The 57,671-nt window shown below is 60.9% G+C and carries 44 protein-coding genes and 1 pseudogene (1 of these 45 running past the window's edge); 16 read left to right on the top strand and 29 right to left on the bottom strand.

Features of this window, described 5'->3' with window-relative positions; translation table 11 throughout:
* The 10 genes from ACP7BS_RS27750 to ACP7BS_RS27705 all read right to left on the bottom strand — a co-directional run.
* Positions 1-824, bottom strand: the 5' end (the start) of a protein-coding gene (locus tag ACP7BS_RS27750; RefSeq protein ID WP_426240678.1) for a sensor histidine kinase. 1,180 nt of this gene lie to the left of the window's left edge; the window shows 824 of its 2,004 coding nt (coding positions 1-824); it begins with the start codon at positions 822-824; its stop codon lies beyond the left edge, outside the window.
* On the bottom strand, positions 817-2,208 hold the full coding sequence (locus ACP7BS_RS27745; RefSeq protein ID WP_426240677.1) for a sigma-54-dependent transcriptional regulator: 1,392 nt from the start codon (positions 2,206-2,208) through the stop codon (positions 817-819). Before ACP7BS_RS27745 ends, ACP7BS_RS27750 begins: the two co-directional genes overlap by 8 nt.
* Positions 2,209-2,343: 135 nt before the next feature.
* Entirely contained in the window at positions 2,344-3,057 is a 714-nt protein-coding gene (locus ACP7BS_RS27740; protein ID WP_426233696.1) for a pentapeptide repeat-containing protein, read from the bottom strand.
* A gap of 229 nt (positions 3,058-3,286) precedes the next feature.
* The gene (locus ACP7BS_RS27735) at positions 3,287-3,625 is read right to left on the bottom strand and encodes a formate dehydrogenase subunit delta (RefSeq protein WP_426240676.1); all 339 of its coding nucleotides are present in this window, start codon (positions 3,623-3,625) and stop codon (positions 3,287-3,289) included.
* Complete coding sequence (gene fdhD, locus ACP7BS_RS27730; protein ID WP_426240675.1) at positions 3,615-4,442, bottom strand: formate dehydrogenase accessory sulfurtransferase FdhD; 828 nt, start codon at positions 4,440-4,442, stop codon at positions 3,615-3,617. The genes ACP7BS_RS27735 and fdhD overlap by 11 nt, the downstream gene beginning before the upstream one ends.
* A gap of 276 nt (positions 4,443-4,718) precedes the next feature.
* Complete coding sequence (gene fdhF / locus ACP7BS_RS27725) at positions 4,719-7,598, bottom strand: formate dehydrogenase subunit alpha (protein WP_426240674.1); 2,880 nt, start codon at positions 7,596-7,598, stop codon at positions 4,719-4,721.
* Between the two features lie 216 nt (positions 7,599-7,814).
* Positions 7,815-9,386 carry a formate dehydrogenase beta subunit gene (locus ACP7BS_RS27720; protein WP_426240673.1) on the bottom strand — a complete coding sequence of 524 codons (1,572 nt, stop codon included), beginning with the start codon at positions 9,384-9,386 and terminating at the stop codon, positions 7,815-7,817.
* Positions 9,383-9,862 (bottom strand): formate dehydrogenase subunit gamma, encoded by a 480-nt coding sequence (locus ACP7BS_RS27715; RefSeq protein ID WP_426240672.1) that lies wholly within the window; start codon positions 9,860-9,862, stop codon positions 9,383-9,385. Before ACP7BS_RS27715 ends, ACP7BS_RS27720 begins: the two co-directional genes overlap by 4 nt.
* A 227-nt stretch (positions 9,863-10,089) precedes the next feature.
* On the bottom strand, positions 10,090-10,983 hold the full coding sequence (locus ACP7BS_RS27710; RefSeq protein ID WP_426240671.1) for a LysR family transcriptional regulator: 894 nt from the start codon (positions 10,981-10,983) through the stop codon (positions 10,090-10,092).
* Positions 10,984-11,008: 25 nt separating this feature from the next.
* The gene (locus ACP7BS_RS27705) at positions 11,009-11,779 is read right to left on the bottom strand and encodes an SDR family NAD(P)-dependent oxidoreductase (RefSeq protein ID WP_426240670.1); all 771 of its coding nucleotides are present in this window, start codon (positions 11,777-11,779) and stop codon (positions 11,009-11,011) included.
* A 190-nt stretch (positions 11,780-11,969) separates the two neighbouring features.
* On the opposite strand from ACP7BS_RS27705, the gene ACP7BS_RS27700 reads away from it, so the two are divergent.
* The 8 genes from ACP7BS_RS27700 to ACP7BS_RS27665 all read left to right on the top strand — a co-directional run bounded on the left by ACP7BS_RS27700 (position 11,970) and on the right by ACP7BS_RS27665 (position 20,540).
* Positions 11,970-12,734: a DeoR/GlpR family DNA-binding transcription regulator gene (locus tag ACP7BS_RS27700; protein ID WP_426232954.1), complete on the top strand. Its 765-nt coding sequence runs from the start codon at positions 11,970-11,972 to the stop codon at positions 12,732-12,734.
* Positions 12,735-12,863: 129 nt separating this feature from the next.
* On the top strand, positions 12,864-14,381 hold the full coding sequence (gene glpD / locus ACP7BS_RS27695) for a glycerol-3-phosphate dehydrogenase (RefSeq protein ID WP_426240669.1): 1,518 nt from the start codon (positions 12,864-12,866) through the stop codon (positions 14,379-14,381).
* Between the two features lie 47 nt (positions 14,382-14,428).
* Positions 14,429-15,511 (top strand): ABC transporter ATP-binding protein, encoded by a 1,083-nt coding sequence (locus tag ACP7BS_RS27690; RefSeq protein WP_426240668.1) that lies wholly within the window; start codon positions 14,429-14,431, stop codon positions 15,509-15,511.
* 10 nt (positions 15,512-15,521) lie between these two features.
* Positions 15,522-16,592, top strand: a complete 1,071-nt coding sequence (locus ACP7BS_RS27685; protein ID WP_426240667.1) for an ABC transporter ATP-binding protein — start codon at positions 15,522-15,524, stop codon at positions 16,590-16,592.
* A gap of 2 nt (positions 16,593-16,594) precedes the next feature.
* Positions 16,595-17,461, top strand: coding sequence for a carbohydrate ABC transporter permease (locus ACP7BS_RS27680; protein ID WP_426240666.1), 867 nt, complete (start codon positions 16,595-16,597; stop codon positions 17,459-17,461).
* 21 nt (positions 17,462-17,482) lie between these two features.
* Positions 17,483-18,319 (top strand): carbohydrate ABC transporter permease, encoded by an 837-nt coding sequence (locus ACP7BS_RS27675; RefSeq protein ID WP_426240665.1) that lies wholly within the window; start codon positions 17,483-17,485, stop codon positions 18,317-18,319.
* On the top strand, positions 18,319-18,738 hold the full coding sequence (locus ACP7BS_RS27670) for a DUF2160 domain-containing protein (RefSeq protein ID WP_426240664.1): 420 nt from the start codon (positions 18,319-18,321) through the stop codon (positions 18,736-18,738). The genes ACP7BS_RS27675 and ACP7BS_RS27670 overlap by 1 nt, the downstream gene beginning before the upstream one ends.
* Before the next feature lie 83 nt (positions 18,739-18,821).
* A complete protein-coding gene (locus tag ACP7BS_RS27665; protein ID WP_426240663.1) occupies positions 18,822-20,540 on the top strand; it encodes a carbohydrate ABC transporter substrate-binding protein in 1,719 nt (572 codons plus the stop codon).
* A gap of 125 nt (positions 20,541-20,665) precedes the next feature.
* Here ACP7BS_RS27665 and ACP7BS_RS27660 read toward each other — a convergent pair whose 3' ends face one another.
* The 3 genes from ACP7BS_RS27660 to ACP7BS_RS27650 all read right to left on the bottom strand — a co-directional run bounded on the left by ACP7BS_RS27660 (position 20,666) and on the right by ACP7BS_RS27650 (position 23,925).
* Positions 20,666-21,412, bottom strand: a complete 747-nt coding sequence (locus tag ACP7BS_RS27660; RefSeq protein ID WP_426240662.1) for a sugar transferase — start codon at positions 21,410-21,412, stop codon at positions 20,666-20,668.
* 334 nt (positions 21,413-21,746) lie between these two features.
* Positions 21,747-22,619, bottom strand: a complete 873-nt coding sequence (locus ACP7BS_RS27655; RefSeq protein ID WP_426240661.1) for a DUF6030 family protein — start codon at positions 22,617-22,619, stop codon at positions 21,747-21,749.
* A gap of 499 nt (positions 22,620-23,118) precedes the next feature.
* Positions 23,119-23,925 carry a potassium channel family protein gene (locus ACP7BS_RS27650; protein ID WP_426240660.1) on the bottom strand — a complete coding sequence of 269 codons (807 nt, stop codon included), beginning with the start codon at positions 23,923-23,925 and terminating at the stop codon, positions 23,119-23,121.
* 224 nt (positions 23,926-24,149) lie between these two features.
* Between ACP7BS_RS27650 and mprF the strand changes: the two genes are divergently transcribed.
* Together mprF and ACP7BS_RS27640 are read left to right on the top strand one after the other, a co-directional pair.
* On the top strand, positions 24,150-26,750 hold the full coding sequence (gene mprF, locus ACP7BS_RS27645; protein WP_426240659.1) for a bifunctional lysylphosphatidylglycerol flippase/synthetase MprF: 2,601 nt from the start codon (positions 24,150-24,152) through the stop codon (positions 26,748-26,750).
* Positions 26,747-28,126 carry a virulence factor family protein gene (locus tag ACP7BS_RS27640; RefSeq protein ID WP_426240658.1) on the top strand — a complete coding sequence of 460 codons (1,380 nt, stop codon included), beginning with the start codon at positions 26,747-26,749 and terminating at the stop codon, positions 28,124-28,126. Before mprF ends, ACP7BS_RS27640 begins: the two co-directional genes overlap by 4 nt.
* Before the next feature lie 64 nt (positions 28,127-28,190).
* On the opposite strand, the gene ACP7BS_RS27635 is transcribed toward ACP7BS_RS27640, so the two are convergent.
* The 5 genes from ACP7BS_RS27635 to rocF all read right to left on the bottom strand — a co-directional run bounded on the left by ACP7BS_RS27635 (position 28,191) and on the right by rocF (position 33,563).
* A complete protein-coding gene (locus ACP7BS_RS27635; protein ID WP_426240657.1) occupies positions 28,191-28,607 on the bottom strand; it encodes a hypothetical protein in 417 nt (138 codons plus the stop codon).
* A gap of 154 nt (positions 28,608-28,761) precedes the next feature.
* Entirely contained in the window at positions 28,762-29,241 is a 480-nt protein-coding gene (locus ACP7BS_RS27630; protein ID WP_037097448.1) for a chemotaxis protein CheW, read from the bottom strand.
* Positions 29,241-31,031 (bottom strand): methyl-accepting chemotaxis protein, encoded by a 1,791-nt coding sequence (locus ACP7BS_RS27625; RefSeq protein WP_426240656.1) that lies wholly within the window; start codon positions 31,029-31,031, stop codon positions 29,241-29,243. Before ACP7BS_RS27625 ends, ACP7BS_RS27630 begins: the two co-directional genes overlap by 1 nt.
* 363 nt (positions 31,032-31,394) lie before the next feature.
* Positions 31,395-32,600, bottom strand: coding sequence for an ornithine--oxo-acid transaminase (rocD, locus tag ACP7BS_RS27620; RefSeq protein WP_426128189.1), 1,206 nt, complete (start codon positions 32,598-32,600; stop codon positions 31,395-31,397).
* A 27-nt stretch (positions 32,601-32,627) separates the two neighbouring features.
* Positions 32,628-33,563 (bottom strand): arginase, encoded by a 936-nt coding sequence (gene rocF / locus ACP7BS_RS27615; protein ID WP_426240655.1) that lies wholly within the window; start codon positions 33,561-33,563, stop codon positions 32,628-32,630.
* Between the two features lie 138 nt (positions 33,564-33,701).
* Here rocF and ACP7BS_RS27610 point away from each other — a divergent pair, with 138 nt between their 5' ends.
* Positions 33,702-34,145: an Lrp/AsnC family transcriptional regulator gene (locus ACP7BS_RS27610; protein WP_426232957.1), complete on the top strand. Its 444-nt coding sequence runs from the start codon at positions 33,702-33,704 to the stop codon at positions 34,143-34,145.
* Positions 34,146-34,173: 28 nt separating this feature from the next.
* On the opposite strand, the gene ACP7BS_RS27605 is transcribed toward ACP7BS_RS27610, so the two are convergent.
* From ACP7BS_RS27605 to ACP7BS_RS27595, 3 genes are all read right to left on the bottom strand, one after another.
* Positions 34,174-39,885 carry a translocation/assembly module TamB domain-containing protein gene (locus ACP7BS_RS27605; RefSeq protein WP_426240654.1) on the bottom strand — a complete coding sequence of 1,904 codons (5,712 nt, stop codon included), beginning with the start codon at positions 39,883-39,885 and terminating at the stop codon, positions 34,174-34,176.
* Positions 39,886-39,979: 94 nt separating this feature from the next.
* Positions 39,980-41,890, bottom strand: a complete 1,911-nt coding sequence (locus tag ACP7BS_RS27600) for an autotransporter assembly complex protein TamA (protein WP_426240652.1) — start codon at positions 41,888-41,890, stop codon at positions 39,980-39,982.
* A 256-nt stretch (positions 41,891-42,146) separates the two neighbouring features.
* The gene (locus ACP7BS_RS27595; protein WP_113313822.1) at positions 42,147-42,404 is read right to left on the bottom strand and encodes a YMGG-like glycine zipper-containing protein; all 258 of its coding nucleotides are present in this window, start codon (positions 42,402-42,404) and stop codon (positions 42,147-42,149) included.
* 439 nt (positions 42,405-42,843) lie between these two features.
* Between ACP7BS_RS27595 and hemA the strand changes: the two genes are divergently transcribed.
* Both hemA and ACP7BS_RS27585 read left to right on the top strand, forming a co-directional pair.
* The gene (gene hemA / locus ACP7BS_RS27590) at positions 42,844-44,061 is read left to right on the top strand and encodes a 5-aminolevulinate synthase (protein WP_426240651.1); all 1,218 of its coding nucleotides are present in this window, start codon (positions 42,844-42,846) and stop codon (positions 44,059-44,061) included.
* Positions 44,062-44,158: 97 nt separating this feature from the next.
* Complete coding sequence (locus ACP7BS_RS27585; protein WP_426240650.1) at positions 44,159-45,277, top strand: serine hydrolase domain-containing protein; 1,119 nt, start codon at positions 44,159-44,161, stop codon at positions 45,275-45,277.
* 7 nt (positions 45,278-45,284) lie between these two features.
* Here the strand turns inward: ACP7BS_RS27585 and dxr are convergent, their stop codons facing one another.
* Entirely contained in the window at positions 45,285-46,478 is a 1,194-nt protein-coding gene (gene dxr, locus ACP7BS_RS27580) for a 1-deoxy-D-xylulose-5-phosphate reductoisomerase (protein WP_426240649.1), read from the bottom strand.
* A gap of 166 nt (positions 46,479-46,644) precedes the next feature.
* Here dxr and ACP7BS_RS27575 point away from each other — a divergent pair, with 166 nt between their 5' ends.
* Entirely contained in the window at positions 46,645-47,358 is a 714-nt protein-coding gene (locus ACP7BS_RS27575; RefSeq protein ID WP_426240648.1) for an META domain-containing protein, read from the top strand.
* Positions 47,359-47,363: 5 nt separating this feature from the next.
* Here ACP7BS_RS27575 and ACP7BS_RS27570 read toward each other — a convergent pair whose 3' ends face one another.
* The 6 genes from ACP7BS_RS27570 to ACP7BS_RS27545 form a co-directional block, all read right to left on the bottom strand.
* The gene (locus ACP7BS_RS27570; RefSeq protein WP_426240647.1) at positions 47,364-48,359 is read right to left on the bottom strand and encodes an ABC transporter permease; all 996 of its coding nucleotides are present in this window, start codon (positions 48,357-48,359) and stop codon (positions 47,364-47,366) included.
* Positions 48,360-48,361: 2 nt separating this feature from the next.
* On the bottom strand, positions 48,362-49,390 hold the full coding sequence (locus ACP7BS_RS27565; RefSeq protein WP_426240645.1) for an ABC transporter permease: 1,029 nt from the start codon (positions 49,388-49,390) through the stop codon (positions 48,362-48,364).
* A complete protein-coding gene (locus ACP7BS_RS27560) occupies positions 49,380-50,918 on the bottom strand; it encodes a sugar ABC transporter ATP-binding protein (protein ID WP_426240644.1) in 1,539 nt (512 codons plus the stop codon). The genes ACP7BS_RS27565 and ACP7BS_RS27560 overlap by 11 nt, the downstream gene beginning before the upstream one ends.
* A 77-nt stretch (positions 50,919-50,995) precedes the next feature.
* Complete coding sequence (locus ACP7BS_RS27555) at positions 50,996-52,003, bottom strand: sugar ABC transporter substrate-binding protein (RefSeq protein ID WP_426240643.1); 1,008 nt, start codon at positions 52,001-52,003, stop codon at positions 50,996-50,998.
* Between the two features lie 145 nt (positions 52,004-52,148).
* Positions 52,149-53,210 carry an ABC transporter permease gene (locus ACP7BS_RS27550; protein WP_426240642.1) on the bottom strand — a complete coding sequence of 354 codons (1,062 nt, stop codon included), beginning with the start codon at positions 53,208-53,210 and terminating at the stop codon, positions 52,149-52,151.
* Complete coding sequence (locus ACP7BS_RS27545) at positions 53,207-54,688, bottom strand: sugar ABC transporter ATP-binding protein (RefSeq protein ID WP_426240641.1); 1,482 nt, start codon at positions 54,686-54,688, stop codon at positions 53,207-53,209. Before ACP7BS_RS27545 ends, ACP7BS_RS27550 begins: the two co-directional genes overlap by 4 nt.
* Positions 54,689-55,049: 361 nt before the next feature.
* Here ACP7BS_RS27545 and ACP7BS_RS27540 point away from each other — a divergent pair, with 361 nt between their 5' ends.
* Together ACP7BS_RS27540 and ACP7BS_RS27535 are read left to right on the top strand one after the other, a co-directional pair.
* Entirely contained in the window at positions 55,050-56,096 is a 1,047-nt protein-coding gene (locus ACP7BS_RS27540; RefSeq protein ID WP_426240640.1) for a substrate-binding domain-containing protein, read from the top strand.
* A gap of 72 nt (positions 56,097-56,168) precedes the next feature.
* Complete coding sequence (locus ACP7BS_RS27535) at positions 56,169-57,380, top strand: acyl-CoA dehydrogenase family protein (protein WP_426240639.1); 1,212 nt, start codon at positions 56,169-56,171, stop codon at positions 57,378-57,380.
* Positions 57,381-57,521: 141 nt separating this feature from the next.
* On the opposite strand, the pseudogene ACP7BS_RS27530 reads toward ACP7BS_RS27535, so the two are convergent.
* Positions 57,522-57,671: pseudogene (locus tag ACP7BS_RS27530) on the bottom strand (IS110 family transposase); the annotation flags it as partial.

Here is a 57,671-nt window from a genome sequence, read left to right as displayed (position 1 = left end):
ACGGTTGCACGCACGGCGGCGGAAACCCGGGTTCCCAAGGCGCGGCGATCCTCGAACAGGCGCACATTGGTGCTGATACGCACGTCCTCGAGAAACAGCGTCGCGGTGCCCTTGCTGCCCTCCGGCAGGCTAGCCTCGCGATAGACGAGGTCGTTGATCGTATCGATGAAGACGAGGTTCTGGTTGAGCAGGATACCGCCGACCAGTGCTGCCTTTGCGCCGTTTGCGAGTATCACCGGGCTGGCCGAGTGCACGACCATGCCGCGCGTCTCGCTCTTCCTGTCGGTCGGTACTGCGTTGGGGGTTTCCACCAGCTCGATCCGGGCGCGCTCCGCCAGCGCCGGCGACAGGGCGGCCAGTTGGGCGTCGGAGAAAATGTCGATGGCGTTCGAGGATGTGCCGTCGAGCGCTGAGATCACCACCGGCCAGGCTTCCTGCGCTTGCCGTGCCGCGCTGATCGGTTGCCCCTGATGATCGACAAGCATGAGGAAATCGAGGCCGAGCGTCTGGCGACTCTTCTCAAGGAATGCTGGCAGGGCCGGGGTTTCGCCGGAGCCGACCGTGTCGCGAAATGCGGCGGAGACGGCAAGCGCCTGGATATGCTCGCCGGTGTTTTCGAGAATGCGGGACAGATATTGATGGGCGATGGTCAGGTCGCCATTGACCTTGGTGATCAGCAGCGCATCGAATTTCGCGTTCCAGCGGGCAATGGTAATGCCAAGCAGAAGCGGCAGGATGACCAGCGTCGGCAGCAGCGCGATGGCCAAAAGCCGGAAGCGGATGGAGCGGGCAGGGCGCTCCTTAGGGCGGGCGGCCTCAGCCATTCCAGACGGCGCATTTGCGGTCGATGGTCTTGCGCGAAATGCCGAGGCGGCGGGCCGCTTCATCGCGGTTGCCGCCGGTTTCTTCCAGCACCGCCAGGATGTGCCGCCGCTCGACATCATCCAGCGTCTCACCGGCCGTTTCTGCCTGCTGACCGGGATTGCCCCGGAAATCGTCCGGGAATTTTCCAAGAATCAGCGAGCGCTCGATGAGGTTTCGCAACTCACGGACATTGCCAGGCCAGGCATAGCGCGTCAGCGCAGCGCGCACCTGCGCATCGATCGTCACCTGCGGCATACCGAGTTGCTGCGACAGTTTCTGCATGAACAGCTCTGCCAGTTCCTGCACATCATTGCCGCGGTCGCGCAACGGCGGCAGGTAGAGCTGCATGACATTGATCCGGTAGAACAGGTCGGCGCGGAACCGGCCTTTCTCGACCTCCTTCTGCAGGTCGGCATTGGTGGCGAAGACGAAACGCAGATCGACCGGCACTTCGCGTTCGGAACCGACAGGCCGGACGCGGCGATCCTCGATGACGCGCAGAAGCTTGCTTTGCGTGGCGAGCGGCATTTCGCCGATCTCGTCGAGAAACAGCGTGCCGCCCTGCGCATGGGTGAACAGGCCTTCGCGGTTGCTTTCGGCGCCGGTAAACGCGCCCTTGATATGGCCGAACAGTTCGGTCTCTATCATGTCGGCCGGGATGGCAGCGCAGTTGACCGGCACGAAAGGCTTGTCTGCCCTGTCGGACAGAGTGTGCAGCGAGCGGGCGGCGACTTCCTTGCCAGTGCCGGATTCGCCGGTCAAAAGCACCGAGGTTGGCAGCGGCGCGACGCGCGCGATTGTATCGCGGACATCGCCGATCACCAGCGACGTCCCAATCAGCCGGTCGCGCAAAAGGATATGATCGGATGTCGCCTTCAGCTCATAGCGCAGCACGAAATTCTCGCGTTGCAGCCGCATGCGGTCGAGGCATCGGGCGACGGAGTTGAGGATCTGGTTGGAGCGGAAGGGTTTCAGCACGAAATCGACGGCACCTGCGCGTAAAGCTCGGATCGCGGTTTCCAGATCGGCAAAGGCGGTGATCAGGATTGCCTCGGCGAAGAAACCGATGGCGCGCTGCTCGGCCAGCCAGTCGACGCCATTCTTGCGGGGCATGATATTGTCGAGGATGACCACGTCGAAATGATGGGCGTCGAGCTTGCGCGAGGCTTCGTCTGTATCGGCCGCCTCCTCGATCCGCTTGCAGCGCGGGCCAAGTGTACGGACGAGGAAATTGCGCATGCCCGGCTCGTCGTCAACGATCAGGATGGATGCCTGCGCCAGCCACGGCCCGAACTCCGGATCGCGCTCCGGCACCGACGTTTTTCGCGCTGCCTCTCCCTGCAAAAGTCTCTCCCTCTTTTGACGAGGCCGACCATAGCAAGGCTCACCGGCAGGTACAAAGCGGTTTCGGGTTTCTTTCGGAAAACAGCGCGATTGGCTGGCTGTGAGTGTACGGCTGGCGGGCTGATCCGGGCAAACTTACCGCACCTTCAATCCCAGCTCCGCCAGCAATTGCCCCGCCTGATCGCGCGAGATCGTTGCGCCTTTGAATTGTTTGGCGTTCAGCAGGCGAATGCCGCCGAGGTCGGCGCCGCGAAGGTCGGCACCCTCGAAACGGCAGTCGACCAGATTGGCGTCACGCAGGCTGCAATCCTGAAAGATCGCGTCGCGGAAATCGCATTTCTTCAGATCGGCCATCTGGAAATCGAGGCCGTTCAGGCGGGCCTTGCGAAAGGAGAGGCCGGGCAGCCGGGCGTCGGCCAGCCGGGTTTCGTGGAAGGTCAGGTTGAGGGTTTTTGCCTCGGAGAGGTTTGCTCCCGTCAGCTTGCAGCGCGAAAAGTGCGCGCCAGTCAGTGTCGTGCCGCGGAAATTGCTGTTGTTGAAGTCGCACCCCTCGATCTTGCTCTCCGACAGATCGCAACCGGTGAAATCGGCGAGACCGCCCTTGCAGCTCGACCAGATCGTGGCACTCAGTTTTGCGCCGGTGAACCGGGCTTGCTTGACATTGCAGGCCTCGAACACCCAGCCATCCAGCGTCAGGCGCGCAAGGTCGGCTTCCTCAAGGACGCAATCCATCAGCTTGTGCGGCAGTCCGCTTTTCGAGAGCTGTTCGATTGCAGAGCGATCAAGCGCGCAGTTCTCAACGGTATTGGCCAGTGAAATCGGGGTGTCCGGGGAGACGGAGGGTGCCATGCCGAGGTTCCTTGTTCGTCATCGAGGACACACGGTGCAGAGCCACGTACCCCGCCGACCACTGCTGATCAAACTGGTACCGTGGAAACCCGAGAGGGTCATAAGCTGCTGATTGCAGGAACCGGATTACCAACCGGCCCATCTTTTTCGGTATTGCTGCGTAGCTTAGATGGCGCGCCTGTTCAACGTCCATGAACGGAGTTGTGCAAAGTATTGCGCCGCGCCGAGATCAGGCTTTTTCGGGAATGCTCGGTTCGGACAGGGATTCGCCGGCTGCCGTGCCTTTGCCGCCCGGTGCACCGGCGGCGGCATCGCTGCCGGTACCCACGCCTTCGGAGCCGGAATAAGGTGGCTTGATGATGGCGGCGGCGGCGATCACGATCGGGTCGAAACCGGCATCGCCCTGCTCGATCAGTTCGAAGAAGGCCTTGCGCATGCGCGGTTCCCAGAACTTGTTGATATGGGTGGCGACGCCTTCGACGCGCTCATCTTCCGGCTGCGACTTGAAGAAGGTGGCGATCTGGTTGGCCATGCGGACGAGTTTGCCATTGGTGTTATCAAGCGACATCGGCGATGGCTCCGGATTGAATGCGGTGGGATTGCGTGAAAATCTCGAAATCGGCGCCGCGTACCAGCGCGATCAGCGTCATGCCGGCTTCATCCGCCGTGCGGATGGCAAGTGCTGTCGGCGCCGATATGGCGATGATGAAGGGGCTGCCGATAATGGCGGTCTTCTGCACCATCTCGACGGAAACGCGGCTGGTGACCACCACGGCGCCGGTTGATCCGGCATGTCCGGCCCGGGCTGCAGCGCCGACCAGCTTGTCCAGCGCATTGTGGCGGCCGACATCCTCGCGCACGGCAATCAGGCCCTTGCCCGGCACGTAGAAGCCGGCGCCATGCACGGCACGGGTTTCGACATGCAGCGGCTGCTGGCCATTGAGGAGGGCGACGGCTTCGATGATCTGCTGCTGCGATAGCCGCAGTGTCGAGGACGATACCGGTGGTGTCTTGCGCACGGCCTGCTCGATCGATTCGATGCCGCAGAGGCCGCAGCCGACAGGCCCTGCCATATGGCGGCGGCGGGAGACCAGCGCGTCGTTCTGCTCATCCTTCAGAGTGATCTGAAGGTCGATGCCTTTTTCGTCTGCGACGGCCTCGATCGATTCGATCTCGGAAGGATCGGAGATGATCCCCTCCGTCAGGCTGAAGCCGACGGCAAAATCCTCGAAATCGCCGGGGGTGGCCATCATCACGGCATGGGTGGAGCCGCCATAGGAGAGCGCGATGGGCGTTTCCTCGGGGACGGCGCGGGAGCCGGGCGTCAGCTTGCCGTTGCGATGGGCGGTCTCGGGCACGGTCTGAGTGAGTTTGAAGGTGGTCATGCCACGAACTCTTTCTTCTCCCCAGCGGGGAGAAGGTGGCGCGCAGCGCCGGATGAGGCGCGCGCAGCCGCAGTATTTTCCCTGCAAGAGGAGATGGTTGCAAGTAGTGACAGTAGAATGTGCCGAACCGCCCCCTCATCCGCCCTTCGGGCACCTTCTCCCCGCTGGGGAGAAGAGGGAGTATGCCGCGCACGCATCAGCCAATCTCCCCCCTTGAGGAGGAGATGTCCTGTAGGGACAGAGGGGGGTGTTTGTGACCATCGCATCATTCCAATCCTACTCCGCAGCCTCCAGCTTGCCGGCGACGCGGCGGGAATGGCGGGCTTGTTCGTCATAGTCGATCTGCCATTGCGAGGGGCCGTTGGAGGGCGAGATCTGGACTGCGGTTACCTTATACTCAGGGCAGTTGGTTGCCCAGTCGGAGAAGTCGGTGGTGATGACGTTGGCCTGCGTCGTCGGGTGGTGGAAGGTGGTGTAGACGACGCCGGTCGCAACGCGGTCGGTGATGAGCGCACGCAGCGTCGTATCGCCGGAACGGCTTTGCAACTTTACCCAGTCGCCATCGCGAACGCCGCGCAGTTCGGCGTCATGCGGATGGATTTCCAGCCGGTCTTCCTCATGCCAGACGACGTTGTCTGTACGCCGTGTCTGGGCACCGACATTGTACTGGCTAAGAATACGGCCGGTGGTGAGCAGCAGCGGGAAGCGCGGTCCGGTCTTTTCATCGGTTGCGACATATTCGGTGCGGATAAACTTGCCCTTGCCGCGCACGAAGCCGTCAATGTGCATGATCGGCGAGCCGAGCGGCGCTTTCTCGTTGCACGGCCATTGTACCGAGCCCATCTTTTCCAGATAAGCGTAGGACACCATGGCAAAGCTCGGCGTCGTCGCTGCGATCTCGTCCATGATCTGCGAAGGGTGCGTATACGCCCAATCGAGCCCCATGGCCTGCGCCAGCTTCTGCGTCACCTCCCAGTCGGCGTAGCCGTTGCGGGGCGTCATCACCTTGCGGACGCGGTTGATGCGGCGCTCGGCATTGGTGAAGGTGCCGTCCTTTTCGAGGAAGGTCGAGCCCGGCAGGAAGACATGGGCGTAGTTGGCGGTTTCGTTGAGGAACAGGTCCTGCACGACGACGCATTCCATCGCGGCAAGGCCAGCCTGCACATGCTTGGTGTCCGGGTCGGACTGGAGAATGTCCTCGCCCTGGATGTAGATGCCCTTGAACGAGCCATCGACGGCGGCGTCCAGCATGTTGGGAATGCGCAGGCCCGGCTCGTTGGAAATGGTCACGCCCCAGAGCTTTTCGAAGGTTTCGCGCGTCGCGTCATCGGAGACGTGGCGGTAGCCTGGAAGCTCGTGCGGGAAGGAGCCCATGTCGCAGGCGCCTTGCACATTGTTCTGGCCGCGCAACGGGTTCACGCCGACGCCCGGACGGCCGATATTGCCGGTGACCATGGCGAGATTGGCGATCGCGATGACCGTCGTCGAGCCCTGGCTGTGTTCGGTGACGCCGAGACCGTAATAGATCGAGCCATTGCCGCCGGTGGCAAACAGCCGGGCGGCGCCACGAATGTCCTCGGCCGGAACCCCGGAGAGCTTTTCGACGGCCTCGGGGCTGTGATGCTCCTCTGAGACGAAAGCCGCCCAGTCTTCGAATTCCGACCAGTCGCAGCGCTCGCGGATGAATTTCTCGTCGTAGAGGCCTTCCGTGACGATGACATGCGCCAGCGAGGTCACCACGGCGACATTGGTTCCGGGGCGCAGCGGCAGGTGATGCGATGCCTTGATGTGCGGCGAGGAAACGATGTCGGTGCGGCGCGGATCGACGACGATCAGCTTGGCGCCCTGGCGCAGGCGCTTCTTCAGGCGCGAGGCAAAAACCGGGTGACCGTCGGTCGGATTGGCGCCGATAATGATGACGACGTCGGTGTGTTCGACCGAATCGAAATTCTGCGTGCCGGCGGATGTACCGAAAGTGGCGCCGAGACCGTAGCCGGTCGGCGAGTGGCAGACGCGGGCGCAGGTATCGACATTGTTGTTGCCGAAACCGGCGCGGATCAGCTTCTGGACGAGGTAGGTTTCCTCGTTGGTGCAGCGCGACGAGGTGATGCCGCCGATCGATTCGCGGCCGTACTGATACTGGATGCGGCGGAATTCGGACGCCGTATGGGCAAGGGCTTCCTCCCAGCTGACTTCGCGCCAGGGATCGCTGATCTTCTCACGGATCATCGGGTTGAGGATGCGCTCCTTGTGGGTCGAATAGCCATAGGCAAACCGGCCCTTGACGCAGGAATGGCCGCGATTGGCCTGTCCGTCTTTCCAGGGCACCATGCGCACCAGCTCTTCACCGCGCATTTCGGCCTTGAACGAGCAGCCGACGCCGCAATAGGCGCATGTGGTGACGACGGAATGTTCCGGCTGGCCGATGGCGATGACCGACTTTTCGGTCAGCGTCGCGGTCGGGCAGGCCTGCACGCAGGCGCCGCAGGAGACGCATTCAGACTCGAGAAAATTCTCGTGCATGCCGGGCGAAACACGGGAGCCGAAGCCACGGCCTTCGATGGTCAGCGCAAACGTGCCCTGCACCTCTTCGCAGGCGCGCACGCAGCGCGAACAGACGATGCATTTCGACGGATCATAAGTGAAGTAGGGATTGGATTCGTCCTTCGGCATCCATTTGGCATTGATGTCGCCGTTGTTGCGCGCCTTGACGTGATTGTCGCCTTCATAACCGTAGCGCACGTCGCGCAGGCCGACGGCGCCGGCCATGTCCTGCAATTCGCAGTCGCCGTTGGCAGCGCAGGTCAGACAGTCGAGCGGATGGTCGGAGATATAAAGCTCCATCACGCCCTTGCGGATGTCCTTCAGCCGGGACGTCTGGGTATGGACGCTGATGCCGGGCGCGACCGGCGTGGTGCAGGATGCGGGGGTACCGTTGCGGCCTTCGATCTCCACGAGACAGAGGCGGCAGGAACCGAAGGCGTCGACCATGTCGGTGGCACAAAGTTTCGGCACCTTGATGCCGGCCTCCATCGAGGCCCGCATGATCGAGGTGCCCTCCGGCACGGTGATTTCGTTGCCGTCGATGGTCAGCGTCACCATCTTTTCCGAGCGGGAGGCTGGGGTGCCGAAGTCGATTTCAGAGACGAGGGGCATGGAGGGCCTCCTGTGTGGATGTCACGGCGAGATTTCTTTTTGAAACTAGGGGGAAGACCCCTCCCCAACCCCTCCCCACAAGGGGGAGGGACTTAACCAGCGGCACCCTCAGCGAAACAGAAATCAGATTAGTGAGCGAAGCGGCCACAGGTTGAGCCCTCCCCCTTGTGGGGAGGGCGGCGAGCAAGGCGAGCGGGAGGGTTTTTGTTATAGCTTTCATTCCGCCGCCTCCACCAAAGGCACCGGGCGGAAATCGTCCGGGAAGTGGTTCATGGCGCTGGTCACCGGATAGGGCGTGAAACCGCCGAGCGCGCAGAGCGAGCCGAATTTCATGGTGTTGCAGAGGTCGGCGAGCAGCGCGAGGTTTTTTTCCGGCTCGATGCCTTGGGCGATCTTGTCGGCTGTTTCGACGCCGCGCGTCGAGCCGATGCGGCAGGGGGTACACTTTCCGCAGCTTTCAACAGCGCAGAATTCCATGGCGAAACGGGCCTGCTTCAGCATGTCGGCGGTGTCGTCGAAGACGGTGATGCCGGCATGGCCGATCAGGCCGTCCTTCGCGGCGAAGGCCTCGTAGTCGAACGGCGTATCGAACAGGGCGCGCGGGAAATAGGCGCCGAGCGGGCCGCCGACCTGCACGGCCTTGACCGGACGTCCGGTTGCGGTGCCGCCGCCGATCTCGTCGACGATCTGGCCGAGTGTCAGGCCGAAGGCAGCCTCATAGAGGCCGCCATACTTGACGTTGCCGGCGATCTGGATCGGGATCGTGCCGCGTGAGCGGCCCATGCCGAAATCCTTGTAATAAACAGGGCCCTTGTCCATGATGATCGGCACGGAGGCGAGGGAAATGACGTTGTTGATGACGGTCGGACAGTTGAACAGGCCCTTGTGGGCCGGCAGCGGTGGCTTGGCGCGGACGATGCCGCGTTTGCCTTCCAGGCTGTTGAGCAGCGCTGTTTCCTCGCCGCAGACATAGGCGCCGGCGCCGGTGCGAATCTCGATGTCGAAGGCCTTGGCCGAGCCGAGCACCGAGCTGCCCAGCACACCCGCCTTGTGGGCGATCTCGACGGCTTGTGTCATCGTCGCGATGGCGTGGGGATATTCCGAGCGGATATAGACGAAGCCCTTTGTCGCCCCCGTCGCGATGCCGGCAATCGCCATGCCCTCTATCAGCACGAAGGGGTCGCCTTCCATGATCATCCGGTCGGCGAAGGTACCGCTGTCGCCCTCATCGGCATTGCAGACGATATATTTGCGGTCGCCCTTCTCACTATTGATGGGCGTATCGAGAACCGTCTTCCATTTGATGCCTGTCGGGAAACCAGCGCCGCCGCGGCCGCGAAGGCCGCTTTCGGTGACATGGGTGACGATATCGGCCGGCGACACGGCCACGGCTCTTTCCAGGCCCTTCAACCCGTCATGGGCGCGGTAGTCGGCAAGTGACAGCGGATCGACGATGCCGCAACGGGCAAAGGTCAGCCGCGTCTGGTTTTTCAGATAGGGCAGTTCCTCGGTCTTTCCGAGACAAAGTGGGTGGGTTCCGCCGGTGGGGAGGCCTGCGTCCAGCAAAGACGCCACATCGGATGCTTTTACCGGGCCATAGGCAATCCGGCCTTCTGCCGTCTCGACCTCGATCATCGGTTCCAGCCAGTGCAGGCCGCGCGATCCGTTGCGGACGATTGTGGCGTCCAGCCCGCGAATTTCGATTTCACGGGTCAGCGCCGTGGCGACCCGCTCGGAACCGAGCGCCAATGCGGCCGCATCCCTTGGAACGAAAATCCGCACGCTCATGTCCGTACCTCCGCAATGAGGTCCCGCACCGCATCCGCATCGAGCCGCCCGTGCACCTCGCCGTCGAGCATCGCGGCGGGTGCGGTGGAACAGAGCCCAAGACAATAGACGGGTTCCAGCGTTACGGCTCCATCAAGCGTCGTCTGGTGAAAATCGATCCCGAGCAGCGATTTCACCCGTTCGGCCAACTGGTCGCCACCCATAGCCTGGCAGGCCTCGGCGCGACAGAGCTTTAACACGTGGCGGCCCGCCGGGTGATCGCGGTAGTCGTGATAGAAGGACACCACGCCGTGAACCTCGGCGCGCGATAGGTTGAGCTCGCGGGCAATGATCGGCAGGGCTTCCTGCGGCACATAGCCGAACTCAGCCTGAATCTCGTGCAGGATCGGCAGAAGCGGCCCCTCGAGCGACTTCATCTCGCTGACGATATCCAGCGTCCGTTCACCGATATCACGGCTTGATACATGCAGGTTCAACGTTCAGACCTCCCGAACTGAAATGAACAATCGTCGTGGTCTGCGATCCCTTAAATCAAACGAAGCCCCTCCAGAGCATCGTTTCATTCGGATCCTGGGTCAAAAAGAACAGGATCACGCGGTTTCGCAGCTCACGCACGGTAAATACAGCGTGTCAGCAGGCGGAAGGAGGGTCAATAGGCGTATTCCGTTAAGCGATAGGTGTTTTCTATCAAAGCGTCGTTCGCTCAAAGAGCTTGGGCGTCGGCCAGTATGCGCGCCTCATGGAGCAGGGCCGACACGAGCGGCGTAAATGGTTCGCGATGCGTGGCGACCAATCCGACCGTGTGCCGGGCATCCGGCTCGATGATCGGTATGAGCTTTATATCCTCGTGAAAACCGAAGGATTTCCCGACGTTATAGGGCATGATGCTGGCCCAGTGACCGGTGCGGACATGGGAAAACAGCACGATCATGGAGTTCGATTCCAACGTCGGTGAGACGGTCACGCCGGCTTCTGCGAAATGCTGGTTGATGATGCGCCGGTTCTGCATGTCGGCGGTCAATAGACAAAGCCGAATGCCGCCAACTTCCTTCCAGGTCACAGTTTCGCGATCCGATAGCGGAGTGCCTGCTGCGGTGACGAGATGATAGCGCTCCACCTGTAGCGCCACGCTGGTGACGCGGCCGAGCGGTTCGTTTTCGAGATAGGTGAGGCCGGCGTCGATCTCCAGATTTTCCAAGAGGCCGAGGATTTTCAGCGATGTGGTGGAGAGGATGGAGAAGGTCACCTCCGGATGCTTCTCCTGGAACGGTGCCGTGATGCGCGGCACCATGGCAAGCGTCGTCGGCACGGCTGCCAGCCTGATATGGCCGACAAGTCCGCGCCGGGCAGCCCGCATTTCCTCGTGCATGGTGCGCGAATCACCGACGATCCGCCGGGCCCATTCCAGCACACGCTGGCCTTCCGGCGTCAGGCTCTGGTAGCGCGAGCCGCGATTGACCAGCATGACACCGAGCTGATCTTCCAACTGCTTGATCGCGGCCGAAAGCGTCGGCTGGGTAATGCCGCAGAGGTCGGCGGCGCGGCCGAAATGCCGCTCCTGGGCGAGTGCGATGAAGAATTCCAGCTTGTCGATCAACCGCTACCCTCCCCAATGCCGATGCTCAGCAGATCAATTGACCGCCGTTCACTTCCAGCACCTGTCCGGTGATGTAACCCGAGAGCGCGTTCGAGGCGAGGAACAAATAGGCCGGCGCGCAATCCTCGGCGGTGCCCAGCCGCTGCAGCGGGATGGTCTTGCGGGTGGCTTCGAGCTTTTCGGCGGATGAGTAGCGTTCGTGGAAATCGGTGGTGATCGTTCCCGGCGAAACGCAATTGACGCGGATGCCCTCCGGTGCCAGCTCGCGGGCAAGCGCCTTGGAATAGGTCGAGACGAAGGCCTTGGTAGCCGAATAGATCGCCGATCCGGCGCTGCCGCCGGTGAGCGCCGAGATCGACACGGTGTTGATGATGGCCGGACGTGTGCCGCGCCGGATCAGTGGCAAGAGCGCGCGGGTGGTCTGCACGACCGAGGTCTGGTTCAGCTGTACCACCGTCTCATATTGTTCGTCGGTCAGGTCACCGGCGAGAAACCGGCCGACCATCGTGCCGGCATTGTTGACGAGAATGTCGATCGCCTGAAATCGCGCGGCGATGCCGGTGGCTAGAAGCTCGATGCCGCCCGCAGTCGAGAAGTCGGCATAGGAGAGAAAAGCCCGGCCTTCGGTCAGCGCGGCATCGAGAAAGTCAGGCAGCGGCTCGCGCGCCACGCGGCCGCCATGCAGATAGACGGTTGCGCCGCAATCGAGAAACTGGCGTGCGACCTCCAGGCCGATACCGCGACCGGCGCCGGTGACGACGACATTCAAGCCTTTGAACAGCGATGGATGAAACATGATGACTACCCCCGCAACAACAGACACGCTGTCGCATGATGACCGGAATTGCAACGCGGCCGGCTTTTCTTCTTTGATGCATCTTCCCTAACAGGGGTTCAATTTCGAGCATTCGCTGCGTTTATGAAATTGCGTTGCTTTCGTTTTTGCATATTATGAAAGAAAACGAAAACGACGGGAGGGACTATAGATGTATCTGACGGGGCGCCAGTCGGAAATCCTTGAGCTTGCCAAGACGGAAGGCCGGGTGCTGGTCGATGAACTTGCCACGCGTTTCTCCGTGACGCCGCAAACCATCCGCAAGGATCTCAACGATTTGTGTGACGGCCGGGTGCTGACGCGTATCCACGGTGGGGCAGTCTTTCCGCGTGGCAACGAGAATGTGAAATACGAGGCCCGCCGCTCGATCGCAGCCCTGGAAAAGCAGGCAATCGGCCAGGCGGCTGCGGCGATGATCCCGAACAATTCCTCGCTTTTCATCAATATCGGCACGACGACGGAAGCGGTCGGCGAAGCGCTGCTTGACCATACGGAACTGATGGTAATTACCAATAACATCAACGTTGCCAATCGCTTGAGAGTTTTTCCATCGATCGAAGTGGTGATTGCCGGTGGCGTCGTGCGCGGTGCCGATGGCGGTATCGTCGGTGAGGCGGCAGTGGATTTCATTCGCCAGTTCAAGGTGGATTATGCCGTTATCGGTGCATCCGCGATCGATCATGATGGTGCGCTTCTGGATTTCGATTATCGTGAAGTGAAAGTGGCGCAGGCGATCATCGCCAATGCCAGGCATGTTATTCTCGTGTCGGACTCGACCAAATTCGAGCGCACGGCGCCGGTCCGGATCGGCCATATCACCCAGGTTCACACCTTCATTACCGACATTTGTCCCATCGAGAATGTCCGCAATATCTGCCAGGAGCAGGATGTCCGGCTGATCGAAACGGCGCGCTGACATTGCTGATTTTAGCGGCTGCTTGTTTTCCATAAACATTCGTTTGACATTCGTAAGGTTTTCGCTTTAATTATTTTTACTTTCGCATCTGCTCAAAATTGTGCAATGCGAAATGTGGGAGGGGAAGCAGTGCCTGCGCAGGATGTACTCGACATTTTCGTGATCGGTGGCGGTATCAATGGGTGTGGCATCGCAAGAGATGCTGCCGGCCGTGGATACTCGGTTGCGCTGGCCGAAATGGACGATTTCGCCTCCGGCACTTCCTCGCGCGCTACCAAGCTCATTCATGGTGGTCTGCGCTATCTTGAGCATTACGAATTCCGGCTGGTGCGTGAATCGCTGATGGAGCGCGAAGTGCTCTGGGCGATGGCGCCGCATATCATCTGGCCGATGCGCTTCGTTCTGCCGTTCCACAAAGGCGGCATCCGCCCGGCCTGGCTGATCCGTCTCGGCTTGTTCCTCTATGACCATATCGGCGGCCGCAAGCTTCTGCCTGCTACTCGCACGCTCGACATGCGGCGCGATCCGGCTGCCAAGCCGTTGAAGGCGCTATTTACCAAGGCATTCGAATATTCCGACGGCTGGGTCGATGACGCCCGCCTCGTGGTGCTGAACGCCAAGGATGCTGCACTCAAGGGTGCGCGCATCATGACGCGCAGCCGCGTCGTCTCGGCGGAGCGTGAAGGCGGCCTCTGGTCTGTGAGCGTGGAGGATGCGGCGACCGGTGCCGTCAGCACCTTCAACGCGCGGATGCTGGTCAATGCGGCAGGCCCCTGGGTCGACGTGGTTTTGTCGGGTGCCGTGCGCAAGAACGATGTCCACAATGTTCGTCTGGTTCAGGGCAGCCATATCGTCGTGAAGAAGAAGTTCGACGATAGCCGTGCCTATTTCTTCCAGAACCCGGACAACCGCATCATCTTCGCGATCCCCTATGAGACCGATTTCACCTTGATCGGCACGACCGACAACGATTTCACCGGCGACCCGAAGAACATTCAGATTACCGAGGGCGAGATTACCTATCTCTGCAATGCGGCGAGTGAGTATTTCTCCGAACCGGTCAAGCCGGCCGATGTGGTCTGGACCTATTCCGGCGTGCGGCCACTGTTCGACGACGGCGCTTCGAAGGCGCAGGAAGCGACGCGCGATTATGTGCTGAAGATCGATGGCGGCAACAGTGATGCGCCACTGCTCAACGTCTTCGGCGGCAAGTTGACCACCTATCGCCGGCTCGGCGAGCATGCGCTGGAAAAGATCGCCGGCGCGATCGGTGCCAAGGGCAATCCGTGGACCGCGAAAAGCGTTCTTCCGGGCGGCGATTTTCCGGCGACCGGCTACGAGGCCGAAGTGGCAAAGCTCACGAGCCGCTATCCCTTTCTTGCCGAGCGTTATGGGCGCCGCCTGGTGCGGCTCTATGGGACGCTGGCAGCAAGCCTGCTCGGCAGTGCCGGCAAGACGGACGATCTCGGCCGGCATTTCGGCGCTGATCTCTATGAGGTCGAGGTGCAGTGGCTGATGACCCAGGAATGGGCGCGGCACGCCGAGGATATCCTCTGGCGCCGCACCAAGCTGGGCTTGACATTGACCCAGGCGCAAGCCGCCGGGTTGGAGGAATACATGCGGGAGACTATCCGCAACGTTGCCTGAAGGCCGCGCCGGGATAGCGCTGCCGATGGCTGGGAGGAAGCCTGAGAATGCTTGAACTGAAAAACATAACCAAGGTTGTCGGGGCGGATACGCATATCCATTCGACCGATCTTGTGCTGGAGCGGGGCTCGCTGAATGTGTTGCTGGGCCCGACGCTGTCTGGCAAGACGTCGCTGATGCGGCTGATGGCGGGCCTCGACAAGCCGACGACCGGAACCATCTCGTTTGATGGCAAGGACGTGACCGGCGTGCGGGTGCAGGACCGTTCGGTCGCCATGGTCTACCAGCAATTCATCAATTATCCGGCGATGACGGTCTACGAAAACATCGCCTCGCCGATGCGCATTTCCGGCAAGGATGCGGCAACGATCGATCGCGAAGTCCGCAAGGCGGCCGAGCTGATGAAGCTGACGCCCTTCCTGGAGCGGACCCCGCTCAACCTGTCGGGCGGCCAGCAGCAGCGCACGGCGCTGGCGCGTGCCATCGTCAAGAATGCCAGCCTCGTTCTGCTCGACGAGCCGCTCGCCAATCTCGACTACAAGCTGCGCGAGGAATTGCGCGAAGAATTGCCGAAGCTGTTTGCCGCTGCCGGTTCGATCTTCGTCTATGCGACGACCGAACCGCAGGAAGCGCTGCTTCTCGGAGGCAATACGGCAACGCTTAGCCAAGGCCGCATCAGTCAGTTCGGGTCCACCATCTCGGTCTACCGCAAGCCGGCCGATCTGGCGACCGCAAAAACCTTTGCCGACCCGCCGCTCAATACGCTCGACGTGGTGAAGTCCGGCACCGCTTTCGAGCACGCTGGCCTCAGCGTCCTGACGGTGCCGGCGCACCTCGCCGATATTGCCGACGGCGCCTATACCATCGCCTTTCATCCCCACCATTTGTCGCTTGCGCGTCCGCACGACACGGCGGCAACGCTGAAGGCGCGCATCATCATTTCGGAAATCGCCGGCTCGGAAAGCTTCATCCATGTCGATTGCGTGGGATCGCGCTGGGTCATGCTCGAACACGGCATCCACGACATCGAGCCGGATACGGCGATCGAGCTTTTCGTCGATACCCGCCACCTGATGGCCTTCGGGGCGGATGGACGCGCGATCGGCGGCTCTGCCGCTCGGGGAGCGTGAGGAGAAAACCATGGCACGCATCAATCTCGACCATATCCGCCACGCCTACGGCCCGAAACCGACGAAGCCTTCCGACTATTCGCTGAAGGAAGTTCACCACGAATGGAACGACGGCGGCGCCTATGCGCTGCTCGGTCCGTCCGGCTGCGGCAAGACCACGCTGCTCAACATTATTTCCGGACTGCTGCAGCCCTCCGAAGGCAAGATCCTGTTCGACGGCAAGGATGTCACCAACCTGTCGACGCAGGAGCGCAACATCGCCCAGGTGTTCCAGTTCCCGGTGATCTACGACACGATGACCGTTTACGACAACCTGGCCTTTCCGTTGCGCAACCGCCGCGTTCCGGAGACGGAAGTCGATCGCCGCGTCACGGAAATCCTCGAAATGATCGGCCTCTCGGACCGTGCAAAGAAAAAGGCGCAGGGGCTGACCGCCGACCAGAAGCAGAAGATCTCGCTTGGCCGCGGCCTCGTCCGCTCCGATGTCAGTGCCATCCTGTTCGACGAGCCGCTAACGGTCATCGATCCGCATATGAAATGGGTGCTGCGTTCGCAACTGAAGCGGCTGCACAAGCAATTCGGCTTCACCATGGTCTATGTCACCCACGACCAGACCGAGGCACTCACCTTCGCCGACAAGGTCGTCGTCATGTATGACGGCGAGATCGTCCAGATCGGCACGCCGGCGGAGCTATTCGAGAAGCCGAAACATACGTTCGTCGGGTACTTCATCGGCTCTCCGGGCATGAACGTCCTGCCGGCAAAGATCGATGGCTCGTCGGTCGATCTCGATGGCCAGAAGGTTGCGTTGTCTTTTGCGCCGAAGTTTGCTGCCGGTGCCAAGACGGAGCTGGGCATCCGCCCGGAATTCGTCCGCCTTGGCCGCGAAGGCATGCCGGTTGTGATTTCCAAGGTCGAGGACATCGGCCGCCAGAAGATCGTCCGTGCCACCTTCGCCAACCGCCCGATCGCCATCGTCGTGCATGAGGACGGTGAGATCCCGGCGGAACCGAAGATCACCTTCGATCCCGCAGCCATCAATATCTACGCCGATTCATGGCGTGTGGGCGGGGAGGCCTGATCATGGAAAAGACCTGGAACAACAAGGCCTGGTTCATGGTCCTGCCGGTGCTGGTGCTGGTCGCCTTCTCGGCGGTCATCCCGTTGATGACGGTGGTCAACTATTCGGTACAGGACACTTTCGGCAACAATGAATTCTTCTGGGCAGGCACCGACTGGTTCATCCAGGTGCTGCAGTCCGACCGCTTCTGGGATGCGCTGACCCGCAACCTGATCTTCTCCGGCATCATCCTGGCGATCGAGATTCCGCTCGGTATCCTGATCGCGCTCAACATGCCGAAGACGGGGTTTGGTGTTCCCATCTGCCTCGTCCTGATGTCGCTGCCGCTGCTCATTCCGTGGAACGTCGTCGGCACCATCTGGCAGGTGTTCGGCCGCGTCGATATCGGCCTGCTCGGCTACACGCTGGCAGCGCTCGGGATCAACTACAACTATGTCAACAATGTCTTCGATGCCTGGGTGACGTTGATCGTCATGGACATCTGGCATTGGACGAGCCTTGTCGTTCTGCTCTGCTATGCCGGCCTCGTGTCGATCCCGGATGCCTATTACCAGGCGGCGAAGATCGATGGCGCGTCCCGTTGGGCCGTGTTCCGCTACATCCAGCTGCCGAAGATGAAGCGCGTGCTTTTGATCGCCTTCCTGCTGCGCTTCATGGACAGTTTCATGATCTATACCGAGCCTTTCGTCATCACCGGCGGCGGACCCGGAAATGCCACCACATTCCTGTCGATCGATCTCGTCAAGACGGCCATCGGCCAGTTCGATCTCGGCCCGGCAGCAGCACTTTCGCTCATCTACTTCCTGATCATCCTGTTGCTCTCATGGATATTCTACACCGTGATGACCAATAGCGATGCGCAGAGCTGACGGACGGAGGGAGGAAAAACAATGACCACCGCGACACAATCTGCACCCTCGGCATCCGGCCGCAGCCTCTCCTGGCTCGTGCCCACGATCTACATCATCTTCCTGTTGTTGCCGATCTATTGGCTCGTCAACATGAGCTTCAAGACGAACACCGAGATCACCGGCACGTTCTCGCTCTATCCGCATGCGCCGACGCTCCGGAACTATGCGGTGATCTTCACCGATCCGTCCTGGTACAAGGGTTACATCAACTCGATCATCTACGTGGTGATGAACACCGTCATCTCGGTTTCGGTGGCATTGCCGGCAGCTTATGCCTTCTCGCGCTACCGGTTCCTTGGCGACAAGCACCTATTCTTCTGGCTCTTGACCAACCGTATGGCACCGCCGGCCGTGTTCGCGCTGCCGTTCTTCCAGCTCTATTCCGCCTTCGGCCTCATCGATACGCATATCGCCGTGGCGCTGGCGCATTGCCTGTTCAACGTTCCGCTGGCGGTGTGGATCCTCGAAGGCTTCATGTCGGGCGTGCCGAAGGAAATCGACGAGACAGCCTATATCGATGGTTATTCCTTCCCGCGCTTCTTCATCCGGATCTTCATCCCGCTGATCGCATCCGGCATCGGTGTCGCCGCCTTCTTCAACTTCATGTTCTCCTGGGTGGAACTGCTGATCGCCCGCACATTGACGACGACCGATGCCAAGCCGATCGCCGCGATCATGACGCGCACGGTGTCTGCTTCCGGCATGGACTGGGGTGTTCTAGCCGCTGCCGGCGTGCTCACCATCATTCCCGGTGCGATCGTGATCTATTTCGTCAGAAACTACATTGCCAAGGGCTTTGCCCTGGGGAGGGTCTAATGGCAACCGTGTCCCAACGCATCAACCGCTGGCCCCTGGCGCTGGCTGCCGTTCTCGTCGTCTACGCTGTCCTGACCGGGCTGCTGATCATGGCGCTGCCGATCAAGGACGGCGTGCGCGACTGGTTCGCCCCGCTGATACGGGGTGGCTGGATGGCCTGGTCGTTCCCAGGCGCGATGTTCTTCCTCACCATCTTTGCGCTACTGTCGCTGATGGCGGTCTGGGAGTACGCGCGGCCGGGTGGCAGCCCGCGCGTCGGCATCCTGCGGTTCGAGACGACGCGCGGCGACCGCCTTTTCGTCTCGCTGCTCGGCAGCGCCTTCATTCATCTCGCATGGCTGGGACTTGTCGGTCCCAACGTGTGGTGGGCTCTTGCTCTTTCCGTTGTCTACGCCATCGGCGTGTTCAAGCTGGTTTGAGGCAAGATTACTGAAACGGATGGCTCGTGGGAGGTTCCAGGGCATCCGAAAATGCAATCGCAAACCTTTAAGGGAGGACAATTATGCGACGGCACCTTTTAACATCGACAGCAGTTCTGCTGCTGGCCTTTACCGGGTCCGCATTCGCGGGCATGGACGAGGCAAAGCAGTTCCTCGATAAGGAAATCGGCGATGTCTCGACGCTCGATCGCGCCGGCCAGGAAGCCGAAATGCAGTGGTTCATCGATGCGGCAAAGCCTTTTGCCGGCATGGATATCAAGGTCGCTTCCGAAACGCTGACCACGCACGAATACGAATCGAAAACCCTTGCCGCGGCGTTTACCGCGATCACGGGCATCAAGGTCACGCATGACCTGATCGGCGAAGGCGACGTGGTTGAAAAGCTGCAGACCCAGATGCAGACCGGCGAGAACATCTACGACGCCTATGTCAACGACTCTGACCTTATCGGCACCCATTGGCGTTACCAGCAGGCCCGCTCGCTGACCAAGTGGATGGCCAATGAAGGCAAGGACGTGACCAATCCCGGTCTCGACCTCGCTGATTTCATCGGCACGAAATTCACGACAGCCCCGGACGGCGACCTCTACCAGCTGCCCGACCAGCAGTTCGCCAACCTCTACTGGTTCCGCTATGACTGGTTCAACGACGAGAAGAACAAGGCCGATTTCAAGGCGAAATACGGCTACGATCTCGGTGTTCCGGTCAACTGGTCTGCTTATGAGGACATCGCCGAATTCTTCACCGGTCGCGAAATCGACGGTAAGAAGGTCTATGGGCACATGGACTACGGCAAGAAGGACCCGTCGCTCGGCTGGCGCTTCACCGACGCCTGGCTTTCCATGGCCGGCAACGGCGACAAGGGCCTGCCGAACGGCCTTCCGGTCGACGAATGGGGCATCAAGGTCAACGAGAAGTCCCAGCCGGTCGGCTCCTGCGTTGCCCGCGGTGGCGACACCAACGGTCCTGCAGCGGTCTATTCGATCCAGAAGTACCTGGACTGGATCAAGGCTTATGCGCCGGCGTCCGCCGAAGGCATGACCTTCTCGGAATCCGGTCCGGTTCCATCGCAGGGCGAAGTCGCCCAGCAGATGTTCACGTATACGGCGTTCACCGCCGACTTCGTGAAGGAAGGTCTGCCGGTGGTCAACGCTGACGGTACGCCGAAGTGGCGCTTTGCTCCAAGCCCGCACGGCGTCTACTGGAAGGACGGCATGAAGCTCGGTTATCAGGACGTGGGTGCCTGGACACTTATGAAGTCCACGCCGGAAGACCGCGCCAAGGCCGCATGGCTCTATGCGCAGTTCGTCACCTCCAAGACCGTCGACCTTAAGAAAAGCCATGTCGGCCTGACGCTGACCCGCGAGTCGACGATCCAGCACAAGAGCTTCACGGATCGTGCGCCGAAGCTCGGCGGTCTGATCGAGTTCTACCGCTCGCCGGCCCGCGTTCAGTGGTCGCCGACCGGTACCAACATCCCTGACTATCCGAAGCTGGCACAGCTTTGGTGGCAGGCGATCGGTGACGCGTCCTCGGGTGCGAAGACCGCGCAGGAAGCCATGGATTCGCTGTGCGCCGAGCAGGAAAAGGTTCTGCAGCGCCTGGAACGCGCCGGCATCCAGGGTGAAATGGGTCCGAAGCTCGCCGAAGAGCACGATCTCGAATATTGGAACAAGGATGCCGTCTCGAAGGGCAACCTTGCACCGCAGCTGAAGATCGAGAACGAAAAAGAAAAGCCGCAGACCATCAACTACGACGAACTGGTCAAGAGCTGGCAGTAAGACAGGAACCCGGTGCCGGATAACACTGGCGCCGGAGCCTCCTCTCGGATTTGGCTAACGAACAAAACCGTCCGAAGAGATGATCTTCGGGCGGTTTTTTCATTTCGGGGCTGGTCGTGTGTTTGCTAACGGCGTTTGAAAGCGCTGATTGCGGTGCGCATCATGACCTTCAGGTCCAGAAGCAGCGAGAACTGCCTGATGTAATCGATATCGGAGGCAATCTGGCGGATCGCCATCCAGCGATGCCCGGCAGGATCGTGGGGGCCGTGGGTCTGGGTAAGCCCTGTCAAGCCCGGCCTCATCAGGTTGCGGTACTCGTAACCCTGCACGAGATCGCTGTAGCTGCGCCCGGTGATCAGCATGTCGGGAACATGCGGGCGAGGGCCGACCAGCGACAAGTCGCCAACCAGCACGTTCCACAATCGCGGCAAAACGTCGAGCCTGGTCCTGTCCAGGAACCGTCCGAGCGGCGTGATCTGCTGATCGCCGGCGATCGGCTGACGGGTGCTGTTGACCTCATCGAGGCCGGTGGGCCTGCAGCGGAACGCCAAAAGCGCGAAGGGAGCTCCGTTGAGGCCGGTGTGCAGTTGCCGGGCGAAAACCGGCCCCTTGCTGCCCAGCTTGATGAGGACGGCAATGATGACAATAGCGGGAGCAAGAACGAGCAGCCCCAAAAATGCACCGGCAGCGTCGATGCTGCGTTTGATTGCAAACTGAACGGGAAAGTCGGGTACGCGAACCGGATGGAGGTAAAATTGGCGGGCGCCAGTCAGCGATCGCCGACCGGGAAGCGTTGCAGCACCGCCTCTGCCACAACCATTTTCCGTTGCCCGAAAGGGAACTGTTCGCTGCGGCCGTGTTTTCTCCGTCATGGACTTACTTCTCTCCGCTTGTGACAGGCAGACCCGCTTTCCTGTGATCGTTAACAGGAAGTACCTCGCCCGGAGATTTGGAGTTGCTGCCGATTACAATCGCGGAATCCCGATATCGGCCATCGCTGCAAGCTGCTTCCGGGTAAGCTTCATCTGCGCAGTGAAAGATGCAATTTTAACGCTTCGTTAAATATACCCGCGTCGCCAATACCTTGCGAATCCAATCCGTTCCTGTGGTTAATGGGCCGCCGCTCGAACGGTCCGGTTTGTTGAGCCCGACAAAGATTGGCGGCTGTTGCGGACCGTAAGCGCGTCTTGCCAGGGAAGAACTGGCTTACGGTGCCGGATCGCCGGATTCGGTGAGGGGTATTCCGCCGGCGCTTTCACCTGCCATCATACCGTCTATCATCGGCAGCCCGTCGCTTCCGGTCAGCGCAAACCACTTGCTGCGGTCGAAGTACAGATCTCCCGGCATCTTCTTGCCTCGCGTGATGATTTGATTGGCGAGGAAGTTGTAGCGCGGCGTTTCGCCGAATTCTTTCTTGAACTGGATACGGCTGCCGAAATTGCGGATGTCGAAGGGTTCAAGTGCATGGATCTTGCCGATGATTTCTTCCGGATTGCCCCAGCGGACCTGACGTAGAAAAATGTTTGCCGCCTGCCCGGCAAGCTCCGTGACCTTGGCCGTATCGGCTGCAGTCTCGATGTTCAGTTTGACGCGAAAGGAGGTGACGCGGTTTTCCTCGTCGCCCTTGATGACGATGAAGAGAGACGATTGTTCTGGAGCGCTGGAAGGAGGAAGCTCGACCGAGGAAGAACATTCCCAATCATTGTTGTTGGCGCGGCTGATGGTCCAGGCCAATTCGCCGAAACCACCTTCCTTCAGGTGCTCGCATAAGGTCTGCGGATCGCTCTGGATCAGGCGGATGAAGTGCTGCTCCGGGGTCTTCAGGTCGTTAAAGGCATAGACGGGAAGGACCATGCGTGCAGGCGGCAGCCGTATGCTCCTGCTTTGGGTAATCTTGACTTGCTGCGGCGCAGGGTCAGCCTTGATGATCAGATTGGGGTAGCCGAAATAAGTCAACAGCAGATCGAGATTGCGATGGTTATTGGCAAGCAGAACCGTCGCCAGGATGCCGGCAAAGACCAGACCGACAGCGACGACGAAGAATATCTTTCCGGACCGGCCTTTCCGCTGCACATTCATGCCGGCACCTGAACTCCGCAGTTTTCGTCGGCTTCAGACGTCATGGATCCACATGCCTTGGCCATCCTGCGCTTCTCGTCTCACCCTCGGAGATAGGTATTGTCGAGAAAAAATAGACATATCAAGGTATAAAATGTAGGAAGCCATGCCATCGTGCGGCGGCCCGGAGTTTGCCGCAAGAAAAAGACGAAGGGTAGGTGCTCTTGCGCCCGACATTGCGGTCGCGAAGCCGGGCAATCCTCTGGCCGACCGGCCACATACCTGTTGCTCAGCCTTTCGACCATCGGCAGCTATACTGCGCCGGCATACGCCTCGGCGCGGTACAGGGATGTCCACCGCCGCTCAAATTCGAATGTGAATTAGTGCGCAGCCGTTGCCGGACGGGTCTCTGTGTCTTCCCCCTTGATGTGGTGCCCGAGGCGAATATTAGCACTCATCCCGTTTGGGTGCGAAGGCCAAATTCGGTCGCTTCCGGGCCTCGTCAGCGGGGGAGTGGCGCCTAGCTTCCTTCATCCGGAATATTCAGAACATGGCCGCAGGCCTTGCAGTGCACTGCGTCGGCGTCGTGTCTTTGCAAGCCGCATTGCGGGCAGGGGAAGACGACCTTGTGTGGGCGCACGATCGCCTGTGCCAGTCGCACAAACAGCGAGATGCCGAATATCATCGTGATGATCGACGTCAGCTTGCCAAGCGTTCCCGGCAGGGTGATGTCACCAAAGCCAGTCGTGGTGATGGTGGCGACAGTGAAATAAAGTGCATCGACAAAACCGACGACGCCCGCCGCCTGATGGTAGAAGAACGCCGTGTAGACGAAACCGGTGACAAGGAACAGGAAGGTCACGAAATTGATGCAGGCACGGATGACGTCTTCCCACACGGCATAACCCGCCCGCTTGATCAGCAGCGTGAACACCTTGCTCTGGCCGAGCGACCAGATGCGGGAGGCGCGCAGGAAGGCGAAGTTGGAAAATTGCGCCGGAAACAGCAGTGTCGCTAGGATTGCGACATCGACCCAGGTCATCGGCCGTGTCAGCCAGCGACGGAGGCTCGAGGCGATCAGCGCCCGGGCAGCGAGCTCGAAGGCGATCAAAGCGGCGATTGCATAGTCGATGATGAGATAAGTGTGGCCCTCAGCGAGATAAGGGCCGGCGAGGAAGAAGATGATGATGGCGACATCTATGATCGCCATGGTGATTTGAAACCGGATCGCCCGGGCACTGGTCCCGAGATAGAGCATGCGCAGCCAGGCGCGCACGCCGTTCAACATCGGCTCTTCAGGCTCGTCGATCTTGGTGTGCTCTGTCATGAGATTGAGATAGGCTGGTGTGCAGAGGCGGTCAATGCTGCCAGATGTCAGGTGCTGGCATTACAACGATCGTCATCCCGCTTGAACTTCGTGCGGCGCGTCCTGCCGGCACAAAACGCCTGGAATCAGGTGTTTGAAGATTACATTAAGTTCACTTTATTTAGCTGCGGCAGGATGTATATCGTCGATGACGTTACAGTTTGAAATGCCCTACCAGGTGCTCCATGTCCAATTCGGCCGATAGAAACGATGAGTCCGACGGCGCTCAGGTGATGGTTCAGCGGGTGTGGCTTCAGGGCCGGCTGCTGACCGCGATTGCCACGATCCTCATCCTTGCCCTTGCGGGTTACGCGATCTTCCACCTGACGAGTGAAGTTCGGTATGAGGACGTGATGTCGGCGCTCGATAACACCAGCGTCACGTCCATCGCGCTTGCCATCGGCTTTACCGGCTTGAGCTTCTTCGCCTTGACCTTCTATGATGTCGGGGCGTTGATCTACCTCAAACGAAAGTTGCCCTATGCGGATGTGGCGCTGACGGCGGCCGCCGCTTACGCGGTCGGCAACACGGCAGGCTTCGGTCCCTTGAGTGGCGGCGCCATCCGCTATCGCGCTTATTCTCGCCTCGGGCTGAAGCCGGAAGAAATCGGCGGCGTCATCGCCTTTGTTACCCTTGCCTTTGGGCTTGGGCTTGCAAGCGTCGCGGCTCTCAGCCTGTTGATGATCGCACCGGAAGTGGCGACGTTGGTGGGAATGAGCTCGGCGGCGCTGCGCGCGGTGGCGGTGCTGATCCTGACCGGCCTGCTGGCTTTGATGGTCGCGGGCCGCAATGGCCGTGCCTTGCAGCTGGGGCGATTTTCTCTGCGCATTCCCGATTCGCGCACGGCGTCGCGTCAGTTCCTTATCACCGTCCTCGATTTGGCCGCCTCTGCCTCCGTCCTCTACGTGCTTTTACCCGACGGGGTGATCGGCTGGCCAGCATTTCTCGCCATCTATGCGGTGGCTGTCGGGCTTGGCGTTCTCAGCCATGTTCCAGCCGGCCTCGGCGTCTTTGAGACCGTGATCGTTGCAGCGCTCGGCCAAGCTGTGGATGTGGATACGGTGTTGGGCGCTCTCGTTCTTTACCGCCTGATCTACCATGTCCTGCCGCTGCTTCTGGCTGTCATCTTCGTCATCGGCGCCGAATTGCGCAGTCTCTACCGCAAGCCGGTCGCGTCCAGCCTTCGCCGCGTGGCAGGCCGGCTGACGCCGCTGCTGCTCGCAACGCTGGCCCTTATTCTCGCCGCCATGCTGGTGTTTTCCAGTGTCACGCCGACGCCAGACGACAATTTGGCCTTTCTTGCCGACTACGTGCCGTTGCCGATTATCGAAGGCACGCATTTTCTGGCAAGCCTGCTGGGGCTGGTTCTCGTCATCGTCGCGCGCGGCCTTGCAAGACGGCTGGACAGCGCCTGGTGGGCGGCGCTTGTCGTTGCCGTTATCGCGCTGCTGTTTTCCCTGCTGAAGGCGGTTGCGCTGATCGAGGCCAGCCTGCTCGCCTTTTTCATCGTCAGCCTGCTTGCCACGCGCCGTTTGTTCGACCGGCCGGCGAACCTGTCGAACGAACGGCTGACGCTGCCCTGGCTGACGGCGATGCTGGCCCTGTGTGCTTTTGCGGTGATCGTTCTGTTGTTCGTTTATCGCGATGTCGAATACAGCAATACGCTCTGGTGGCAGTTCGAGCTGTCGGAGGAGGCGCCGCGCGGCCTTCGCGCCGTGCTCGGGTTGACGATCTTCTCCGGTGCTGCTGCTTTGTGGAGCCTGTTGCGTCCTGCCAAGGGCCCGAGAGAAGCGTCTTCCGCCGAGGACATCGACAGGGCGATCGCCATCGCACGGGGGCAGGATATGTCCGACGCCAATCTCGTGCGGATGGGCGACAAGAGCCTGATGTTCTCAACCGATGGCCGCGCCTTCATCATGTATGGCCGTCAGGCCCGGTCCTGGATCGCCCTGTTCGATCCGGTCGGCCCGCGCGACGCGTGGCCGGACCTGATCTGGCAATTTATCGAGGAGGCCCGGTCCTGCGGATGCCGCCCGGTGTTCTATCAGGTATCTCCGGCCGGGCTCTCCTATTACGCGGATGCCGGGCTTCGGGCTTTCCGTCTCGGCGAACTCGCCACGGCGGACCTCACGACCTTCGAGTTGAAGGGCGGCAAGTGGGCCACTTTGCGCCAGACCGTCAGCCGGGCGCAGCGCGACGGGCTGGAATTTGCCGTCGTCGAGCCGGACGGCATCCCGGCGATCATGGACGATTTGGTCGCAGTCTCCGACGCCTGGCTTGCGCATCACCGGGCCAAGGAAAAGGGTTTTTCACTCGGTGCATTCAACCCGGACTATATTGCCGCCCAACCGGTCGCGGTCCTGCGGCTGAACGGGAAAATCGTCGCCTTCGCCAATATCCTCGTGACCGATGTTTGCGAGGAAGGGACCATCGATCTCATGCGCTTCCTGCCGGATGCGCCGAAGGGATCGATGGACTTCCTGTTCGTATCGCTGATGGAATATCTGCGCGACAAGGGGTTCAAGCGGTTCAATTTGGGCATGGCGCCTCTGGCCGGCCTTTCCGGCCGCCGTTCCTCGCCTGTCTGGGACAAGGTTGGCCGCACGGTTTTCGAACACGGCGAACGCTTCTATAACTTCAAGGGCCTGAAGGCATTCAAGTCGAAATTCCATCCGCACTGGCAGCCGCGTTACATGGCAGCGGGTGGTGGTATCAACCCCGTTCTGGCACTGATGGATGCAACATTCCTGATTGGCGGCGGCGTTAAGGGAATTGTGAAAAAATGATCTTGAAGACATTCTGCCAGGCCGCTTTCGCAGCCAGCCTGTTTTTCACGGCATTCCCGGCGCGATCGGAGGACCCTGCCGCCTTCGACACGGGCATGATTCCGTCGCCGCACATTCTGACGCCTAGCGGCGATGTCGCTGCCGCCGTGGTGCTGATTTCGGACAAGGCCGGATGGTCGGACAAGGAGGATACGCTTGCCAAAAGCCTGAGCGACGGTGGCGCCTTGGTCATCGGCATCGATCTGCCGAGCTATCTGGCATCGCTTGCGAAGGACGACGGCGACTGCATCTACATGGTGTCGGACATCGAAGCGCTAAGCCAGCAAGTCCAGCGGGCGGCGAAGAACAACGATTACCGGCTGCCGATCGTTGCCGGCGCCGGCGCGGGCGGCGCTTTGGCTTTGGCCATTGCGGCGCAGACCCCGGCAGCGACAATCGGGCAGACGCTGGCGATCGATCCCGAGGCCGGCATAGCGCTGAGCAAACAACTCTGTACGCCCGCCGACAAGAAAAAGGTGGGCGATCGGATGGTCTACGGTCTGACCGACGGCCCGCTGCCCGACCCGGTCACTGTACTGTTCACAAAGGATGCGCCGGCAGATGGCCGCGCCCACGTTGCGGAGTTGACAGCCAAGCACAGCGATATCGAAATCACCGAGACGGATGACGAAACGTGGACGGCTTTTTCCGATGCGCTTTCGGGGCTCGTTTCTGCCTCCGCAGGCGAGGACAATCCCCTCGGTCTGCCGCTGACGGTGCTTGAGGCCAAGCCGACGCGTGACACGATGGCCATCGTCTATTCCGGCGATGGCGGCTGGCGCGATATAGACAAGGAAGTCGGTGACGTTCTGCAGCAGCAGGGCATGCCGGTGGTCGGTATCGATTCCCTGCGTTACTTCTGGTCTGAACGCCAGCCGCAGGAAACCGCCGATGATCTGCATCGCATCATCGCATTTTATGGAAAGCGCTGGAACGTCAAGCATATCCTGCTGATCGGCTATTCCTTCGGTGCCGATATCCTGCCCCGGACCTACAATCTACTGCCACAGGCCGATCGCGACCGCGTTGCGCAGGTTTCGCTGCTCGCCGTGTCGCATCAGGTGGATTACAAGATTTCCGTGCTTGGCTGGCTGGGTGCGGCGGCGGCGGATGGGGCCGGAGATCCGGCAGACGACATAAGCAAGATCAAACCAGCCGTCGTGCAGTGCATTTATGGGACCGACGAGGAGGATGATGTCTGCCCGACACTGAAGGATACCGGCATCGAAGTCATCGCCATTGAAGGCGGCCATCATTTCGACGAGGATTATCCGGCTTTGGTCAAGCGCATTCTGGACGGGTTTGATGGGAGGCTGGCGTCCATCGTAAAGCCCTGATACGCACCTCGATAACTAAAAAGATACCGGATCGCCTTTTCCGGCGATCCTGTTTTCCTTGAGACTACTGCTTATTGTCATCTTCAGCGGCGGCGCGACCGCCGGGGATCGTGCTGACGGTGACTGAAACCGGGTCGCTGGCAGGAAAGGATGACTCGAGGCCCTCATCGAGCTGCTCTTCCAGCGTGCCTGTATCACCCGCAGCTCGAGCGCTTCGCAGCGAAATAACGGCCGGAGATTCGCCAGTGGAATCACTGCCGGAGCCGGACGTTTCGGCTGCCTCTGCCTCATCGGGTTGGTCGAAGGTCGCCACTTGCAGCATCATCGCCTTGGCCCTTGTGATCGCGTTCAGGCGGTTCAAGCCATCCGATTCGGTCTGGGTCATCTGAACGGAAATTACATCGCCGCCTTCGCCGACAAATTCGACGGTCATCATCCCGGATGACGGTTGCGGGTGCACCTGGGTGCCGATTACTTCCATGACAGTCGCCTCCATGATTGCGTTACCGCTAATAACTGTGCCGGGAGACGTTTTGTTCCGCTTGCGGGCGCACCCCACAACGAACACCGCCGCAGCCTGAACGCAAAAAGAGCGGCCGGAGCCGCTCCTTGATGGGGTGATGAAGCGGCAGCGATCAGGCCGCGACGTCTTCCATCTCGCGTTCCTTGAACATGCGGGCGAGGTTGAGGAAGCAGATCATGCCGGTCTCGTTGGCAATGATGCCTTCCGCATAGCTCTTGTCGAACGATGTGGTGATTTCCGGGACCGGCTGAACCTGGTCGCCACGGACGGTCAGGATGTCGGAGACGCGGTCGACGACGAGGCCGATGACCATGTTGTGCACTTCGGCAACGACGATGGCGCTGCGCTCGTTGGCAACCGTGCTCTTCATACCGAGCTTGTGGGCAAGGTCGATGATCGGGATAACGGTGCCGCGCAGGTTCATCACGCCGAGAACGTCGGCCGGCGAATGCGGGATCGGGGTGGATGGCGCCCAGCCGCGAATTTCGCGGATCGTCGTGGTCTTCACGCAGAATTCCTGATCGTGGAGACGGAAGGCGATGATCTCGAGCGTTTCGTGACCGAAGGTACCTGTAGAGATCGTGTTGTTCATCAAAATTCTTCCCAGCTATCCCGATTGGCGGCAACTGCCACGTTTGAACTAAAGGCCTTCGCTACCCGGTTGGCCATGGCTCGGGCCGGGGAAGCGACTGGTTTTGCGTCCTGCCGCGCTGCCGCCAAGCGACCCTGCGATGCCTCGCCAACCTTGAACTGGCTGAGCAGACCGAAAAGACCGTCCGCTTCCTTCGCCAAGGCGTGGCTGGCAGCCGTGGATTGCTCGACCATCGCTGCATTCTGCTGTGTACCTTGGTCCATTGTATTCACAGCCTGGTTAATTTCTTTCAAACCTGTCGCCTGTTCTTTTGCACCTTCTACAATAGCGGCCACATTGGTGTTGATCTGGTGCACCTGGGTCAGGATTTCTTCCAGTGCCTTGCCTGCCTGACCGACCAGAGAGACGCCGGTTTTGACCTGGTCGCCGGAGGTGGTGATCAGGCTCTTGATTTCCTTGGCTGCCTTTGCCGAGCGCTGGGCAAGTTCGCGCACTTCCTGCGCCACCACGGCAAAACCCTTACCTGCGTCGCCGGCGCGGGCCGCCTCGACGCCTGCATTGAGGGCAAGCAGGTTGGTCTGGAAGGCGATCTCGTCGATCACGCCGATAATGCTGGAAATCTCGCGTGACGAGTTCTCGATCTCACCCATCGCCTTGACGGCGTTTCGCACCACTTCGCTGGAGCGTTCGGCCCCCAGCTTGGTCTGTGCCACCAGCGCGCCGGCCTCTTCGGCACGGCGGCTGCTATCGGCCACGGTTGTGGTGATTTCCTCAAGCGCTGCGGCAGTTTCCTCGATCGATGCTGCCTGCTGTTCCGTGCGTTTTGAAAGATCCACGGCTGCATTGTGGATCTCGCTCGAACCGGCGGTGATCGCCTGCGCATTGGCGCCGACCGCGCGCATCGCCTGTTTCAGTTTGTCGATGGAATCGTTGAAGCTGAGGCGGAGCGTTTCCAATGCCGGGATGAATTGCCTGTCCAGATGCTGATCGAGATTGCCGCCAGCCAGGTCTTGCAACGCCGCCGCTAATTCCTGGCTGTTGTTGACGCGGCCGGTAATGTCGGTGGCGAATTTTACCACCTTCATCACAGATCCGTTCAAATCGAAGATCGGATTGTAGCTGGCCTGGATCCAGACCTGCCTGCCGCCGCTGCCGATCCGTTTGAATTCGTCGGCGATAAACTGGCCGTTGCGCAGCTTGGCCCAGAAGTCCCTGTATTCGTCGCTGCGGCTGTAGGCGGGATCGCAGAACAGGCTGTGGTGTTTGCCCTGAATGTCGGCAAGTTGATAACCGAGCGTCGAGAGAAAATTCCCGTTCGCCGTCAGAATGTCGCCGTTCGGGGTGAACTCGATGACGGCCTGGGCGCGGGAGATCGCATCGATCTTGCCGGCATCTTCGGCGCTTCTCAGTTTTTCAGATGTGATGTCGGTGGCAAACTTGACCACCTTGTAGGGCTTGGAACCCCGGAAAACGGGGTTGTAGGATGCCTCGATCCAGATTTCCCGGCCGCCCTTGCCAATTCGCTTGTACTGGCGTCTGTCGAATTCGCCGCGCCCAAGCCGTGCCCAGAATTCGCGATAATCCGTGCTAGCCGCGTCGCCGGGATCGACAAACATGCGGTGATGCTGGCCGACGATTTCCGGAAGGTCATACCCCAGTGTTTTGCAGAAGTTCTCATTGGCAGTCAGGATTTTACCCTGCAGATCGAACTCGATGATCGCCTGGGATCGCTGCATCGCAGACAGGATTGCCTTGGCGTCGCTGCCGAACGGCGATGGGAAACTGCTCATGGCTGTCGGTCCTTATGTCCTTGGTTGGGCAACGCGCGCGCAGAGGCACCGCGCGATCGGGCGGATTTTCACTGAATGGCAATGCTGACTGTTGGCGAACGATACCGGCACTGGCGCCAGCGGCGTCATGACATGCCGGATAAACGGCGTTGCGCGAAAGCTTCATGCTCCGGCAAATACCGGTCGCGTAGCAATATCTAGGGGGTAAAACTTGACCAGATATTTAAGATTTGGCTATTTCAGGCCGCTGATCGGTATAAATATGATAAATGAAAATACCCGGCTCAACGCCGGGTATAAAAGCTGACTTGATTGCATTCAAAGGGTGCGGAAAGCCGCATTTCCGGGCTTTCGCATTGCTGCTCACTGTGCGGTGAGAACGCCTGCGAATTGCTCGACGGCCCAGTCCACCTGGTCTGCGGTGATGACCAGCGGCGGGGCGATGCGGATCGTGTCGCCATGAGTGTCCTTGGCCAGAATGCCGCGTTCCTTCAGCGCTTCGCAATATTTGCGGGCACCACCGGCTTCCGGCACCAACTCGACGGCGAGCATCAGCCCACGGCCGCGTACCTCCTTGATGATGTTGGAGCGAATATCCTTGAGGCCTGTCTGGAAACGCTCCCCCATGCGGGCGGAGTTGCCGATCATGTCTTCCTCGGTCAGGGCCTTCAGTGAGGCGCGGGCAATGGCGCAGGCAAGCGGATTGCCGCCAAACGTCGAGCCATGCTGGCCGGGTTGCAGGACGCCGAGCACTTCGGAATTCGAAAGAACAGCAGAGACCGGATAAAAGCCACCGGACAAAGCCTTGCCGATCAGGGTCACGTCGGCTTCGATACCTTCGTGCTCTTCGGCGAGCAGCTTGCCGGTGCGGCCGAGGCCGGTCTGGATCTCGTCGAGGATCAGCGTGATGCCGTGCTTGGAGCACAATGCGCGCACTTCCGGGAAATAGCCCTGCGGCGGGATCATCACGCCGGCTTCGCCCTGGATCGGCTCGATCAGGAAGGCAACCGTGTTTTCGTTGATCGCAGCGCGGAACGCTTCGATATCGCCGAACGGAACAGTCTTGAAGCCGGGTGCGAACGGGCCGAAGCCGGAGCGGGCATCCGGGTCCGTCGAGAAGCCGACGATACCCATGGTGCGGCCATGGAAATTGTTGGAGCAGACGATGATCTCTGCCTTGTTCTCGGCAACGCCCTTGACCTCGTAACCCCATTTGCGCACGGCCTTGACGGCGGTCTCGACGGCTTCGGCGCCGGAGTTCATCGGCAGGATCTTGTGGCTGCCGGTGAGTGCCGCCAGTTCCTCGTAGAAATGCGCAAGCTGATCGTTGCGGAAGGCGCGCGAGGTCAGTGTCAGCTTCTGCGCCTGCTCGACCATTGCCGCCAGGATTTTCGGGTGGCAATGACCTTGGTTGACGGCGGAGTAGGCCGACAGGCAGTCGAGGTAACGGTTGCCATCGAGGTCCCAGACATAGACGCCTTCGCCGCGCGACAGCACGACGTCGATCGGCTTGTAGTTATGTGCGCCGAGCCGGTATTCGGTTTCGATCAGTGCGTTGGTCGTGTTCATGGTTCCTCCGGTCGTTTTGTTATTGGCTCAGGCGCCGCGCGTCGGGCGATCAAGGATACGGCGGCCGAACAGGCTTGCCGTCAGCTCGACGAGGATGCGGGCGCTTTTGCCGCGATCGTCGAGGAAGGGATTGAGCTCGACCAGGTCGAGCGAGGAGACGAGGCCGCTGTCACACAGCATTTCCATGATCAGATGCGCTTCGCGGAAGGTTGCGCCGCCCGGAACCGTGGTGCCGACGCCCGGCGCCAGTTCCGGATCGAGGAAATCGACGTCGAGGCTGACATGCAGGAGGCCGTTGGCGGCTTTGATGGTGGCGATGATCTCGTGCATGATATGGGCCATGCCGGTCTCGTCGATGGCGCGCATGTCATAGACATTGACGCCGTGTTCAGCGATTTCCTCGCGCTCCCGGTCATCGACGGAGCGGATGCCCACCTGGAAGACGTTCTTCGGATCGACCATCGGGCGATTCTTGTCGAGGATCGGCGCAAACTCCGCCTGGCCGCAGAAAAAGGCCACCGGCATGCCGTGCATGTTGCCGGAAGGTGATGTCGCCGGCGAATTGAAATCGGCATGGGCATCGAGCCAAAGCACGAAGAGTGGGCGGTTCTGCTCGGCAGCGTAGCGGGCCATGCCGGAGACCGAGCCCATCGACAGGGCATGATCACCGCCGAGGATCACCGGAAATTTGCCGGTTCGGGCTGCCTGGTGCACCGATTCGTCGAGCGCGCGGGTGACGGCCGCAACGATCTGCAGATTGTTGGCTTTCGGATGGTTGGGAAGGTCTCTGGCAGGCAGAGGCTTCAGGTCGCCTTCGTCGGTGACGCTGTGGCCAAGACCGGCCAGAATGGTGTCGAGGCCTGCAATGCGCAGGGCTGCTGGACCCATTGCAGCACCGCGACGGCCGGAGCCTTCTTCGAGTGGTGCGCCAATGAGCACGATGTTCTTCTTGGATTCAGCCATGGTCTTCCCCGCAAGTTCGCGTGATGCCGGTTTGCCCGGTTTGTGTGCGGATTATACGGGTTTGTTCGTTGGCAAATAGATGGAAAACTGGCAAATAGGCAGCAATAATTGACACTATGAGAAGTGCGGATGGACAGAATGATAAGTCTCGATGATCTCGACCATTCCCTGATCAGTGCGCTGCGTCACAATGCCCGTACACCCGTTTCAGCCCTTGCCGCCACCACAGGTGCGTCGCGCGCGACCGTTGCCGCCCGGATCGACCGGCTGGTGGCATCCGGCACCATCGCTGCCTTTACCATCCGCACCGGAGCGGAGCTTTCCGGCAGCGGTGTGCGCGCTATCGTCATGATCGAAATTCACGGCAAGATGGCCGATCGCGTCGCGGCGCAGCTGCGCGGCCTGCCACAGGTGCGCGCGCTGCATTCCACCAATGGCCGCTGGGATTTCATTGCCGAGCTGGAAGACAAGGATCTCGGCACCTTCGATGAAACGCTGCGGCTGATCCGGCTGATCGATGGGATCAACCTGACGGAGACGAATATTCTGCTGAAGACCAGCAAGATTTCGGCTGCGGTTTAGGTCGGATGGTATTGAGCGGCGCCTGCCCTCAGTATTCCTTCTCATAGAAGATACCGCCGCCTGCACCGCTGGCTCCGGCTTCACCGCGCAGCTTGACGCCACGTCCCACGTCGAGATTGATGATCGCCTTGCCGCCGCCTGCTTCCGCGCCCGATTGAAGCTCAAGGTAGGTCCGGTCATTGAGATACTTGCCGGCCGTAACCGTGGCGCCACCGGTCGCATCGGTCGAGACATCAAGATCGTCGACGCCCAGCTTGTTGCGCAGGCCGCTCAGAAGCGAGTTGGAGCCTCCGCCGGCCAGTTCACTGACGGCGGCGGCCAGCTGGGCGATCTGCAGGGCCGAAAGATTGGACAGCGACCGGTTGAAGATCAGTTGCGCCAGGATTTCATCCTGCGGCAGAGCAGGCGACGACGAGAACGTGATGGCCGGGTTGTTGGCCGGGCCGGCGACATTGACGGTCACCGTCGTCGATCCGGCGGTGGATGTTGCATCCAGATCGAGCGTCGGGATAAGGTTGCCGCCGAAGCTGATCGTGCCATCGGCGAAGTTGAGGCGCTTGCCGAGGATTTCGAGCCGGCCACGCCGCATCTCGAAACCGCCGGATACGGCCGGTTCTGCAGCGGTGCCGCGAATGGTCAGGTCGCCACCAAGCTCGGCATCGATGCCGCGTCCGCGGACGAACAGTTTTCCAGGAGCGCTGACTGCCAGATCGAAAGCGATGCCGCCGCTTTTGGCACCGCCGCCGCTGACTGTGTCGCTGCGGACATCGGCCTGCATTTGCCGCACTTTGGCCGGGGCATTCTTGTGCTTGATGTTGATTTCCGACAGGGACGCCGGCAGCTTTTCCGGAATGGTGATCGAGGCCTTGTGGATGGTAACCTTGCCGCCCAGCACCGGCGTTGCGGTCAGCGAACCCTTGAGGGTCATTGCACTATCGACGCTGGCTGTGAACAGGCTGCCATCGACATAGGTCGCTTTGGCAAGGCGGATGGCGAGGTCGGCCGGAAAGCCGGAACCGGGGGCGATGCCGACCGTGCCGGTAACATCGAGCGTACCGCCGCTGGCAAGCTTGCCGGAGAGTTTTTGGATATTCGCCTGCTTGCCATCCAGCGAAACATTGGCAGCGAGATCGGTGATCGCCAGGTTGCGCCGGACATCGACGAAGCGGGCGCCCGAGGTGGAGATCGTGCCGGTGACCTGTGGTGCCGTAGCTGCACCAGTGATGGAAAGATCGACATTGGCTGCGCCGGTCAAGGTAAAGCCCTGCTCGGCCAAAAGGTTGGCGGCGAGACCGAACGGCAAATTGCCGGACGCCTTCACATCGATCTGCTTGTTGCCGGTTATGCCGACTTTGCCACCGGCCTTGAAGGCGAGGCCACCCGCCCCGTTGAGCGTGCTGTCGAGCGTCACGACGTTGTTGGCAAACTGGCCCTTCGCCGCGATATCGAGTGCGCCGACGCCGGCGGATTTCGCCTGCGCGATTGCGGCGTTTGCCCAGCGCAGATCGTAGACCACAACGGGGGCTGCAGACGTTCCGGTGACATCGACCTTGCCGCTGATGGCACCGTCGGCCCCAAGCGACGGCACGAATGTGTTGGCGAGGCTTGCGGGCAGGGCATTGAGATGGACGTCGAGGTCGAGCTTCTCACCAGCCGAGCCGGTCACCGCGATCGTGCCTCCCGAAGCGCCGATCGTCAGTTTCTGCAGGCTGACCCTGCCGTTCTCGATGGTGATCGTCGTCGGTGACGAAAGCTTCACCGGAATCTTGCGCGGTGTTGCGGCAAAGGAAGCGAGATTGACGGTTGTCCTGCCATTCGCCGTCTCGATATCGGCCCGCAGATTGAGTGGCGCGCCGTCATACTGTCCGTCCAGCGTCACGTCGGTCTTCCCGGCCTGCTGGGTGAAGTCCAGCTTCAGGCCGGTGACGCGGTTTTGTCCCTGCGCGAAAGTTTCGACGGAGAGATTGCCCTTGATCGCCAGGGCCTTGAGGTCGGCAATGGTGATATCGGCGACCGGCTTGGTGATGACGAGATCGCCGCGCTTGATGCCGGAACCGCTGGCTTTCAGCGCAATCGAGGTCTTGCCATTGTCGCTGTTGATCGATGCCGATCCGGCCATGTCGCCGGATGCCTTTTCACCGGCCATGGCGGCGAGCAGACCGACATCCGGGAAGGTGAAGTCGATATTGCCCTGCGGCAGGAAATCGCTGGTGAACTGGATCTTGCCGTTCAGTCTGTTGTCGCCGATCTGCACCTGAAGAACCGGAAGGCTGGTGCGGCCTTCCTCGGAGACGAGGTCCGCATTGACGTTGATGGCCTGGCCGCCAAGAGCGCCGGTGGCCTTGATCTTCGCCTGCGGGTTTTTCGGATTGGCGGTCGCATCGGCGGTCAGTTGCAGATCGCTGAGCGTCCGGCCTGCCAGAGTGGCTCCGCTGGAGGTGACCTCGGCCTTGATGCCGAGATTGTCGAGCGGACCGGTGGCATCGACCTTGAAGTCGGCGATGCCACTCGCATCCGCCAGTACCTTGCCGAGATCGGGCAGCGTGCCGGTGACGGCGGCTGTCAGGGTGCCGTCCTTGAGGCCGACTGAGCCTGCGGCCTGGATCGTTCCGGACCCGACGGCCAGTCTGCTGATATCAATCGCGCCATCCGCACCGGTGGTCACCATGCCGGACAAGGTGACTGGCGTGTCGAACTTGGCGGAAAGGGAGGTTGGCAAGCCGGCCGGAAGGACGGACAGATTGAAACCGGCATTCAGCGTCTTTGCGGCAATCTCGAACGCGCCATCCACGGTGCCGCCGAGATTGCTGCTGTCGATGGTGACGGGATCGAAGCCGATCCGTTGCGGCGATACGTGGAGAATGGTTTCGACCTTCAGCGGTCCCTTGACCAGCCTATCGAGGTCGGCGCTTGTCAGCTGCGTATTGCCGGTGTCGATACGGGTTTTGACCAGGCCGGTCTGGGTCGACAGGTTGAACGCGTCGCTTTGGGCCGTCAGCTTGATCGCTTCGATGCGGCCCTGTGGCAGGGCGAGCTGACCGATATCGGCCCGGACGTCGAGAACGGCGGATTGCATGCTGCCGGTGATCGATGCGGTACCCGTATCGAGCACGACATGGGCTTCGCCATTTTCAAGCGGCAGGCGCGCGTCGATTCCCGCGAGCGTCGCGGTGATATCGAGCTTTTCGCCGGCACTGCCGTTCAGGGTCACCGTGCCGCCGGATGCGGCGATCGCGAGCTCCTGCAGATTGACCGCGCCGTTTTCGATTGTGACCGTCGTCGGGGCCGCCAGTTGCAGCGGGATTTTCTTCGGTGCGGCATCAAACGACTGGAGATTGATCGTCGTCTTGCCGCCAGCACTCTGCAGGTCGCCGCGTACAGTCAGGGAGCCTGCGTCATAAATGCCGTCGAGGGCGAAGTTGGTTTTCGGACCCTGTTGCTCGAAGCCGAGCTTGAGGCCGGCCAGGAGGGTGTCACCTTGGCGGACTTCTTCTACCGTTACCGCACCTTTGATCGCCAAAGCTTTCAGATCGGCGATGGTGATGTCGGCAGCGGGTTTGCTGATCACCAGATCGCCACGGGTAATGCCCGATCCGTTGGCTTTGACGGCAACCGACGTCACGCCTTTTTCAGACCTGATGCTGGCCGTGCCCGTAAGGTCACCGGATGCGGTTTGTCCGGCCATGGCGGCAAGCAATCCGAGATCGGGGAAGTTGAAGCTGAGCGCGCCGTTCGGCTGGAAATCCGGCGTCAGGTCCAGCGCGCCGGTCAGCGTGTTCTGGCCGATCGTCGCCTCGATCGAGGGAAGGCTGGTAGCGCCCTTGGCGGAGGCGATTTCGGCCTTGGCGTTGATCGTCTGTCCGTCCAGAGAGCCTGTGGCCGTGACCGTCGCATTGGGGCCATTCTGGCCGACTGTCGCATCGGCGCTGACGGCGAGATCATTGAGCGTGCGTCCGGCAAGCGTCGCGCCGTTTGCCGTCACCTCGGCCTTGATGGCCAAAGCGTCGAGCGGGCCGCTGACATCAGCCTTGAAATTGGCAATGCCCTTGGCGTTTGCAAGGAACCTGCCTATTTCCGGAACGATGCCGCTGACTGCCGCAGTCAGGTTCCCGGTTTCAAGCGCTGCCGATCCCGTTGCCTCGATGGTACCGGACTTGAGGGCGAGATCGCTGACTGCAACGCTGCCATTGGCGCCGGTGTCAAGATTGCCGGTTATGGCGATGGTCGTGTCGAATTTTTCAGCCAGCGACGGTGGCAGGACGGCAGGCAAGGCGAACAGCTTGAAGCCGGTTGCCAGCGTGTTCTCGGCAATCCTGTAGGAACCAGTCAGCGTTCCGCCGATACTGGCGCTTTCCAGCGTCAGTGGATCGAAGGATGCGGTTTCAGGGGTGAGCGACAGGGTGCCGTCGATCTTCACCGGGCCCTTGATCAGGCGGTCGATATCGGCGCTGACGAAGCGGGTCGCCCCGGTCTCGATCGTTGTCTTCAGGGGCCCGGTCTTGGTCGAGAGATTGAAGCTGTCGCTATAGGCGTACAGCTTGATGGCCTCGATCTCGCCCTGCGGCAACGTCGCCTTACCGATATCGGCACCGATGTCGAGGACGGCCGTCTGCGCGTCGCCGATCAGCGAGACATTGGCATTGTTGATCGAAAGCTGCGCCTCGCCTTTTGCCATTGGCAGGCGGAAGTCGATGGGACCATTCGTACCGGTCAGGCTTGCCTGCAGGTCGTTTTGACCTGCAGTGCTATAGGTGCCGGATGCGGCGAAGGTCAGTGCTCCCGTCGAGAAATTACCCCTGTTGATGCGCATGGTCGTGCCGTCGAGCGCTGCGGACAGGTCAATATCCGTCGTGCCTTCGAACAGCGGTCTAAATGCGGCCGGCAGCAGATCGCTGAACGTGCCGCCGCCCTTGAGCGCGAGGGTGCGGAATCCGTCGGGAGCAAGCGTGTGCTCGCCTTCCACTTTCAGCACCTCGTTGCCGTCAAGTGCTGCGGTTGCCGTGCCGGTCCATTTCGTCAGCGGGCCGTCGCCGGTTACGGAAATGCTGACGGCCGGTTCGCCGGGCAGGCGCATGGCCTTGGCGAGCAATCCGCCCTTCGGTTCGTTGATGGTGGTTTCCAGCTTCAGTTTGTTGTCTGCCGGATTGAAGACGATATCGGCAATCGCCTTGGCGTCCGGCCGGTCGCGCTGTGCAACGGCAAGCGCCGCGGCAATACTGGCATTGGTGGCGTTCAGCTTGCCCTGCGCATTGAGGAACTGATCGACGCCGGCGATATCCTTGCCGATGATGATTTCCTGCAGATCGAAGGCATCGATCTTGACGTCGAGCGGCAGAGCAAAGGTCTGGCGGACTTCCTTGGTTTCCTGCGAGGGGATCGGCAGCCGTTCGAGGCGAACGGATCCGGCGGACAATTTAGCCGCCTCGAAGCGCTTGGAAAACAGGGCGGCCGGCGACCAGTCGATCGCGACTTCGCGGATTTCGGCATAGATACCCTTGCTGTCGAACAGCGTCACGCTGGACGCCGTGAAATCGCCTGTCAGAAGCGCGCTCGGGTCATTGATGCGAACGATCTGGTCGGGCGTCGAGGCATATTTCTCGATCATCGCGGCGACAAAGCGAGCACCTGGCGCGGTAAAGCCTGCGAAAAGCACCAGAAGCACCAGGGCGACCAAGGCAAAGCCAAGGCCGTAAACCAGCCAGCGCAACGCGATTTTCAGAAAACGGAGCAAACGATTCATAATTCATCCATAGCGCAAGTCGCGTTGCGGTGAAATTGCTTCCTAAACCAGCTCTTTGCGTCCGGGTTCAGGCCGTGATGACTGCGCTTGGCAATCAGAAGGATTGGCCGATACCGGCATAGATTCCGTATTTGGTGCCGCCCGGATAGGCATTGAGCGGCACGGCGACGTCCAGCCGGATCGGCCCGAATGGTGTGTTGTAGCGCAGGCCGATGCCGGCACCGGCGCGGATGTCGGAAAAATCCGGCGCGGTCTTGGCCGATACCGTTCCGGCGTCGATGAAGGGCACGATGCCGATCGTATCGGTTATGCCGATGCGCGCTTCCACTGTGGCGTTGACATATGAGCGTCCGCCGAGGATCTCGTTGTCGCCGTTGCGCGGGCTGATCTCCTGATAGGAATAGCCGCGCACGGTGCCGCCGCCGCCCAGATAGAAGCGCCGGTTGGCCGGAATGGAGGCGAGGCCATCGCCACCGGCAATCACGCCGGCGCCAAGCCTTCCGGCCAGAACGAAGCGGTTTTCTTCGCCGAAGCCGACATAGGCTGCAGCCGATCCCTCGAACGAGCTGAAGAAACTCTGGCCGTTGATCTCGTAGCTTGGCTTGGCGTTGATCGACGCGCGATAGCCTGAGGCGGGGTTGAGCTTGTTGTCGCGGGTGTCGCGGACATACTCGATCGGGATCGACGCGGTCAGATATTCGTTCTTTCCAAACGCGTCCTCGACATCGGCCCACGCCAGTTCGCCACCGGCTGATACAGTGTCAGTATCCGAGAGTTCGAACGTGGCGCCTGCCGCCGCCGTGAAGATCGTTGCCTCGTAGGCGTCGGGATCGAGCAGCTGCGCCTTCAGGCTGGCATTGAATGTGGAGGCAGGGCCGAACGCCCCGGGCTTGGCAAACAGCAAGCCGGCCGAATAATCGAGACTGCCGACATCGGTGGTTTCGCCGATGCGGCTGACCGAGCCCTCCAGACGCAGAGATTCGGCCCGGCCGAACAGGTTACGGTGGCCCCAGTAGCCCTGCAGACCGAAACCGTCGGTGGTGGAATATTGCGCACCTGCGCCAAAGTAACGGTGTTTGCCTTCCGAGACCTCGATAGACATCGGAATGGTGCCGTCTGGTGCCAGCTGATCAGCTTGCTTGATGGTGACACTGGAGAATACGCCCAGCTGCCGCAGCCGGTCGGACGCCTTGCGCAACGCTTCCGGTGAATAAGGCTTGCCGCCGTTCAGCCGGGAATAATCGGCAACGAAACTCGGATCGACGGTCTTGGTGCCATTGACCGTAACGGCGCCCACCGGTGCGACGGGCCCGCCTTCGGCTGCGATCGTGACATCGACGGTATTCGTCGCGTGATCTGCGACAACGCTGCGTTCCGTCAGTTTGGCAAGTGGCCTACCTTCTTCCTTCAGGTCTTCGACGACTTTTTCGCCGGCCTTGATGATGAGGGTGGAATCCGCACGCGCTCCTGGTTTCAGATACTGGTCCGGCCGGCGCCCGACGGCATCGCCTTTGAGAACGACGTCACCCAGGGTGAACACAGGGCCGGGGCTCACGGTGATCTCGACCGGCACCGGCGCACCATCCGGAAAGACGGGATCGGGCGGCAGCGTGTCGATGTCCTGACCATTCACCTTGACGGCCACCGTGCCACCGTAACGGGCCTGTTCGTAAAGAGCCGCCAGCAGGCGGTCGCGATCGTCGCGGGCCTTGATGGCAAGGCCAAGATCGCCGGAAACCGGCTTGTCCTTGTCCTGATACAGCCGGGAGCTGTTTTCCAACGCCGTCTTCAGGTCGGCATCGCCGGAGGATTCATTCAGTGTCAGGCTGAAATTGACGGGGTCAACGATATCGTTGGGCTCTTCTTCTTTTTCGAAAAACCGCATGCCGAAAATCTTGAAGGCATAGGCGTCGGTGACCGACAGAGGTCCGCAGGCAGCCAGAGCCGCGACCGCCAAAGCAGCACCAACCTTCCGATACGCAACACTCATAGTCGGCAAACGCATAATTTCCGCATTCCGCTGTTCAGGCCACTTCGAACACCTGCCTGCCATCACGGCAAGGGTACAATCGCATGACAAGGTTTGCCGTTTGTTAACGATGACCCTACACAGCATTGGCCGGGGGATGAAGGCTTTTGGCCGTCTTTTTATGGAAAACCCCTGCCGGTGTGGCATGAGGGAAACAAAAAGCCCCGGATTTCTCCGGGGCTGAGAGTGAAAAAGCGGTGTAATACGCCAGTTTTCGCGGTTTAGCCTGCAATCAACGCGGGCAGCTGTCGATATAGCGGCGGCCGTAGCGGTCGCGGTAGTAGCACTGGCCGGGCTGTTCGGACACGTTACCGATGACAGCACCGGAAACACCACCGATGGCTGCGCCAACGGCCGCGCCACGGACGTCGCCGGTGATTGCTCCGCCGATGATAGCGCCGGAAACCGCCCCGATACCGGCACCCTTTTCAGTCTGCGTGCAACTCGCGACGGATAGAGCGAGCAGGACAAGCACGATGGCCTTCTTCATTTGTTTCTCCAAATCTGGACGCGGGAACCGAATTCCCGGACGTCCGTTTCTCCCCAAGGACGGAAGATGGACGATCAGGTCCCCCTCCGGTCGAACTACACTTTAAAAGATAAATGCCTGTCTGTGAAAGTCTACAGATATCCTGCAAAATCCCCTCCGCACAGGTAATGCTATTCAACCTGAACGGAAGCTGAAGGCTGTTTCTTGTATGCCTGGGATTACTGCTGATTCCATTGAAACAGAATATAAGGAGCGGATGCTCCGTCCTTTTCGCATGGCCTTGACTCAGATCAAGGTTAAGTGGAATGAAATCCATGACGGATAGTTTGGAACTGTTCAAAATTAGGGGCCTTTTGCCGCACATGGCCGCGATGACCTTCGTAAAGGTTGACGCCGCAGCGCTTTGGATCAAAAAGACGGCAAGGTTCTGGAGACAATGATGGATTTCGAGAGTTTCTTTAAAGGTGAGTTGGACGGTCTGCATCAGGAAGGCCGCTACCGCGTTTTTGCCGATCTGGAGCGCCAGAGCGGGCAATTCCCCAAGGCGACCCGTTACAATTCGGCTGGCGAGAAGCAGGATGTCACCGTCTGGTGTTCCAATGACTATCTCGGCATGGGGCAGCACCCCAAGGTTACCGAGGCGATGAAACTTGCCATCGACCAGTGTGGCGCGGGTGCTGGGGGCACCCGGAATATTTCGGGTACAAACCATTATCACGTTCTTCTGGAGCGCGAACTTGCCGATCTGCATGGCAAGGAATCGGCGCTGCTGTTTACCTCCGGCTATGTGTCAAACTGGGCAGCGCTCGGAACGCTCTGTTCGAAGATTCCCGGTGTGATCGTCTTTTCGGACGCCGGGAATCACGCATCGATGATCGAGGGCATCCGCTATTCCAAATGCGAGCGGGTCATCTTCAAGCACAATTCGCTCACCGACCTCGAAGCGAAACTCAAGGCCGCCGATCCGCGTGCGCCAAAAATCATTGCGTTCGAATCGGTGTATTCGATGGACGGCGATATTTCGCCGATCAAGGAAATCTGCGATCTCGCCGACAAATACGGCGCGATGACCTATCTCGATGAAGTGCACGCCGTCGGCATGTACGGCGCACGCGGCGGCGGCATCGCCGAACGCGAAGGCCTGATGCACCGCCTGACGGTGATCGAAGGCACGCTCGGCAAGGCGTTTGGCGTGATGGGCGGCTATATTGCGGCGTCCACGGCGTTGTGCGATTTCATCCGCTCGTTCGCCTCCGGCTTCATCTTCACGACGGCCCTGCCGCCAGCGCTTGCTGCCGGTGCGGTCGCCTCGATCCGGCATCTCAAGGAAAGCCAGGTCGAACGCTTCGCTCATCAGGAACGCGTCCGCCGGCTGCGCAATCTGCTCGACAAGAACGGCATTCCGCACCTCGACAATCCGAGCCATATCGTGCCGGTGATCGTCGGCGACGCGTCCAAGTGCAAGTGGATCTCCGATCTCCTGCTCGACAATTGCGGCGTCTACGTTCAGCCGATCAACTATCCGACGGTGCCGAAAAAGACCGAACGCCTGCGCATCACGCCGACGCCGCTGCACTCGGATGCCGATATCGATCATCTGGTCGGTGCGCTGCACCAGCTCTGGTCGCGCTGCGCGCTGGCAAGGGCCGTCGCGTAAGGCAGCGGCTTATTGGCAAAGGCTTGAATTTACAATGCGGATTGTCGAAAGATGATCCGCATTTTTGATTCTGGACAGTCTTTCGGGAGTTCTCCGCATGGGTATCGAGCACAGGCTCAATCAGGTGATCGACCGGTTTCTCGAAACCGGAAAAATCACCGGAACCGTGGTGCTCGCCTATCAGCATGGCCAACCACTTTTTCGCCGGGCCGCAGGCTTTGCCGACCGGGAAGCGGGCGAGCCGGTTGAATTCGACACGATCTTTCGCCTGGCTTCGCTGACCAAGCCCATCGTTGCGGCAACGGCGCTTTCGATGATCGATCGCGGGCTCCTGTCTGTATCCGATCGGGTTGCCCGGCATCTGCCCTGGTTCCAGCCGAAGACGCCGGATGGCGTTGCGGCCAATATGTCCATTCACCATCTGCTCACCCATACGTCGGGGCTGGTCTATGACGTGACGCTCGAGCATCTGGCCGACGGGCAAGCCATCACTTGCGGATTGCTGAACACCGATCTCGATTTCGAGGCCAATTTCAGCCGCCATAATGCCGTGCCGCTGGCGTTTGCTCCGGGGACTGCCTGGGCCTATTCCTTTGCCACAGACATTCTGGGCGCAGTGATTGCCAAGGTTCATGGCGGGACGCTGGAAGATGCCGTGGTGACGTATGTTGCCGGTCCCCTCGGGATGGCCGACAGCCGTTTTCATGTCACCGACCCCACGCGGCTTGCCGTGCCCTATGCCGACGCACACCCAGCCGCCATCAGGATGACCGATCCCTATTTCGCGCCGGGAGAGGCAGGCTGGACGCTCGGGTTTTCGCCCTCGCGGATATTCAATCCTAAGGCGTTTCAATCCGGTGGTGCCGGCATGGTGGGAACGGCCGGTGATTTTCTTGCTTTCCTTGAGGCATTGCGCACAGGCGGCGGTGCCGTTCTCAAACCGGAAACGGTGGGTCTCGGCCTTTCCAACCGTATCGGCGCGCTGGTCTCAGACCCTGGCTGCTCCTTCGGCTATTTCGGTGCGGTTGTCGAGGATCCGGCAGAGGCGGTCACGCCGCAAGCGGCCGGGACCATTCGCTGGGGCGGTGTCTACGGTCACAGCTGGTTCATCGATCAGGCCAACGGACTGGCGGTGCTCAGCATGAGCAACAATGCGCTTGAGGGCTGCATGGGCGAGTTCCCCGGCAGGATCGTCGAGGCGGTTTACGCGGCGTAGCCTGGTTTCAGGCCGCAGCGGCGTCACGCTCGACGATTGTCTTCGCAATACGCCGGGCTTCGCCATCGACGGCAAAGACATCGTCCATATTGGACGCCGCAGGTGCTGCGATCATCGCTTCCATCACTGTTTCGGTGATTTCGGCCATTTGCAGGAAACCCACTCGCCCATCGATAAAGGCTTCCAGCGCCACTTCCTTGGCACCATTTAGCACCGCGCTCTGCATGCCGCCGCGCTGCATCGCCAACCGGGCAAGACGCAAGGCCGGGAAACGCTCCTCGTCCGGCGCCTCGAAATCGAGCCGTGACAATTTTGCAAAATCAAGCCGCTGGACATCAAGCGCCGGACGCGCCGGATGCGACAGGGCGTAACCGATGGCGGTGCGCATGTCTGGGCAGCCGAGTTGCGCCAGCACGGAGCCGTCGCTATAGCCGACCATCGAATGGATGACCGATTGCGGATGGACGATCACTTCGATCTGATCCGGCCGCATGCCGAAAAGGTGCTTGGCCTCGATCATCTCGAGCGCCTTGTTGAACATCGAGGCGCTGTCGATCGAGATCTTCAGGCCCATCGACCAGTTGGGATGGGCGCGGGCCGTCGCGGCGGTGACATCGCGCATCTCGGTTAGCGTCGATTGACGGAACGGGCCACCGGATGCGGTGAGAATGATGCGTTCGACGGCATGGCGCTGATGTTCTTCTAGCACCTGATAAATGGCATTGTGCTCGCTATCGACCGGCAGCAGCTTGCCGCCGCCGGCATGGACAGCGGCCACGAAGAGATCACCGGCCGAAACCAGGCATTCCTTGTTGGCAAGCGCGATATCGGCACCGCGGCGGGCTGCGGCCAGTGTCGGGGCAAGGCCCGCAGTGCCGACAATGGCGGCCATTACCCAGCTGGCGTCGCGCTCGGCAGCTTCGATCAGGCCGTTGCGGCCAGCCGCGACTTCGATGCCGGTTCCTGCCAGCGCTGCCTTGAGATTTTCATACTGGCCCTCATCCGCCGTAACGGCGAGTTCGGCGCCCGCTGCCTTTGCCTGTTCGGCAAGCAGCGCGACATTGCCGTTACCGGTCAGTGCAGCAATTTCGAAGGCGCCGCGTCCACCGAGCTGACGAATGACGTCGAGCGTGTTGGTGCCGATCGAGCCCGTCGAGCCCAGAATGGTCAAGCGGCGTTTGCATTGCGCGCCGGAGGTCATGGCCAAGTCCCGTTGTTTTTGTTTTTCATGTTAGCCTCTACAGGTGAAAGCGCATGCCAACAAGGGTAGCTTCGTTCCGGGTGGTGGCGATAGGGTCGCAGGTGCTGCGAATCAATTGCCGCAGCGGGCGGGGCGAACCCTGCCGTTTGCCGGAAAGGATGTCCTCATGCTGAAACTTGCGCTGTTTCTTTCCTGCTCCTGCGTGCTCATCGATGCGACATCGGTCACGACAATTGCTGCCGAATCGGTGCCGGCCGAGCTGGTAGGGACATGGCTGGCCGAAGATATAGGCGGCGGCGGCGTCATTGACTATCTGCAGACGACGCTGGAAATCAACGATGATGGTACCTATTCCGGCTTTGCAGGCTGTAACAGTTACACCGGCATCTTCGACCTGACGGATGGAGAGATTGTCTTTGGCCAGGCAGGTTCGACACGCAAGATGTGCGTGCCGGCGGTGATGGACCAGGAAACGAAGTTTTTCGCGGCCTTGAAGACCGGGCTTTCCTGGAAGATCGAGGAAACCAAGCTGGTTCTGGCGAAGGCCGATTCGAAAACCGCCCTGCGGCTTGCCCCGCACACCGTGTCGTCAGATGTTCTGATCAATATTCCGGGCGCCCGCACAGTTGACCGGCAAGCTGTGCGTTACGATTGCGCCGGCAAATTTGTTGCTGCCGAATATATCAATGCCGGTCCGGTCTCGCTGGTCACGCTAGCCATCGGCAGCGAGTTCGTCATCGCTTCCAACGTGCTCTCGGGATCGGGCGCGAAATATGCGGGTGGGCAATATGTCTGGTGGACGAAGGGTGACGAGGCAACGCTGATCGACACCATGAAGGGTGACAACGATCCGGGCCTTGCCTGCTCAAAAGCGGAATAAGCCCGTCAGGCCGAGGCCTTGCGCCGGGTGATGAAGCTTAAGGCCAGCACTGCAAAGATCAGCAGGCCGGTGCCAACCTGCTGCCAGTAGAAATTCAGGCCGGTGAGCAGCAGGCCGTTGGCAACGATGCCGAGCAGCAGCACGCCGAGCACGGTACCGGGGACATTGGGGCGGCCAAGGCGCGAGAGCGTCGTGCCGATGAAGGTGGCGCCGATGGCGTTGAGCAGGAAGGCGCTGCCGGAGGAGGGGATATAGACGGTGACCGTCGCCGACAGGATCAGCCCGGCGACGGCAGCGATCAGCCCGGCAAGAATGAAGGCCACGGCCACATGGGCACGCGCCGGAATGCCGGAATAGCGCACGACGCTCGGCTGGATGCCGATCGCGAGCGCGACGCGGCCGAAGCGGGCGCGGGTCAAGATGATGGTCGCTCCAAGGATGATGACGGCGGCGATGACGAGCGGAACGGGAATGCCGGCAATGGCGCCACGCCCGAGAAAGCGGAAGGCTTCGGGAACGCCTGAAGGCGGCAGATAGACCGGATTGCCGCCGTTGGTCAAAAGCTGCTGGATGCTGCGGCCGATGAACAGCGTGCCGAGCGTGGCGAGAAACGGCGAAATGCCGATGCCCGAAATCAGCACTGCATTAAAAGCCCCGACCGCTGCGCCAGCGCCAAGACCGGCCAGGGCTGCGACCACGACCGGCTGGCCGGCAAGAACCAGCGATACAAAGGCGAAGCTGGCAAAGTCGACGGCTGTGCCGACCGACAGATCGATACCGCCAACCGAGACTGCAAAGGTCATGGCGATCGCGACGATGGCAAGCAGCGTGAAATTGTTGACGAGAATGCTCTGCAGGTTGGCGATGGTGAGAAACGTCGGGCTCGCCAAGGAGAAGACGGCAAATACGGTGACGAGCGCCAGCACGAGGGCATTGTTGACGATCACGCCGACGATGGCGCGGGGGAGGGACGATTCGATTGCGGAGGTCTGCAAGGTCATGATCAGGCCTCCTGCCTGCGCAGCAATGTCGTTGCCGAGACGAAAAGCAAGATGAGAAGACCCTGGACGCCGCTGACCAGCACGCTGGAGATGTTCAAAAGCTGGAAGCCGTTGACGAGGAAGCCGACGAACAAAGTGGACAAGAGAGTGCCGATCACCGTCGGCACTAGCCGCCGCGAGAAGACGGAGCCGAGCAGGGCGGTAACCACCACCGGCAGCAGCATCTCGCCGGAGCCCGTGGTGCTGCCGCTGAGATTGGAGACCGACAACACGCCGGCAAACCCGCCGCACAGACCGCTGGCGATGAAGGCGCCTGCGACCAAACGGCGAACCGGCAGGCCGGCGGCGCGGGCCGCATCGGGAAATTCGCCGACGGCGTAGAGGCGAAGCCCGGTCGCGGTGTATTGCACGATAGCCGCAGCGATCAGCGTGAAGACGAGCAGCACATAGGCGAGTGCCGGAATGCCCAGAGGCCCGGATGACGACAGAGCCGAAAGTAGCGGCGTCGAGGCGGGAATGACGGTATTCTGCGTCAGCACCAGTTCGAGGCCGGCAACGATATTCATCACGGCAAGTGTTGCGAGCAGCGGCACGATACCCGCGCCGACGACGGCGATGGCGTTGACCACACCGATCAGAACGCCAGTGAGGAGAGCGGCTGCAACCGCCGTCGCATCGCCATAGCCGAGCTGGGCTGATGTCGCATAGACGGCGGCGCTAAGGCCCATATTGGCGGCGAGCGACAGGTCTATTCCGCCGGTGACGACGTTGGAACCGCCGGCGATCAGCACGATGGTCAGGCCGATGGCCAGAACGCCGGAGATGGCCGATTGGCCCAAAACGTTGCCGATATTGCCGACACTGAGGAAGTAAGGTGCGGTCAGTGAAAACACGAGAAGGATCGCAACGAAGGCAACCAGCGATCCGGCGCGCAGCGCACTGGCGGCGAGACTGCCACCCCGGCTCGGCTTCAATGGTGAAACACTTGGTTCAAAATGGATGACGGGGGCAAGCTGGATGTCAACCGACATGGCGGAGAACCTCTGAGGAGCCGGTGGATGCGGCAAGCACGTCGTCCGGTGACGTTTGTGATGAGATGAACTCGCGGACAATACTGCCGCGAAAGAGGACGAGGATGCGATCGGTGATGCCGATCAGTTCCGGCAAGTCCGATGACAGCACGATGATACCGGCTCCACGGGCGGCGAGATCGCCGATCAGATTGTAGATCTCGACCTTCGAGCCGATATCGACGCCGACAGTTGGTTCATCCAGCAGATAGATTTCGGAATGGCGGCTCAGCCATTTGGCGATCGCGACCTTCTGCTGGTTGCCGCCCGAAAGCGTGCGCACAAGCGCATTGCGTCCCGATGTCTTGATCTCAAGGCGGCGAATGAGATCATCCGCTTCGCGCCGTTCGCTGTTGAAATCCAGGAAACCAAGGCGGGTGAAACGCTTCAGCGACGACAGCGTGATGTTTTCCGTGACGCTAAGATCAAGCGCGACGCCGTTGCCGCGCCGGTCTTCCGGCACGAGCGCAAGGTGCTGGTCAACGGCCTGGGCGGGATTGGCGGAACGTGCCGGTTTGCCGTCGATCTCGATCTGCCCGGAGGTGGCAGTTTCCAGGCCGAACAGCGTGCGAATCAGGTCCTTGGCGCCGGAGCCCAGAAGGCCGGTCAGGCCGAGCACTTCGCCACGCCGCAGCGTCAGGGAGATATCCTGGTATTTTCCATGTGACGACAGGCTGTCGAGCGTTAGGATGTCCTTGCGGAGTGTGACGCTGCGTTTCGGGAACATATCGGCGATGTCACGTGCCACCATCAGCCGGGCGATGGCCGTAGCCGACGTTTCGCCAAGCGGCAACGTGGCGACGTCTTCGCCATTGCGCAGTACCGTGACGGTGTCGCAGAGTTCTTCGATCTCGTTGAGATAGTGCGAGATGTAGATGATCGTCACGCCTTCGTCGCGCAGGCGGCGGATCAGGCGGAAGAGGATATTGGCCTCGCGGCGCACAAGGGCTGCCGTCGGCTCGTCGAAAACGAGCACTTTCGGCTGGTCGAGCAGCGCGCGGGTAATCTGGACGATCTGTTTTTCGGCTGTGGAAAGCTCGCTGATCAGCGCGCTGTTGGGCAGCTTGACGCCGAAATAATCGTCGAGGATTTCTCTGGCACGGCGCTGCATCAGCCGCCGGTCGAGAAAAGGCGTGCCGGCGATGCGCGGTTCGCGTCCGAGGAACAGGGCCTCGCCGACCGTGAAGGTCGGAACCAGCAGGCGATCCTGATGGATGAAATGGATGCCGAGTTCTTCGACCCGGTGTGGCGTGAGCCTGTCATAGGCCTGGCCATCGATGTCGATGCGGCCTTCGTCGGGTTGATGCAGGCCGGCGAGCAGCTTGATCAGCGTCGATTTGCCGGCACCGTTCTGGCCGACGAGACCATGCACCGTGCCGCGCCGGACGCGCAACGAGGCATGATTGAGCGCCAGCGCGCCATCGAAACGCTTGACGATACGGTCGAGATGAATGGCGTCGCCGGTTTCGTCTGGTGAAGCTGCGCTCATGGCAAAACTGTCCTGCTGATCGACCGTGTGGAATGGCGATCCGGTATCGGCCCGGATCGCCTCAGGGCATGAGGGCGTTAGCCGATACCGAGTTTCTTGGTGACTTCGTTGACGTTCGCCTTGTTGGCGATCAGCGCATGCACGTAGGTTTCGCGCGGCAGCGTCTGGCCGGCAAGAAGCTTGGCGACATTCTGGATTGCCGTGCGGCCGATTTCGGCCGGTTGCTGCGCCACGTCGGCGCCGGCCGGTGAGTTCGGATCGGCAACGAGCTGCAGCACTTCAGGGCTGCCATCGACGCCATAGGTGCGGATCTCATTGCGGCCGGCGGCGGCGACCGCCTGGGTGGCGCCAAGCTGCGGAATGTCCCAGGCCGACCAGATTGCTTTGATCGAGCCCTTCTCCGGATATTTGTTGAGAAGTGCGGTGATCTGCGTGAAGGCGTCCTGAACCGTGTTCGGGATAACGTCGCGCAATTCCGGCTCAAGGATTTTCACCTTGGGGAAGTACTTGACGACATTGACCAGCTGGTCGTAGCGGATGGCGCAGGGTGTGACGCCGTAAAAGCCGTTGAAGACGACGATATTGCCTTCGCCGCCGATGTCGGAAACCAGCTGAAGCGCCAGGTCCTTGCCGATGCCCCAGTTGTCGGAGGTGGTGTTGTTGATCGAATGGGTCGAGCCGACATCGACTGTCAAAACCGGAATGCCTGCATCGCGCGCCTTCTTCAGCCAAGGATCGATGACGCTCAGCGTACCGAGGATCTGGACGATTGCGTCAGGCTTCTGGGCAATCAGCGTCTGCAGCTGCGATACCAGCTTGCCATCGTTGCGGCCGGCATCGACCGCGATCGGTTCGCCGCCGAGCCGCTTCACTTCCTCGATCTGGGCGTTATAGGCCTGCAGGTCGAAGAAGTGATCGGTGCCGGTGGCGCTGATGGCGATGCGTTTGCCCTTCAGCGAGAGTTCCTCTGCCGCCGCTGTGCGGCTGCCGATGAGGCTTGCCCCGGCCAGTGCCGCCCCTGCGACTGCCGAGAGTTTCAAAAGGTCACGGCGGCCGACGCCCTGTGCCGGTTTTTCCTGTGTCATGGTCAATCCCCGATTAAATAGTATCTATAGAATAAGTGTATTATGGTGATTGCCGAGGAAGAAATTTCCAAAGATGAGGTAGCGGCCGGAAAACTTGGGCTTGGAAGCCACCAAGATGGGCGAAATCCCGGTGGGCCGGGCCACGTCATGAGGACGTGCTGCGGACCGTCCCGTAAGTCAGCGCCAAGGCTCCGACGAGGACGGCGCCCTTGACGAAATCCTGCGTGTAATAGGGGGCGTTGAGCATGGTGAGGCCGTTGAGCAGGACGCCGACGAAGACGGCGCCGACGATGGTGCCGAGAACATTCGGCCGCCGTTTTCCGAGCACCGCGAAGCCGATCAGCGCGGCGGCCACCGCGTCCATCAGCAGCGAGCCGCCGGAGGAGACATCGCCGCGACCGACGCGGGCGGCGATGACGATGCCGCCAAGGGAAGCGAGCGTGCCGGAGATCACATAGGCGAGTGTCTTCAGCCGCGCCGTCGATGCACCTGCCAGCCGCGTGGCCACCTCATTGCCGCCGGTAGCAAACAACAGGCGGCCGATGCGGGTCCGTTCCGTCAGAACGAAGAGCGCAATAGCGACGAGGGCCATCAGCACCACAGACACCGGGACGACGCCGAACAGGCTGGCGCGGCCGACCAAAAGGAACGCGGGATCATAGGCGCCGGTGGCGGTTGTCCCATTCGGCAAGATCAGTCCGGCGGAAATCGATCGGCCGGCGGTCGGGATCAGCTGCAGGCCGGAGAGCAGGAACATCATCGATAGCGTCGCGAGCAAATCAGGAACCTTCAGCCGGACGATGAGGAAGGCGTTGACGAGGCCGATCAGCGCCCCGAAGGCGAGAACCAGCGGTACGGTGGCAATGGCGTCGAGCCCCCAGACGATCATCGCATAGCTGGCGGCCATGACGCTGGAGGCGGCAATCGCACCGATCGACAGATCGAAACCGCCGACGGCGAGCGTCACGGTGACGCCCGCACCCAGAATGGCGACGACGGCTACGGCCTGCAGGATGCTCATCAGGTTGCCGAGATTGGCAAAGGCAGGCTCGGCTGTGGAGAAGCCGACGAGCAGTGCGGCAAGCAAAATGAACACGGCGCCGGATCTCAACGTTGTGCCGAGGTCTGCAAGCCAGGTCGATGCTGCGGCGCCTGTGTTTGCGCTGCGCGGCACCGGCGGAGCGGTTTCGTCAATGATCGATGTCATGCGTGGATTTCCTGCGGGAGGTGGGATGGCGCGCCCTGCGGCGCTGCGACAAGGCTGTGGTGATCGATGATGAGAATGCGGTCGGCAACTTCGTAGGCCTCCTTCGGATCGGAGGTGGCGATCAGGGTCGCACGGTCGCTGCGGCTGCGGATGGCCTGGATGATATCGTGGCGGGCGCCGACATCGACGCCCTGAAAGGGTTCGTCGAGCAGCAGAAGCCGGCTCGGTTCGGCTTCCCAGCGGGCGAGAACCACCTTCTGTTGATTGCCGCCGGAAAGCGAGGTTATCGGCGCCAGCGGTCCGGATGCCTTGATGCGCAGGCGGTCGATGGCCTTTTCTGCCTCGCGCCGTTCGCGGTCGCCAAACAGCAGGCCGTGCGGATACCATTTGGCAAGATGCGGCAGGCTGATGGTTGCTGCCAGCGAGCTTCCCGGCCAATCGGCCGGCATCAGCGAAGACCGATGCCGGTCCTCCGCTGCCATGGCGACACCGGCGGCAATCGCCTCCGCCGGCGTTTGCGGCCGGTGCGGGCGGCCGTCCAGATACATCTCTCCTGCGGCAAGGCGCCCGGCGCCGAAGATCGCCGAGAGCAGGCGGCTTTTGCCGGCACCCAGCACACCGGTGATCGCCACCACCTCGCCGGTATGGACGGTGAGATCGAATGGCGCGGAGCCGGGCAACAGCCGCGCGTCGCGGAGTTCGAAGACCGGCGCCCCCTCAGCAAGGCGAATGCCGGGCCGCGCCGATTGCAGTTTGCGGCCGATCATCGTCTCGATCGCCGCAGCAAAATCGATGGGGCGCTCGAAGGCACCGGCGACTGCGCCACCGCGCATGACGAGCACCCGGCTGGCAATTGCTTCCAGATCGGCGGTCCTGTGGGAGATATAGAGGATTGCAAGGCCACCATCGCGCAGGCGCTTGAGAATGCTAAACAGGCGCTGGCTTTCGGCAATGGAAAGGCTGGCGGTCGGTTCGTCGAGGATCAGCAGGTCCGCCCGGTTGGCGAGTGCGCGGGCAATGGCCACCAGCTGACGGTCGGCAGCAGTCAAGTCGGCGAAGTCGCGGTCCAGCGGCAGATCGAAACCGGCGATGTCGAGGATCGCCTGGGCCTGACGTCTGATACTGGCGCGGGAGACAAAGAAGGGCTGGCCGCGCTGGCTGAAGCGCGTCAGCAGCAACGTATCGGCAACAGTGAGCCCGGCAGCGCCAACCAGATCAGTCGATTGATGGACGGTCACGACGCCGGCGGCGGCGGCTTCTGCCGGAGTGTGCGGGGCGTATGTATGCCCGTTCAGCGTGATCGCGCCGCTATCGGCGGGCAGGACCCCAGAGAGGATTTTCACCAGTGTCGATTTGCCGGCACCGTTTGCTCCCATCAGGGCGACGATCTCACCGGCATCGATCGTCAGCGTCGCGTTGACCAGCGCACGCGTGGACTGAAAACTGCGGCTGAGCGCATCGATGTGAAGCAACGGCATGGATGGAAATCCTGATGTCCTTATAGTCTATATAATTTGTCATATATTTCCCGCCGGAGACAGCCGAGCGGGCGGAACAGCTTTGCGAAGTAACGGCTGCGCCGGTAATTTCTTTGCGGATGGATAGGCTACGGCAGAACGTTCGCGCCGGAGAGGCAAACTGGTCATCATGCGGCACCGTGCCGGTAAGACTTTGTCGCGCAGGCCAGTTCCCGCGAAACAGGTTTCTCTCCATGCCGGAAAAATGGGACTAATTAGTCTATTAAATTTATGGATTGAATATCTAATAGGTAGTGCGTCCCCAGAAGGGCTGGCTGCTTGCCGGTGACGTGTTCGATTGTCTTCAGAAGGAACGCATTCCATGAAAACCATTCTCCGTCTGGCGGCAACCGCCGCTCTCATTCCCTTCCTGTTCGTCTCCGCCGCCAGGGCCGACGGTGTCGCCGGCGCTCCCGCCCCATTCGATAAGGGCGGCGTCAAGCTGGCGCTGATCAGCTACATTTCCGCCGGTGATTTCTTCCAGGCGTATCAGGCCGGAGCCGAGGCGCAGGCGAAGGCGCTTGATATCGATCTGCGGGTCTTCCCGGGCCGCCAGAACGCGGCGGAACAGCGCGAGCAGATCCTGCAGGCGATCAACCTCGGCGTCGAAGGCATGGTCATCGATCACGGCGTTCCCGAATCGCTGACCGATGTCGTGCAGCAGGCGCTCGACAAGGGCATCAAGGTCGTCGCCTTCGACGTCAATCTCAACAATCCCAAGGTCCCGCAGGTCGAGCAGAGCGACCACGCGCTGGCAAAGCAGGCCCTTGAGCAGGCCGTCAAGGACAACGGCACCAGCTTCAATGCCGGATACGTCTATGTCGCAGGCTTTGCGCCGCTCGATCGCCGCAACGAGGTCTGGGACACGTTCAAGGCGGAGAACAAGGGTGTCGTCGAGAAGGCACGCTTCGGCAATGTCAGCGATACGACAGCGACCAGCACGGCCGATCAGGCAAAAGCCGCGCTTCGGGCCAATCCCGATATTACCGTGGTTTTTGCGCCCTATGACGAGTTTGCCCGCGGCGTGAAGCTGGCGGCGGCCGATCTGGGCATTTCCGGCAAGCTGAAGATCTACTCTGCCGACGTTTCGACCGCCGATATTCAAGAGATCATCGAGGAAAGCAGCCCGTGGGTCGCAACGGTCGCGACCAACCCGGCCGTGGTGGGCGCCGTTTCGATCCGCGCAGCTGCCCTCGAAATTGCCGGAGAAGAGGTTCCCCGCCAGATCACCGTCGAGCCGACACTGCTGACCCAGAAAAGCCTGCGCGAAGCCGGTGTCAAAACCATCGAGGAACTGGCAGCCAAGATCCCGGCCTTCAGCGTCAGCGACGCCGTCACCGCGAGCTGGATCCCGGCCAAGCTGTTCTGATCTTTTGCATAGCGACGGCGGAGCCGCTTGTGGTTCCGCTGCTCACCTCCTTTTCAAACTGGAGCTTTTCCCATGAGCCAATCCAATGTCGTCTACGCAGCCGGTCTGGGCGTAACGCGCGAAAGCCTGTTTGCCAGCGCCGCCGAAATCTCCCGCGATCTGTCGCTGCACGCTGCTGATCTTGATAGGGAAGGGCGCCCGCCGATCGGCGAGATCGTCAAGTTGAAGAAGGCCGGCCTGCTCAATGCTCTGCATGCGCGCGACATCGGCGGCGGTGGACTGAATTGGGTCGATGGCCTGAAACTCGTCCGCATCCTCGCGCGCGGCGAAAGCTCCATTGGCCAGCTGCTCGGCTACCACTATGTCAACAGCCAGTCGATCTACTGGTCCTTCGCGGATCAGGCGCGCGCACAGGCGCTGGGTACTGAGACCGTGGCGCAGAACCTCTACTGGGGTGCTGCGGTCAATCCGCGCGACCCCGGCCTGACATTGACGCGGCGTGGCACCGGTTACGTGCTGAACGGCCGCAAATCCTTCTCCACCGCCGCGCGGGTATCCGACTATATCAATGCCAACGCGACGCTGGAGGGCAAGATTGCCAATTTCGCCGTGCCGACCGATCGGCCCGGTTATGTCACCAATGACGACTGGGACAATATCGGCCAGCGGCTGTCCGATTCAGGCAGCGTCGAATTCCATGATTTTCCGGTTTACGATGAGGATTTCATCGCCTCACCGGCAGATGAGAATGTACCTCCACCAGTTCTGGCCACTTTCAACACACCGTTGATCCAACTGGTCTTCGTGAATTTCTATCTGGGAGCTGCCGAGGGTGCACTGGCTGCTGCCGTCGATTATGTCCGCACCACGACCCGTCCCTGGGTGACATCCGGCGTCGAGCGCGCGGCGGATGATCCGTATATTCTCGAACGTGTTGGCGAGTTCATCGCAGCGTTGAAAGCCTCCGTGGCTCTTGCGGATAGTGCAGCACTGGCGGTGCAGACGGCCCTTTCCAAGGGACCGGACGTCACCGCGCGCGAACGTGGCGAAGCAGCAGCCGAAGCCTACGCGGCCAAGGTTCACGCCACCCATACCGCCCTCGATATCACCGCCCGTGTCTTCGAAATAACTGGCGCCCGCTCGACGGCGGAAAAATACCGGTTCGACCGCTTCTGGCGCAACGTCCGCACCCACACGCTGCACGATCCGGTGTTCTACAAGGCCAAGGAAGTCGGCGAGTTCGTGCTGAACGATAGAATCCCGGTGGTGAGCTTGTATAGCTGAGCGGGGTGCAAAACTGCCGTTCGCATATTCGAGGATGCAGCGTGAGTGACGCAGTATCCCCGGATGCGAGCAGGGCCATCGCATGGCCACTGGCGGCGTCCTCCCTCTTCTCCCCGGCGGGGAGAGCGACTGTCTTGTTCGTCAAGCGTTTTGCCATGGTTTATTGTCCCGCATGATGGCATTGAGAATGGTGAGAAGCTTGCGCATTGTCGCAACGATGGCGACGATTTTGGGTTTGCCGGCAGCGACGAGACGGTCGCGGAAGGCCTTGAGGGCGGGGTTGTAGCGGGC

It is taken from the genome of Pararhizobium sp. DWP1-1-3 (genome assembly GCF_049896125.1).
Classification (GTDB): Bacteria; Pseudomonadota; Alphaproteobacteria; order Rhizobiales; family Rhizobiaceae; genus Pararhizobium.
Note: the sequence above shows the minus strand (reverse complement) of the source record. Positions and strands in the feature narration are given on the sequence as shown.

Bases quoted from the DNA above. Each gene is read 5' to 3' on its own strand.
- ACP7BS_RS27735 (WP_426240676.1), bottom strand. From the start codon at position 3,625: ATGTCGCTTGATAACACCAATGGCAAACTCGTCCGCATGGCCAACCAG.
- ACP7BS_RS27650 (WP_426240660.1), bottom strand. From the start codon at position 23,925: ATGACAGAGCACACCAAGATCGACGAGCCTGAAGAGCCGATGTTGAAC.
- ACP7BS_RS27630 (WP_037097448.1), bottom strand. From the start codon at position 29,241: ATGAACAACACGATCTCTACAGGTACCTTCGGTCACGAAACGCTCGAG.
- ACP7BS_RS27550 (WP_426240642.1), bottom strand. From the start codon at position 53,210: ATGACATCGATCATTGACGAAACCGCTCCGCCGGTGCCGCGCAGCGCA.
- ACP7BS_RS27625 (WP_426240656.1), bottom strand. From the start codon at position 31,031: ATGAGCAGTTTCCCATCGCCGTTCGGCAGCGACGCCAAGGCAATCCTG.
- ACP7BS_RS27655 (WP_426240661.1), bottom strand. From the start codon at position 22,619: ATGAATGTGCAGCGGAAAGGCCGGTCCGGAAAGATATTCTTCGTCGTC.
- ACP7BS_RS27740 (WP_426233696.1), bottom strand. From the start codon at position 3,057: ATGGCACCCTCCGTCTCCCCGGACACCCCGATTTCACTGGCCAATACC.
- ACP7BS_RS27585 (WP_426240650.1), top strand. From the start codon at position 44,159: ATGGGTATCGAGCACAGGCTCAATCAGGTGATCGACCGGTTTCTCGAA.
- ACP7BS_RS27700 (WP_426232954.1), top strand. From the start codon at position 11,970: ATGTATCTGACGGGGCGCCAGTCGGAAATCCTTGAGCTTGCCAAGACG.
- ACP7BS_RS27685 (WP_426240667.1), top strand. From the start codon at position 15,522: ATGGCACGCATCAATCTCGACCATATCCGCCACGCCTACGGCCCGAAA.
- ACP7BS_RS27560 (WP_426240644.1), bottom strand. From the start codon at position 50,918: ATGAGCGCAGCTTCACCAGACGAAACCGGCGACGCCATTCATCTCGAC.
- ACP7BS_RS27635 (WP_426240657.1), bottom strand. From the start codon at position 28,607: ATGGAAGTAATCGGCACCCAGGTGCACCCGCAACCGTCATCCGGGATG.
- ACP7BS_RS27640 (WP_426240658.1), top strand. From the start codon at position 26,747: ATGATCTTGAAGACATTCTGCCAGGCCGCTTTCGCAGCCAGCCTGTTT.
- fdhD (WP_426240675.1), bottom strand. From the start codon at position 4,442: ATGACCACCTTCAAACTCACTCAGACCGTGCCCGAGACCGCCCATCGC.
- ACP7BS_RS27540 (WP_426240640.1), top strand. From the start codon at position 55,050: ATGAAAACCATTCTCCGTCTGGCGGCAACCGCCGCTCTCATTCCCTTC.
- ACP7BS_RS27600 (WP_426240652.1), bottom strand. From the start codon at position 41,890: ATGCGTTTGCCGACTATGAGTGTTGCGTATCGGAAGGTTGGTGCTGCT.
- ACP7BS_RS27575 (WP_426240648.1), top strand. From the start codon at position 46,645: ATGCTGAAACTTGCGCTGTTTCTTTCCTGCTCCTGCGTGCTCATCGAT.
- ACP7BS_RS27670 (WP_426240664.1), top strand. From the start codon at position 18,319: ATGGCAACCGTGTCCCAACGCATCAACCGCTGGCCCCTGGCGCTGGCT.
- mprF (WP_426240659.1), top strand. From the start codon at position 24,150: ATGTCCAATTCGGCCGATAGAAACGATGAGTCCGACGGCGCTCAGGTG.
- fdhF (WP_426240674.1), bottom strand. From the start codon at position 7,598: ATGCCCCTCGTCTCTGAAATCGACTTCGGCACCCCAGCCTCCCGCTCG.
- ACP7BS_RS27690 (WP_426240668.1), top strand. From the start codon at position 14,429: ATGCTTGAACTGAAAAACATAACCAAGGTTGTCGGGGCGGATACGCAT.
- ACP7BS_RS27565 (WP_426240645.1), bottom strand. From the start codon at position 49,390: ATGTCGGTTGACATCCAGCTTGCCCCCGTCATCCATTTTGAACCAAGT.
- rocD (WP_426128189.1), bottom strand. From the start codon at position 32,600: ATGAACACGACCAACGCACTGATCGAAACCGAATACCGGCTCGGCGCA.
- hemA (WP_426240651.1), top strand. From the start codon at position 42,844: ATGGATTTCGAGAGTTTCTTTAAAGGTGAGTTGGACGGTCTGCATCAG.
- dxr (WP_426240649.1), bottom strand. From the start codon at position 46,478: ATGACCTCCGGCGCGCAATGCAAACGCCGCTTGACCATTCTGGGCTCG.
- ACP7BS_RS27665 (WP_426240663.1), top strand. From the start codon at position 18,822: ATGCGACGGCACCTTTTAACATCGACAGCAGTTCTGCTGCTGGCCTTT.
- ACP7BS_RS27595 (WP_113313822.1), bottom strand. From the start codon at position 42,404: ATGAAGAAGGCCATCGTGCTTGTCCTGCTCGCTCTATCCGTCGCGAGT.
- ACP7BS_RS27555 (WP_426240643.1), bottom strand. From the start codon at position 52,003: ATGACACAGGAAAAACCGGCACAGGGCGTCGGCCGCCGTGACCTTTTG.
- ACP7BS_RS27680 (WP_426240666.1), top strand. From the start codon at position 16,595: ATGGAAAAGACCTGGAACAACAAGGCCTGGTTCATGGTCCTGCCGGTG.
- ACP7BS_RS27535 (WP_426240639.1), top strand. From the start codon at position 56,169: ATGAGCCAATCCAATGTCGTCTACGCAGCCGGTCTGGGCGTAACGCGC.
- ACP7BS_RS27610 (WP_426232957.1), top strand. From the start codon at position 33,702: ATGATAAGTCTCGATGATCTCGACCATTCCCTGATCAGTGCGCTGCGT.
- ACP7BS_RS27720 (WP_426240673.1), bottom strand. From the start codon at position 9,386: ATGAGCGTGCGGATTTTCGTTCCAAGGGATGCGGCCGCATTGGCGCTC.
- ACP7BS_RS27675 (WP_426240665.1), top strand. From the start codon at position 17,483: ATGACCACCGCGACACAATCTGCACCCTCGGCATCCGGCCGCAGCCTC.
- ACP7BS_RS27605 (WP_426240654.1), bottom strand. From the start codon at position 39,885: ATGAATCGTTTGCTCCGTTTTCTGAAAATCGCGTTGCGCTGGCTGGTT.
- rocF (WP_426240655.1), bottom strand. From the start codon at position 33,563: ATGGCTGAATCCAAGAAGAACATCGTGCTCATTGGCGCACCACTCGAA.
- ACP7BS_RS27705 (WP_426240670.1), bottom strand. From the start codon at position 11,779: ATGTTTCATCCATCGCTGTTCAAAGGCTTGAATGTCGTCGTCACCGGC.
- ACP7BS_RS27660 (WP_426240662.1), bottom strand. From the start codon at position 21,412: ATGACGGAGAAAACACGGCCGCAGCGAACAGTTCCCTTTCGGGCAACG.
- ACP7BS_RS27570 (WP_426240647.1), bottom strand. From the start codon at position 48,359: ATGACCTTGCAGACCTCCGCAATCGAATCGTCCCTCCCCCGCGCCATC.
- ACP7BS_RS27545 (WP_426240641.1), bottom strand. From the start codon at position 54,688: ATGCCGTTGCTTCACATCGATGCGCTCAGCCGCAGTTTTCAGTCCACG.